This is a genomic window from Patiriisocius marinistellae (assembly GCF_009014635.1).
Taxonomy (GTDB): domain Bacteria; phylum Bacteroidota; class Bacteroidia; order Flavobacteriales; family Flavobacteriaceae; genus Patiriisocius; species Patiriisocius marinistellae.
Genome location: NZ_BKCF01000006.1, coordinates 1 through 57,671, shown reverse-complemented (window position 1 = coordinate 57,671; position 57,671 = coordinate 1). Strand labels below are relative to the sequence as shown.

Sequence of the window (57,671 nt, the reverse complement as noted above, 5' to 3'; positions counted from 1 at the left end):
TCATTGTTTTCAACAATATTTTTTGTCATAGTAATACTTATTAAAGAAAAGCTATGGACACTTTATCTAAAACAAGTATTTTTGAATCCAATTATTGGAAGCCTAACAATACTAATTATAATGGCTTATCTATTTAATTAAGGCTCTTTTAGAAAAATAGTTTTTCAATTATTACTTTAAAATAATTCAAACCTTTTAATTTTTTATCATGCGTGTATTAGAATCTGACAGATTAATATTAAAACCAGTAGAAGAAACAGATTTACAATATTTGCTTGACCTTAGGTGGGATGCTGAAATTGTAAATTATCTTATCCATGAGCCGTTATCATATTCAGACCAAATTAAATGGTTTAATGGACTCACTAAAAAGGACATGCCTTTATTGCTGTGGGTTAAACAACCTGATGGTTCCTTAGAACGTGGTGGTACTATAGGGTTATATAATATAAATCAAAGACATCAAAATGCGATATGGAAATTGCGTATTGATGACAAATTTCAAAATAAAGGATTTGCAGTTGAGAGTGCAGTTATGATGTTTACGTATGGATTTGAAATTTTGAACCTTAATAAAATTACAGGTACTTTATTTGCAAACAATCCAGGAACCGTAAAAATGCATAAAAAGCTTGGCTTTACTAATGAGGGGCTTTTAAGAGATCACTATTATCATCAGGGAGCTTTTAAAGATTGTGTGTATGTTGGTTTGTTAAAAAGAGATTTTAATAAAGAAAATGCTTTAAAATATGTAAAGTGATAATTCAATATTTATTCTTATAACTAAAAATGAAAAAGAAGTTTCTGATCATCTCCTATTCGTATCCTCCAGCTAATTCTCCAGCTGCACAGCGACCTTATGCATTAGCCAAGTATTTAGATAAATCTAAATTTGACGTATTTGTTTTAACTTGTGGTAACGCTGATAGCTCAATGGGTTTTGATGATGGTTTTGACGAAAATATAAAAAATGTAACCCTGATAAAGGTTGATGATTTTTTAGGAAAAAAAGCTTCAGGTATTCGAAACCATAGAACAGTAGCTAGTAATGCCGGTATAATAGCTAAAATAAAGTCTAAAGCTTTTGTTACTGCAAGAACGATGTTGTTTCCTGATAGAGCTATTTTTTGGTTGCCAAATGTCTATAAATATTTAAAAAATAACCCTATATTTTTAGACTCGATAGATGTATTATTTTCTACTTCGCCATTATTTTCAAATCATCTTGCTGCGCTGTATATAAAAAAGCGAAATAATAAATTAAAATGGATTGCAGATATACGGGATTTTCACTACATAGAACATATAGAACATAAATCAATTTTATTAGGATTATTACATAAAACTGTTGAGAAAAAGGTTTTGAAAAAAACAGACTATGTCACGGTAGTTTCTGAAATCATGAAACAGAAGTTTGAAAATCGCTATCCTAAATACGCTTCTAAATTCAACTTATTATATAACGGTTTTGATTTAGATGATTTTAGGCAATTAGATATCAAGCCACTTACCGGTGATACATTAGATATTTTTTATGCAGGAAGTTTTTATAGCGGTGTACGCACCCCAGTACCTTTGTTTAAGCTGTTAGATATTGTTTTTGAAGAAAAAATAATAAGCCCTGAAAATATAAAAGTTTATATAGCGGGTACTATGGATGAACACCTTAGTTTAGAAATAAATAAATATAAATCTGCCAAATGCATGGAGTATTTAGGGCGAATTCCTAGGAGCGAGGTTTTATATAGATTAACAAATACTCATTTACTTTGGCTAATAATAGGCCACACTAAATTACATAGTATTGGGATTCCAATAAAGTTATATGAGTATATAGCAGCGAAAAGGCCTATACTTTGTTTTGCTCCCCATACAGCAGAGCCAGCAAATGTAGTAAGAGAAAATAACTTGGGTTGGGTAATTGATGATAAGGCAGATGCTATTGAAATACAGGTGAATAACTTTAAAGATATTGTTGCTTCTTTCAAAAAAGGAACGCTACAACAACCTTTGTCCATTGATGCTTTGAAAAAATTTAATAGAGAACAACAAGCTGAAATTATTGCTAGATTAATTAATAAATGAAAAAGTTTTTTTTTATAATTTTTATTTTCTTATCATTTATTACTCAAACGATAACTGAACCTGGGACAAATCCCATACTTTCTAGATTAACACCTTCAGATATTTTTGGTGCTCTTGGATTATTATTTGGAGTTACCGCTTTGACAAAAGGTTTTACTTCTTCATCATCGCTTTCAAAAGTCTATCAGTCTTCCTTGTTTTTAATTGTATGTTTTTTTCTGCCAATCATGTTTTCCTATAATATAACAGGAACTTTGATAGAAAGTCTTATTCTTTTATTTTTAATATTAATTTCTGTAACTATTTTTCAGAACTTTAAGAATAACTTATTAGATTCTCTGTTTCCCATATTGATGTATACTATGATTTGTGCATCTATTTTAGGTTTTTATGATTTGATATCTAGCACAATTGGTTTGCCTAGAATATTTCCTAAAAGAACTGATGGAGAGGCGTTGTCTGGTTTTAGAAATGCAGGACAAGCAGGTGCTTATTATTTAGTGATGCTTAGTATTTTAATTCCGCTTCGATATTCTTCACTTTATGATTTGGTATCTCCTAGAAATAGAAAAATATTGCGGGTTTCAATTATTATCTCAATTATATTTATTTTCTTAACAGGTAAAATTGCTGCATATATAGGATTGGCGGCTGGAATTTTATTTTTTTTACTTTATAAAAGAAATTTCAAAGCTACTTTTGGGGTCATTTTTGGGGTAGCATTATTATCAATTCTTTGGGTTAATTTAGAAACGCTATTGCCCAATCTTCATAATAGGGTATCAAAAAAGTATGATAGTCGTGTTACTCAAAGGATTGAAGGAACAAACAAAGGCGGTTTTATGGAAAAAAACTTTGGTGCTGCGATACAATCATTTGAAGACAGACCTTTAATAGGCTCTGGGATAGGAGGATTTAGTAGTAAATATGGCACGCACGAGGTGCATAGTACCTATTTCAAAATGTTAGGTGAGACAGGTTTATTTGGCGTTATAGGGTATCTTATTTTTCTCATTTCTTTTATTTATATGTTTAAATATAGAAAATTCAGAAAAGTAAACCCATATTCAGATTATCTTGCAACTATGTTTCCTTTTATTTTAGGTTGTTTAATTAGTTGGGGGTATACCTACCATTTGCGTAAACGTGAATTCTGGATATTAGTGGCAGTTATAATGATAGTTAACTATTGTGCAATCAATTATAAGCAAGTAATTTTAGAGGAAGAGGTTTAATTAGATTTTTATAAAAATGAAAAAATACCTGAGTAAAATTTATAACTATCTTCCCCATTTTTGCCACAATTTATTTGTTACTGGTTATAATATAGTGAATTATAAAATAAGAATGTCTGGAAATTATTCTAAGTGGAGAAAACATTATAAAAACAATGAGGGTTTACCCATTGAAGAATTAAAAAAAATACAAGAATCAAAATTTATAGATTTATTAAGGTATACTTTTAATAACTCTCCATTTTATGCTCAATTTTATAAAGATGTAGACGTTTTGTCAATTTCAGAAATCTCAGAAATACAAAAACTTCCTATTATCCATAAAGAAATATTAAGAGCAAATATTGATCAAATAATTACACTTCCAAAAAATAGAGCAAAAGCATCAAAAACTGGAGGTACTACAGGAAAATCATTAACGGTTTACAAATTTGAAAATGATATTCAAGAAAGAATCGCTATTCTAGATAATTTTAGAGCGAAAGAGGGGTATGAATTAGGCAAAAGAACTGCTTGGTTTTCTGGAAAAAGTTTATTAACTAAAAGAGATATAAAAAAAAATCGCTTTTGGAAAACAGATTATTGGTACAATGTAAGGTATTATTCTACTTTTCATATGAAAGATACGTTTCTTAAATATTATATTGAAAATCTAACTACATATTCGCCTGAATTTTTGGTAGGTTTTCCATCAACAATTTATGAAATTGCAAAATATGGTTTAGCACATAATATTGATTTTCCTTCTAATACAGTGAAAGCAATATTTCCTACCGCCGAGACCGTTACTAAGGAAACTCGTGCAGCACTTGAACTTTTTTTTAAAACTAAAGTGTATGACCAGTATGCTTCATCTGAAGGAGCACCATTTATTTTTGAATGTAAACTAGGTAATCTCCACATGGATATACAAACCGGTGTGTTTGAAGTGCTTGATGAAAATGATACTCCTGCTAAAGAAGGGCGTTTAATACTTACATCATTTACATCTTACGGTACTCCTTTGATTAGATATGATATAGGGGATAGTTTATTATTATCAGATAAGATTTGCACTTGTGGGAACAATAATCCTTTAGTAGAAGAAATTTTAGGTAGAGTGAGTGATTATATTTATTCATCAGAGACGGGTAAAATTAATCTGGGTAATGTTTCTAATACACTAAAGGATACAAAGGGAATCATTAAGTTTCAGGTAATTCAAGACAGTCTTGAACGTATTGAAATAAAAATTGTTCTTGATAGCGCAAAATATTCTAATCATATTGAAAAGATTTTCTTGGATAATTGGAGAGATAGAGTGGGAACAAAAATGGATATAGATATAACACAAGTGGACGATATTGCTGTTGAAAAAAGCGGTAAGTATAGAATTGTCCAAAATAATATTAAACATCTGATAGAGAATAACTCATGAGCAAACATAAACTTATAAGAATAACAACAATCCCAAATTCTTTAAAAAGTTTACTTCGTGGGCAGTTGGGGTACATGAATCAGTTTTTTGAGGTAATTGGAATATCTTCACAAGGACAGCCCCTAGAGGATATTAAAAAAGAACAAGGAGTACGTGTTATTCCAGTAACTATGACGCGTGTTATATCTCCATGGCAAGATTTGAAATCTGTATGGCAACTATATAAGATTTTTAAAGTTGAAAGGCCTATCATTGTTCATACACATACTCCGAAAGCTGGTACTGTAGGAATGATTGCCGCCTGGTTAGCAAGAGTTCCAAATAGGCTCCATACAGTTGCTGGATTACCATTGTTGGAAATAAGCGGAAAGAAAAGAGTACTTTTAAATATTGTTGAAAAGCTCACATATCGATGTGCTACTAAAGTTTATTCAAATTCTTTTGGTTTAAAAGAAATTATACTATCTGAAAAATTGTGCGGACCTAATAAAATTAAAGTAATTGGTAAGGGAAGTTCTAATGGTATCGACACAGAGTTTTTTTCTCGTGATAAAGTTTCAGAAGAAACCATTAAGGTTTTAAAAGAAAAATATAAAATAAACCCATTAGATACTGTTTTTATTTTTGTGGGAAGGTTAGTTGGTGACAAAGGAATTAATGAACTTGTTGCCGCTTTTAAACAAATTAGTCTGAAAAACAAAAACTCTAAATTGTTATTAGTAGGTTCTTTAGAATCTGAGTTAGATCCTTTAAAAAGGGAGACACTTTTAGAAATGGAAGCTAACGATAGAATAATTCTTACGGGATATCAAACAGATGTGAGACCCTTTTTTTCTATTTCAAATGCGTTAGTTTTTCCAAGTTATAGGGAGGGTTTTCCAAATGTAGTAATGCAGGCTGGAGCCATGGGAATTCCTAGTATTGTTTCAAATATAAATGGTTGTAATGAAATTATTGATGACGGTATAAATGGGTGGATAATTGAACCTAAAAATGAGATAGAATTAATGTATAGTATGCTGAATTTGATTAGCTTTAATAATGAGGTAAAAGATATGGGTACTATAGCTCGCAATATAGTTGTGAAAAAATTTCATATTTTAACGGTTTGGGAATCAATTAAAAGTGAATACAATTCTCTGATTAAAATCAAATAGTTTTTTAATAAAAATTTAGCAAAAATTTTATAGGGTATCTTGTTTATTTCTATGAAGCTAAAAAATTGATGTTATTAACAAATACCTATATTTGCAAATTAAAGAATAATATGACCAAAAAAAATATTAAGATAGGTGATGAGGCTACTTTTCAAAAAACTGTCACAGAAACCGACGTGCATCTTTTTGCAGGAATATCTGGGGATTTTAATCCTATCCACATAAGTGATATTGCAGCTAGCAAAAGTATATTTGGTAAGCGTATTGTTCATGGAATAATATTAGTTGGTTTTATTTCAGCAGTTTTAGCTAATAAATTACCAGGTGAAGGATCAATTTATTTAGGGCAGGATGTTAAATTTAAAAAGCCTGTTTTTATTGGTGACACTATTACCACTATTGTTAAAGTAGTCGGAATTAGAGAGGAAAAAAATATTTTTACGTTAAGGACTATTTGTAGAAATCAGAATGATGAAATTGTGATTGATGGCGAAGCTGTCATTTTAAAAAATTAAATTAGTATGTATCTCACTGTAATAAAGCCTTTACTTGATAAAGTTTTCTTTATTTTATTAACGCCTATTTTTTTACCATTATACATTGTTGTCGCGGTTTTGACATATATTAAGATAGGTAGTCCAATAATATTTTCTCAAAAGAGAATTGGTAAGGATGAGAAAATTTTTAAGATGTACAAATTTAGAAGCATGACAAATGAAAAGAACGAGGACGGTACTTTAAAACCAGACCAAGAGCGTATCACTAAATTTGGAGCTTTTCTTAGACTTTCAAGTTTAGATGAATTGCCCGGATTATTTAATGTTTTGTTGGGAAATATGTCTTTTGTGGGACCTAGGCCGTTATTAGTCCATTATTTACCCTATTATACTGAAAGAGAAAAAAAGCGTCATCAAGTACGGCCTGGCATAACAGGTTTAGCTCAGGTAAATGGTAGAAATACAGTACAATGGGATGATAGATTAGAAATGGATGCGGTTTATGTTGAAAATATAAGTTTTATAAATGATGTTAAAATACTTTTTAAAACTGCATATAAAGTAATAAAAAAGGAAGATGTTGTTGTGATACCGGGAAAGCTTGGTGGGCAATTACATGTTTATAGGGCTAATAAAATAAACTCAGATGAATAGAAATATTTTAAGTACAGAAAGAATATATTTTGAACTTACGGAAGAAAGACACCTTGAAAATAGAGTGAATTATATTAATGATTCAGAAATACAGGGTACACTAAATTATGATTTTCCTACATCTTTATATAAAACAAAAAAATGGTTTGCGAATCATGCTTTAGACTCTTCCAGGGTTGATTTCGCCATTATGTGTAAGGAAACAGATAAAATGATAGGTTTTTGTGGTTTTATAAAAATTGAGAAACCTGTTATGAAAGCTGAATTACATATTGTTGTTGGAGATAAAAACTATTGGGGTGGAGGTTTTGGTGGAGAGGCTTATAAATTACTTTGTAATTACGGTTTCATTGAACTTGGTTTAAATAGAATTTATGGTTATCAACTAGGTCATAACGAAAAAGCTCATAATGCAATCAAAAAGATAGGTTGGGAATTTGAAGGTTATTTGAGAGAAGACCTTTTTTCACACGGAACTACAAAAGGAAGACATGTTGTTTCGATTATTCGGAAGGATTGGGAAAAACATTCATCTTATGATATCTAAAATTGAATATAACTCTAATGATGTAAGAGTTTTTAGAGATGATATATATCCATTTTTAGGTGGAGGTAATAAAGGTAGAAAGATAAAATATATTGAAAAAGATATTATAAAAAAAAAATCAAATGCTGTGGTTACAACGGGTGGAATTCAGTCTAATCATTGCAGAGCATTAGCCGTTTTAGCAGCTCAAAATGGTTGGAAATGTACGCTTGTACTCCATGGGAATCCTGATAGATTTAAAATTTTAAACGGGAATGCTAAGCTAATGCGTAATAGCGGTGCAGAAATTATTTTTGTTGCGGCAAATAACATCAGCATTGCTATGGATGTAGCGATGAATAACTACAATGAGCAAGGCTTAAAGCCATATTATGTATGGGGTGGCGGTCATACGATTGAAGGGGGATTAGCATATATTGAAGCTGTCAAAGAATTGAAGCAGTATTGTATTAAAGAATCTTGGGAGCCAAAATATATTTTTTTAGCTTCAGGAACAGGCTCAACGCAAGCTGGTATCATGGCAGGTTTAGACAATGAAAATATAGATGCTCAAGTAGTTGGGATTTCTGTAGCTAGAGATAGGAAAAGAGCGGAACAAGTTGTGAGCGAATTTTATAATGACCTTATTGATTTTTATAAAATAACTACTTCAAATAGAGATGTAACTGTACTTGATGATTATCTTTGTGGAGGTTATGAATTATTTGATACTTCTCTAAAAAAAGTATCAAATAATTCATTGAAAAATTTTGGGTTTATACTAGACACTACTTATTCGGGTAAAGGATTTTACGGGATGGATGACTATATTAAAAGAAATAACCTTTGTCAAGAAAAAATATTGTTTTGGCATACTGGAGGTGTATTAAATTATCTCAATTAAATGAACATACTTTTTACTTGTGCCGGAAGGCGAAATTACTTGATAAACTACTTTAAAATGGCATTACAAGGTAATGGGAAAGTTTTTGCTGCAGATATGCAAGCTAATGCACCAGCCTTAATTGATGCTGATGTTTCAATTATAGCACCTTCTATTTACGATGATACATATCTAGAATTTTTAAAGAGTGTAGTTACCGATCATAATATAAAAGCTATAATCTCATTAAACGATCTTGAACTACCGTTATTATCAAAACATAAATCTGTACTTGAAGACTTGAGAGTGAAAGTTATTGTTTCTGATCCAAAAGCAATAAATATTGCTTTTGATAAGTGGGAAACTGTTAATTTTTTAAAAAAGTATAATTTAAAAACTCCTACAACTTTCATTGATCTTTTAGAAGCAAAAAAAGCATTGAAAAAAGGTAATTTAAGTTTTCCAGTAGTTGTTAAGCCAAGATGGGGTAGTGCTTCGATTGCGGTTGACTTTGCTGAAGATGAAGAAGAGCTTAATATGGTTTATAAACTACAAATAAATAAACTAAAGAAAAGTATTCTTGCGACTGCGAGTAAAAATGATTTAGATAGAGCTATTCTCATTCAAGAAAAAATTGATGGGGTGGAATATGGTATGGATGTTCTCAATGATTTAGAAGGAAACTATTATGGTTCTTTCGCAAGAGAAAAGCTTTCTATGAGATCTGGTGAAACAGACAAAGCAATTTCTGTAATAGATGAAAAATTAAGTAAAATAGGTGATGTTATAGGTTCAAATTTAAAACATATAGGTAATTTAGACTGTGATGTGTTTTTTAATGGTACTGAATACTATGTATTAGAATTGAACCCAAGATTTGGTGGAGGTTACCCATTTTCTCATGAGGCTGGGATAAATACTCCGGCGATTTATTTAGATTGGTTGAGGGGTGAATACAAAGTAGATCACCATAATTTATACAAGGCAGGAATTGCATTTGCTAAATGTGATAGATTATTAAATATATCGCAAGTATTATAAATTATGATATTTCTTTAAGGGCTATCGATTTCTTTTAAAGTTTTATATTGTTACTTTAATTTAATCTACCATTTTATAATTTTCTTTGGTTATGTAGGCTTGACACTTTTTCTAGAAGTTTATTTTTAAGAAAGCAGATGTCAATACTTTCAGCAATTTTCTCTTTAATAAATTAGAACTAATCATAAAAAAACACATAGAATTAAAAAATGGAGAATTTTAAAGAAATATAAATTTGTTTAAATAATTTAAAGATTTAACGTTTTAATTTGTAATAAATTTATTGTTAGACTTAGACCATATATTGAATGTTTTTATAAAAAAATTTCAAGGAAAATACAAAAATTCACATTTTAAGCCCTAGTATTTTTGTGTTCCATTAAAAAGTATATTATTGAGAAAATTTATTAATAGAGATTGTTATAAAGAAAAGATCAGTACTTTAATTTAATTTTTTTTAATAATAATAATTTTTTATTACTATTATAACTAGTCAATCATTTTAAATTTAAATTTTTTAGAGCATCAAATTTTCGAAAAAAAAATAATAAATGAAAGATAAAATATGGCTTTCATCTCCACATATGGGAGGAAGTGAGCGTAAATTTGTAACAGAAGCATTTGATACAAACTGGGTAGCTCCTTTAGGACCTAATGTAAATGGGTTTGAAAAAGATTTAGAAAGTTACCTCAAAGATGATATTTATGTTGGCGCTTTGAGTAGTGGTACTGCTGCTATTCATCTTGCCTTAATTTTACTAGGCGTAACAGCGGGTGATGAAGTATTGTGTCAAAGTATGACGTTTTCTGCATCTGCTAATCCTATTATGTATCAAGGAGCCACACCTATTTTTATAGATAGTGAAACAGAGACTTGGAATTTGTGTCCAGTTCATTTAGAAACTGCCATTAAAGACCGTATTGCAAAAGGAAAAAAACCCAAGGCCATCATAGCAGTACATTTATATGGTATGCCTTATAAGGTTGATGATATAACTGCAATCTCAAAAGAGTATGACATTCCTGTTGTTGAGGATAGTGCAGAAGCGCTTGGAAGTCATTATGATAATAAAATGTGTGGAACCTTTGGCGATATTGGGATTCTGTCTTTTAATGGAAATAAAATTATTACAACTTCAGGTGGTGGAGCACTTGTGGCTCATACAAAGGAGTTGAGAGACAAGGCGATTTTCTTAGCCACTCAAGCTAGGGATAATGCTCCTCATTATCAGCATAGTCATGTGGGTTACAATTATAGAATGAGTAATATTTCAGCAGGAATAGGAAGAGGACAGATGGAAGTATTAGACAAGCACATAGCATTGCGTAGAGAAATGAACGTGTTTTATAAAGATTTGTTTAAGAATGTAAAAGGTGTTTCTGTTTTTTCTGAAATTTCAAACAACTATTTTTCTAACCACTGGTTGTCATGTATAAAAATTGATAGTAAACTAGCTGGTTTTACTTCTGAAACTTTACGACTCGCACTAGAAGATGAAAATATAGAATCTAGGCCTTTATGGAAACCTATGCATTTACAACCTATCTTTGAAAAATTCCCTTATTACGGAAATAATGTAAGTGAAAATTTATTTAAAAATGGACTTTGCTTACCCTCTGGATCTAACTTGACAGATACTGATAGAGATAGAATAACATCCGCAATTCAAAAATTATCGTAGTTATACTTATATTTACCAAATAATTAGAAAAACCATTGAAATCGATAGATAAAGTACTCTCTACCTTTTATACTGGCGATAATAAATTAAAACTACTAGATCAAAGGTATTTACCTAGATGGATTGTGGTAGTTCTTGATTTGTTTTTGTGTGCTATCTCTTTAGCCCTAGTATACCTTATCCTTTTAGGAACTCCTGTTTTTTTTAGTGATCATGTTTCATTGCCTACGCAAGCAATATTTTTACTGGGGGTAAATTTTCTGTTTTTTGTTGTATTTAAAACCTATTCAGGGATTATTAGGCACTCTACATTTACAGATATTTTAAAGCTCGCATTTTCTTCAATAAGCACCTTCGTAACATTGATAATATTCAATACTATTTACGGAGCCACTACGGGTAAATATGTATATACATTGACGTTGCTAATTATGTATATGTTTTTGTCTTTTTCTTTTTTATTATTATTTAGGGTAGCAGTAAAAGAAAGTTACCAAATTTTAAAAAAGGGTGCAAAAGGGATTTTAAAAAAGAGAGTAGCTATAATTGGAGCAGATGATCAAAATATATCTTTAGCAAAAGCATTGACAACGGAGTCAAATTTACCATTTAAATTAGTGGGTTTTTTAACTGAGAAATTTGATTCAAAAAGATATAAATTATTAGGAAAGCCAGTAATTCCTATAAAAGATAATTTTACCGAAACTGTACAAAATTATAATATACAAGGAGTAATAGTAATAAGCGATTCTCTGGGTGTAAAAGAAAAAAATAAAATTGTTAATAATTGTCTTGAAAACAATGTGGAGGTTTTTAATGTACCATCAGTTGAGCGTTGGAATACTAAAGCAGATATAAACAGTCAAATTAAACCCATACAAATTGAGGATTTACTAGAACGTGACCCCATATGTATTGAAAATGAAGCGATAGCAAATGATTTAGTGGGTAAAACTGTTTTAGTTACTGGCGGTGCTGGATCGATAGGGAGTGAAATAGTACGTCAAATTGCCTTATTTAGCCCTAAACAAGTGGTCATCCTTGATCAAGCAGAATCTGCACTCCATGAACTTGAACTATATTTAGCAGAAAAATTTCCAACACTAAATTTTATCACAGAGCTAGCTAACATTAGTAACATGTATCGGTTAGAGCAATTATTTACTAAGTATAATTTTGATATGGTATATCATGCTGCGGCATATAAGCATGTACCACTTATAGAGCGTAATCCACATGAGGCAGTTTATGTTAATATTTTGGGTACTGTAAATCTAGCAGTTTTATCTGTGAGTAATAAAATTGATAAATTTGTGATGATTTCGACAGACAAGGCAGTAAATCCTACAAATGTAATGGGAGCCTCAAAACGGGTTGCAGAAATGTATGTTCAATCGCTTCAAAGAAAAGAAGTAATTCATACACGTTTTATTACTACTCGCTTCGGAAATGTATTAGGTTCAAACGGTTCAGTTATACCACATTTCCGAAGACAAATTGCAGCAGGAGGTCCAGTAACTGTGACTCATAAAGATATTATTAGATATTTTATGACAATTCCCGAAGCATGCCAGTTAGTCCTTCAAGCTGGAACAATGGGGTCTGGAGGAGAAATTTTTGTTTTTGATATGGGGAAGCCTATCAAGATTCTTGATATGGCAGAGCGAATGATAAAGCTTTCAGGTTTAGAGCCTTATGAGGATATAAATATTGACATTACAGGGTTGAGACCTGGAGAAAAATTATATGAAGAGTTGCTAAATGATACTTCAACATCGTTACCTACACATCACCCAAAAATTATGATATCTGAGGTTCCAAGCGTTAGCTTTGATATTATAAATGTGAAAGTTAAAAAAATAATTAAAACTGCAACTAGGTTTAAAGATAACGAGGTGGTTTTATTATTAAAAGATTTAGTTCCTGAGTATATAAGTGAGAACTCTAGATTTGAGGCTTTAGATATCGAAAAAGATAGTTAAAGTTTAAATCCCCAATAATCGAAAACCTTCCCTAAAAATTAAAGAAAAGTTCATCTATAAGTATGAATCAACTTATATTTGCAAGAATTAAAAAATAGGAATGAAAAAATACCTCTTACTAGCCTTGATATCATTTAGTTTGTTCTCTTGTGCTACAAAAAAAGAAATTATCTATTTTCAAGATATTGATGCATTGAATAGTAAATCAATTGAACAACCATTTGAGCCTATAATTGAGACAAATGATATTTTATATATTTCTATATATTCTATAGATTCAAAAGCAATTGCGCCGTTTGTAAAAGGAAGAGAAGATGCGACCGCAACAAATACAAATGCAAATCCTAGTCTTGATGGATATTTGGTTAAAAAAGACGGTTCTATTATATTTCCAGTAATAGGAGATATTCAAGTTGCAGGAAGTACAAGAGCAGAAGTCGTAGATAAAATTAATAAAGCTTTGTCATTGTATATTAAGGATCCAGTAGTTGATGTTAGGATAATGAATTTTGAAATTACAATTCTAGGTGAGGTTAATCAACCTGGAGTATTCCCAATAAGAGATGAACGAGTTACATTGCCTGAGGCTATAGCTCTTGCAGGCGATTTAACTGTTGATGGAAAACGCGAAAATATTACTATTGTTAGAGAAGAGAATGGAAAAAGATTAATAGAAACAATTGATTTGACGAGTTCTGATTTTTTTAATAGTGATTTTTACTATTTAAAACAGAATGACGTAATTTACGTACAACCGTCTTTGAAAGGAGTTAAAAAGTCTGGTTTCATTCCTGATGTCCCCGCCCTATTGTCACTTTTCACAATAGTATTAAGTTCTATAATAATAATTACCCGTTAAGAAGTTTAAGATGAACAGTATTTCGCAACAAAAAGAGCTTAAAGAAACCTCCATTAAAGATTTAATATCTCAATACACTAGGTATTGGTATTTTTTTATTCTTGCAGTAATTATAGCGTTATCATGTGCTTTTTTGTACTTAAGGTATGCAGAACGCATATATCAAACAACGAGTACAATTATTATAAAAGATGAAAAAAAAGGAGGTGGTGCTGAACTAGCTGCTTTTTCTGAACTTTCTTATTTTCAAAATGCATTTTCTAGCAATATTAGTAGTGAATTAGTTTTATTAAAATCAAAATCCTTAATTGCCAAAGCGGTAAAAGAGCTTGACTTAAATGTAAGATATTTTTATTCAGGTAACATAAAGACATCTGAATTGTACGGTTATAAGCCTATTAAGGTGAATTATTTAACTGTTTCAGATACGTTACAATCGGCACTTCCTATTTTATTTATTACACCTCAGTCAAATACATCTTATTCAATTTCAATTGGAGAAAATAATGTTGCGAAAACTTATGATTATGGAGTAATAGCTTCTTTTAGTTTTGGCGATATTACAGTATTGCCTTCTTCATCAAACCCAGAAAAGTTTGAAGAGTATATAGGTCGAAAAATAGAGGTTCGATATGCGCCATTATCACTTGCAGCCGCAACTTTTCAAGGTGGATTAGAATTGGGTCATGATGGAAAAAGCGGTGAAGTTGTAACTCTGAACATGAAATCTACAATTCCGCAGAGATCTGAAGATTTTTTAAATGAATTGGTTTATCAATATAATCAAGACGCTATTAATGATCGTAGCCAAGTATCACAAAAAACTTCTAAATTTATTGATTCTAGATTAGAAATTATTACAAGAGAGCTGGATTCTGTAGAGAAAAACAAAGAAGATTTTAAAAGCTCTAATCGTTTAACAGATATTTCTGCAGAAGCACAATTGGTACTTGAAAATGCGAGTCAATTTGATAGACGTCAAGTAGATGTTGCTACACAATTAGAGCTGGTTAATTCAATGGTTGATTATATAGATCAAAGTGACCAGACTGAATTATTACCTTCAAATATGGGTATTGGAGGTGAAGGAGTTGTTACTTCTGTGGACACATACAATCAATTAGTTCTAGAACGTAATAAAATGCTTCAAAGTTCTACAGAACAAAATCCTGTAGTACAAAATCTTAATATTCAAATTGAACAATTAAAATCTTCTATTTCTCAATCACTTAAGAGTCAACAACAAAATTTTAAAACATCTTTAAGAGATTTAAATTTTCAAGAGAATAAATTAAATTCAAAACTTTCAAGAGTGCCAACTCAAGAAAAACTATTTAGAGGCATTGTACGTCAACAAAACATAAAAGAACAGCTATATTTATTTCTATTGCAACAAAGAGAGGAAACAAATATTTCTCTTGCGGTTACTTCCTCTAAAGCAAAAGTTGTTGATACAGCTTTTAGTGGGAGATCTCCAGTAGCTCCTAAAAAATCCATTATTTATTTAATGTCTTTTATAGTTGGACTTTTAATACCATTTTTATTAATATATGTTTATTATTTGTTGAATACAAAAATTACAAATCGTAGAGATGTAGAGCGAGTACATACTAATACTCCTTTAATTGGAGAAGTTCCAAAATTAGGGCGTAATGATGAAGAGTTAATTCAAGCAAGTGATCATAGTATTTTAGCTGAGTCTTTTAGAATTTTGCGTACAAATCTTCAATATCTTTTAATAAATAAGGAGAATTCTACTCAAAATAAAAAACGAATATTTGTTACTTCAACAATAAAGGGTGAAGGTAAAACTTTTGTAGCTTTTAATTTAGCATTGACACTTGCACTTACAGGCAAAAAAGTAGTCTTAATAGGAGCTGATATTAGAAACCCTCAATTACATAGATATTTACCACCAGAATATAAGAACAAGGCTGGTCTTACAGAATATATTGTAGATGAGAATCTTACTGTCCAAGATTTAATAGTAAAAAGTGAGCACGAGAAAAACTTAAGTCTAGTGATGTCTGGTGTTATACCTCCTAATCCTGCAGAGCTATTAATGCAACCACGAGTAGAAAATTTCTTTGAAAATATAAACGAACATTTTGATTATGTTATAGTTGACACTGCTCCTTCAATGTTAGTGACAGACACAATTTTATTAAATAGGCTGGCCGATTTGACGTTATATGTTATAAGAGCTAATTATACAGATAAAAAATTATTAGAATTTTCTCATGATGCAATTGCAGATGGAAGACTATCAAATGTTGCATTCATACTTAATAATGTTACGTTAGCTAATTTTGGCTACGGAAATAAATATGGATATACATATTCTGCTGAAAAGAAAACATTTTGGCAACGATTATTTAATAAGTAAGATGACCTTAAAATTTTATATAAAAATAAGTCTATTTTTCTTTTGTAGTATAATTGTAAATGCTCAAGATTCAAGTGATGAAGTTATTGATGAATTTTCGTATTCTGGTGAATTTTCATTATTAGGTATTGGTTCATCAGAAAATTATGTGCCCTTTTGGTTTCATACAAATACGAATGCAACAGCTGATCAATTAACTAATCTCTCTGCTACAGCTAGTTTAGCAGGTCGTTATACTTATAAAGAAGATGTTTTCTTAGAAGCAGGAATAGCTTATTATTATAGGGACGGTATAATTGTAGATGATTTCCAAAGACGCGATTTGTATGTACAGTTTCAAAATAAATGGTTAAAATCTACATTAGGGGCTAAAGCACAAGACGTGAAAGTAGACGGACTCTCAGCTACAAATAAAAACTTTTTATGGTCTGGAGATGCAAGACCACTTTCAGGTTTAATCATTGAAGCTAATAATCCAATAAAGATTAATAATTGGTTGGGTGTTGATTGGGGTATTGCTCATTATAGCCTGAATGATGAGAGGTCTGTAGATGGAGCAAGAGTTCATTATAAAAGATTAGGAGCACATATTCGCCTAAATGAAAAAAACAGATTTTATGCTCGTATTCAGCATTTTGCACAATGGGGAGGAACTTCAGAGATATTTGGAAAGCAAGAAGATGGGTTTGGCGGGTTTGTTGACCTATTTGTAGCAAAACAAACAGGAAGTAGATCAAATGCTTTAGGTAACCATTTAGGTTCTTATCTTCTTGATTATTATTTAACTACAGCAAAAGGAACCTTTAATTTTTACCATGAGCATCCCTTTGAAGATGGATCAGGAACACGCTTAGCAAATTTTCCAGATGGGGTTTGGGGAATAGTTTTTAGTCCCAAAAATAATAAGTTTGTATCAAAAATTCTTTATGAATATATTGACACTACAGATCAAAGTGGAGAAGATGGTTCAGGAAAAGATAGTTATTTCAATAATAAAGTATATAAGAGCGGTTGGTATTATGAAGGTCAAAATATAGGACTACCATTTCTAATTGTTCGTATTAATTCAAGAGTTGTAGCACATCAACTAGGTATTAGTGGAAAAATTAAGAATGTTGATTTAACTCTTAAAGCTACTCACGTAAATAGTCTTGGAACTTTTTTTGAAGGACTAGATTATGATGAAAATGTATTTTACACATATGCAAAAGCGTCTTATGCGCTAAAAAGATATGGAAAAATTTCTTTTTTAGCAGGTTATGATATAAGTACGCTATATGATAATGTATTAGGAGCTGGTGTTGAGTATAGCATCAAATTTTAGGAAACTTATTAATTCCTAAATAAAACTATTGATATGAGTTTACTCGTCCAAATTCAAATTCTACCAAGACAGCAAGAGGATGAAAATTTTATTCTTGAAACAGCTTTAACAAAAGCTAAACTAAGAAGAGGAAATATTAGTGATTGGCGCATACGCAAACGATCTTTAGACGCTCGTCAAACAAAAATAAAACTCAATCTACAAGTAGAATTTTGGCTCAAGGATGAAAAACGAGAAGATATTCCTCCATTTATTCCTCAAGAGGTTTCAAATTCAAAACAAATAGCAATCATTGGAGCAGGACCTGCAGGTTTGTATGCAGCATTAAGAGCAATTGAAGCAGGTTTTAAGCCCATAATATTTGAGCGCGGAAAAGATGTTAGGTCGAGACGCAGAGACCTTGCAGCAATCAACAAAGATCATATTGTAAATCCAGAATCTAACTATTGCTTTGGCGAAGGAGGCGCTGGGACTTATAGTGATGGAAAATTATATACGCGTTCAAAAAAACGAGGTAATGTGTTAAAAGCGATTGAGTGGTTTGTACACTTTGGAGCTGATCCAGATATCCTAGTAGACGCACACCCCCATATAGGAACTAACAAATTACCCGCTATCATTACAGCCATGCGCGAAGCAATTATAAATGCTGGCGGTGAAGTTCATTTTGATAGCAAATTGACTGATATAAAAATTTCTGAAGGAAGTATTTCTGAAATTTCAATTAATGATACCAGCGTTTTCAAATTCAACGATGTAATACTCGCTACGGGCCATAGCGCACGAGATATATTTTATTTATTACACAACCGAAATATTAAAATAGAAGCAAAACCTTTTGCTATTGGTGTGCGTGTAGAACATCAACAAGAATTAATCGATACTATACAATACCATGGAGATAGTGATAATCCATATTTACCACCTGCGTCTTATGCTTTAGTTGAACAAGTCGATGGATTAGGTGTTTATTCATTTTGCATGTGCCCTGGAGGAATTATTGCTCCTTGTGCTACAGAACAAGAAGAAGTAGTCACAAATGGATGGAGTCCAAGTAAAAGAAATAATCCATACGCAAATAGCGGTATTGTTGTAAGTGTAGAACCTAAGGACTTGTCTAATTACGAACCTAACGACCCTTTTGTTTGCTTAAACTTTCAGAAACAAGTAGAAAGAGCATGTTGGGAAGCGGCTGGAAAAACACAAAAAGTACCAGCGCAACGAATGGTTGATTTTGTAAATGGTGAAATCTCTAATACATTTCCGAAGACATCATACCAACCAGGAATCGTATCTGTAGATTTAAATGTAGTACTACCAAAACTTATCTCAAAAAGACTTAAAAAAGCATTGATAGCATTTGGGCGTAAAATGAAAGGGTATTATACAAATGATGCGGTATTACATGCCCCAGAAAGTAGAACGTCTTCTCCTATTTTAATTCCAAGAAATACAGAAACCCTTCAACATGTAGATATTACAGGTCTATATCCCTGTGGAGAAGGAGCTGGTTATGCTGGCGGAATAATATCTGCAGCAATTGACGGTATTAATTGTGTAGATGCTATAGCGCTTAAATATAAAAATAGTTCCATAAATTAATCTTAAAGAATTCTCTGTTATCTAGATTGCTTGTACCTTTGCACTTCTTAAAAATTACATTTGATTAAAGACTCAATTATAGCAGCATTATGGAGCATATCTCCTTTTGGTGAGGCAAAAGTGGGCATTCCGTATGGTATTTTTCATGATTTAAATATCTACTGGGTGTTGCTTATTTGCTTCTTATCTAATGTTTTAGTGTTCCCAATTATGATGTATTTTTTAGATAACATAAATCGTTATTTGTTACGATGGAAACGTTATAAAAAATCTGCTATTTGGGTTGCTAGACGCGCAAAAACAGGTTCAGGTGATAAAATTAGTAAATATGGCTTTTGGGGTCTTATTTTTTTTGTGATGATACCATTACCAGGAACAGGTGTATATGCTGGTAGTATAGCAACTTATATACTCAAAATTGACCGTAAGAGTGCGTTTTTAGCGAATGTAATAGGTATTTTCTTTTCATCTGTAATAGTATGGGTTACAGCTATTTTAGCTTATAAAGGTATTTCTTAAACTTAACAAAAACACTTTACCCTTGTTTTTTACTTTTTAACGAAAAGAATATTACTATAATTTCTATAAAAATTTCCTTAATGTCAATTTAATAATGTAAGCGAAATGGGTTATTTATCTTTTATTAATTTAATGATTTTATTAATAAAATCTCAATAAATCTAATTGATTTTTGAAAAATCATTATAGCTCCTTATGCCTTTAATTACAGGGGTTTAAATGATATTTAATCTTTGATAACAAGTATTTTTGCATTTTCAAAACACTTGTATATCATGAAATATTTTCTTACTTTTTTTTTAATATTCATAACTTTAAATACTATTGGGCAAGTAGGTATTAATACTACAAACCCAAGCCCGGGAGCAATGCTTGATATTAGCTCTAATAACAAAGGTTTTTTACCTCCTAGGATTTCGCTTACAGGAATTAATGATACATCAACAATTAGTGCCAATACTGAGGGTATGCTAGTTTATAATATTAATAATTCTCCTAGCGGTATTAATGAGGTAAGAAAGGGATATTATTATTGGGACGGGGGTATATGGAGAAGATTACGTACAGATGGATATTCAAAAAAGTTTGTTCAAAGTGAGAGTATTAGAGCTAGTAATAATGCATCTAATTATGTGACATTGCCTAATCTTGATCAAAATATTACACCTGCTGTGTCTGGAACATATCAAATAATTGTGAATGCCTATTATGCCGTTGAGAAACCTACTGGTACCACTAACGTTAGAGCAAAAGATAGAAATGGAAGAAATTTAAACGTTTATACCACTCAGAGAAATAATTCTGCTGGTCAAGGTTCTGTAAGATTATTACAAAATAACACAACTCCATTAGGAGAAAAGTATGTAGCATCTTATGGTATGACTTTTCCAGATGGGACTCAATTTTGGGCACATGGACAGTCCTTAGTGCTTGTAGAAAATGTATTTCTTACAGCTGGAACAACTTATAATTTTAAAGTACAAGGTAGAGAATGGTCTCGTTATAACAGTATTGATGCTGGTATATTTGGTTGGGAAACTAATGGACATTTAGGTAATGTGGGAGGTACTGCAAAAGCACAACATGGAGATATGACAATTACATTAATAGGAGAAAATTAAAAGTTCTCAAAATTGTTGTTAATTGGATGCTTCGGAAATAGTAGCGTCATTAACCCTTGCGTTAATTGCTTTTAATTTCGCTTTGCGTAATTCAGCTTCTTTTTTTAATTTATTTTTTTTCTGCGCCATTAATTTTGAGTGCTTCGCCTTATTATTCCCGTTCTTTATTTTACCTTTTTTTGCCATAACCGAAGTCAATCTTTATTCGAGTTGCAAATATTGTTATTTGAGTTCTTATAATTATGATTTTGTTAGGATTATTGATAGCTAGCTATGTTTAATTTTAAACAAAATTGGATGCATGGAAATGTCAATACTTTTAGTCTTTATAATCATAGGTATTACTGTTGTACTTTTTGTAACAGAGTTTTTCCCGATTGATAAAATTTCATTTTTTATAATAGTTGCTTTATTGCTTTTAGGCATTGTTACTCCAGAAGAAGCTATAAGTGGTTTTTCAAATCCTGCCACAATTACAATTTTGGCACTGATGATTCTTGCTATCGGTATGGAGGATAACGGGGTTATCCAGCTCTTAACTAACGGAATTAAAAAATTGAAATTACTCCCGTTAATTTTAATAACACCAGTATTTATGGTGGTGTCGGCATCTATATCGGCATTTATAAGTACTACTGCTGTAGTTATAATTTTTTTAAAAATTGTGGCACAGCTATCAGAAAAATATAATTTTTCTAGTTCTAAACTTTTAATGCCTATTTCATTTGCTGGAATTTTAGGTGGTAGTTGTACCTTAATGGGAACATCTACTAATATTCTAGTAAACGCTGTTGCAAAAGAGAGAGGAGTAGAAGGATTTGGGTTTTTCGAATTTTCAATATATGGACTCATATTTCTTGCCATTGGTATAGTAGTTATGACAATAGGCAGTAGGTTTTTACCTAAGGATAAATCATCAAATGTTAGAGATGATTATGCAATTGACAACTATATTTTCACGGTTAAAGTTTCAGAAGCATCAAAAGTAATTGGCGAGACTCTGGGAAGTTTAGAAATGTTTAATGACGGCACTGCCACGGTGTTAAAATTAATAAGAGGAAAAAATATTCTAAATGCTCCTGGCAAATATGTGGAAATTAAAAAGGGTGACAATTTTGTAGTTATGAGTGATTTAGAAAATTTACAAAAAATTGTAAATGATAATGGACTTATAATTAATGAAAAGAGAAGAAGAACTCAAGAAGAAGATTTTGGTGATGGAGAAGTAGAAGATGAAAGTGATATGACTTATGTTGAGTTACTTATACTTCCGGGGTCTAATTTAATAGGAAAAAATTTAAAGCAATTACGTAACGGTTCTATACTTGGAGCTTTTCCAATTGCTATACAAAAACGAAGAAACATTAGAAATACTCAAGAACGTTTATTAAGGAAAAGTTTACATCAAATAAATTTGAAACCTGGAGATAGACTTCTATTAGAAATGCAAGAGCAAAGAGTGGGAAAGTTGTATGATTTAAAAAATGTTGTAATTTTAAATCAGCATGAGTACACGTCATCAATTCCTAAAAAAAATACAGTAATTGCAATTTGTACATTATTATTAGTTATTGGTCTTGCATCTAGTGGAGTAATCTCAATTTTAGCAGCGTCATTAACAGGAGTAGGGGCTATGCTACTTTTTGATATAATTAAATTAAATAATATATATCACAGAGTTAACTGGCAAATTGTTTTTTTGCTTGCGGGAATGATACCACTTGGAGTTGCAATGACAAACAGTGGGGCAGATGTATGGCTTTCAAACGCATTATTAGATGTAATGAATGGAAAAGCCCCCATGATTGTATTAGGCTTACTCTTTGGACTTACTATGCTATTGTCGGGGTTTATTTCAAATAATGCAACAGCAATAATAATGACACCTATTGCAATTGCAGTGGCAGCGGGACTATCTTTAGAAATTAAGCCATTTATATTAGCAGTAATGTTTGGTGCAAATTTCAGTTTTTTCACCCCAGTGGGTTATCAAACAAATGCACTAGTTTACGGTACTGGTATATATAAGTTTAAACATTTTTTAATTTTGGGTGGAATTTTATCCGTCATTTTATGGATTACAGGTACACTGCTTCTGTCCATTCTATTATAGAAACGTATGTATTATTTATTACAAGAAAATACAAATATTTTAGTCAAGCTAACCGCAAAAGTTAATGCTTGGTGGGATGCATTTGTACTCAAATTACCCAATCTTGCTGTAGCAATTTTGGTAATAGTTTTTGCTTATTTCTTAGGTAAATTTTTGAGTAAATTATTATTGAAGATTCTTAGAAAGAAAATGAAAAACAGGTCTGTTAGGCGTGTACTTTCAAAAATACTCTACGGAATAATTCTTGTTATTGGATTTTTTCTCGCATTAGGGATTTTAGACTTGGATAAAGCATTGACTTCCGTTTTAGCAGGAGCTGGAGTTGTTGCATTAGCAATAGGCTTAGCACTGCAAGGAACTTTATCAAACACATTTTCTGGAATTATGCTTTCTTTTTTGCCTAGAATAAAAATAGGCGATTTTATAGAAACAGATGAACATAGTGGTTTTGTACACGATATAAGTTTACGTAACCTAGTTCTTAGGCGACCGGATAATCATTATGTGATAATGCCTAATTCTAAATTTATTGAGGAACCTTTTGTAAATTACTCGCTAGTAAAAAGAGGACGTGTAACTGTACATTCACGTGTTGCATATGGTTCAGACCTTCGTACTATTAAAACAATGGTACTAAAAGAATTTGAAGATAAATTTCCGAAGCAAATAGACGAAAAAATTGAATTTTACTACATTAAATTTAATGATAGCTCCATAGATTTCATGGTTCGTTTTTGGATAGATTACGTTAAAAAGAGCCAAATGTACACCGCTCAAGATGAAGCCATATTATTAATAAATGATTTGTTCCACGAGAATAATATTACCATACCTTTTCCCACACATCATATAAATGTAAAAGAAGATATTGAAAACCAACCTAAAAATTTAAACCATGGAGACGACTAAAACATTAACTCATCTTAATGAATTAATTACAAAACATAATGATGTATTTAAATTTACAGCAAAGGGGAGTACTTTGATTACAAATATTTCAATTTCGAGAACACTATTATCGTTCTCAGAAACTAGTCATTATTGCATTGTTGACTTGGTTTCTTTATTAAAAGAAATTGACCCAACCGCAACATTTGATAATAATGTAAGCGTAGCCGAAGCTTTTTTTATAGGATGGACAGACATAAAAACGAGTATAGGCGTTGAAGATGGTAAAGATTTACTAATTAAATCAAAGCAGTATTTGGAAGAATTAGTCATTATTTACAACAAGGCAATTGAGCTTATTTCAGATGAAAGTCAGGCTTTAAAAATTTTTAAAACGCACCAAGAGCATATTAATAAACAACTTATAAATATTGAAAATCACCTTGAATAGTCTTTCTACGGAAATGAATTTGAATTACCACAATTGCTTTAAAAAATAATTTTAAAACTCATCATAGTTTTCTGAAATTTAAAGTTTAAATTGATTTACTTAACCTTTGTAACACTAACACTCCCTTTAACGCCAACCATATAATGTTAGATTTTTTACTCTCAACCGAAGCACTTTTAGCGCTAACAACATTGACTTTCCTTGAAATAATTTTAGGGATTGATAACATTGTTTTTATATCCATTGCAGCAAATAAACTCCCCGAAAACCAAAGAGCAAAAGCCACTAATATAGGGTTATTATTAGCACTTGTTCAAAGAGTGATTTTATTGTTTTTCGTATCTTTTTTAGTCGGGTTAAGTGAGCCATTTTATACTTTCGAAACATCGTGGTTTAGAGCTGCAATTAGTTGGCAGGGAATTATATTGTTGTTAGGAGGATTGTTTTTAATCTACAAAAGTACGTCAGAGATTAGAGAGAAAATGGAAATTCCCGCTCATGATGAAGATAATGTTAAGAGTAAGAAAATAAAATCATTATCAAATGCAATAATTCAAATTTTAATCATAGATTTTATTTTTTCTATTGATTCAATACTTACAGCAGTAGGTATGACAAACGGACTCTCAGAAAACACAAACCATAATTTGGTTTTGATGATAATTGCAGTAGTGATTTCAATAGCCATTATGATACTTTTTGCTAATAAAATAAGAACATTTATAGATGAAAATCCAAGTGTTCAAATATTAGGATTATCATTTTTAATATTGATTGGTTTTATGCTCATAACCGAAGCCGCACATTTAAGTGAAGTGTCTGTCATAGGCCAAACAGTGGGTGCTATTCCTAAAGGATATTTATACTTTGCCATTGCATTTTCTCTAATGATTGAGTTTATCAACATTAAAATTAGTAAGAATAAGATTAAAGCAAAGTAAATTATTTCCCGATACAGAAATTAGCAAAAATATTTCCAAGTAAGTCATCGTTTGTAATTTCACCGGTAATTTCGCCAAAATAATATAATGCTTGTCTTATATCAATTGCCATAAGATCACCACTGAGACCTATGTTTATTCCTTCTTGAACCCTGTTAATTTCTTCAAGAGCTTTTAAAAGTGCGTCATAGTGTCTTGTATTAGTTACGATGGTCTCATTATTTCGTAAAGCACCAGTATTAACAAAATTGAGTAGAGTGTTTTTTAGTTGATCGATACCTTCTCCGCTTTTTGCTGAAATGAGCTGGAGATTAGTAATTTTTGAAGTTAATTCTACACTTCTTTCTTTTGAAATGGTATCCAATTTATTGGCAATCACAATAAGTTGTTTTTGCGGATACTTATTCTGGATTTTAGCGATTTCAGTATTAAATTTTTCTACAGCATTATTCTCTATACCTTGTGTATTGAACAAATAAATTACTACTTGAGCTTGTTCAATTTTTTCAAATGTTTTTTTAATTCCAAGGCCTTCAATGGTATCTGTAGTTTCTCTAATTCCCGCAGTATCAATAAAGCGAAAACCTATACCGCCTATATTTATTTCATCTTCAATAGTATCTCTCGTTGTTCCTGCAATGTCACTTACAATGGCTCGTTCTTCATTAAGCAACGCATTAAGTAATGTTGATTTTCCCACATTGGGTTCTCCAACAATTGCTACTGGAATACCATTTTTTAAAACGTTACCTGTAGCAAAAGAATCAATGAGTCGTTTTAAAACTAATGTGATTTTTGATATTAATTTTTGAAAATCGTCACGGTTTGCAAACGCAACATCTTCTTCGGCAAAATCTAATTCTAATTCTATCAATGATGCAAAATTGAGTAACTCTTCTCTTAGTCGTTTAATTTCAGAAGAAAAGCCACCGCGCATTTGCTGGATAGCAAGTTGGTGTGAAGCTTCAGAATCACTAGCTATTAAATCTGCTACGGCTTCAGCTTGGCTTAAATCCATTTTTCCATTCAAGAAAGCACGTAATGTAAATTCTCCCGCAGTTGCCATTCTGGCATTTTTGCGAAGACATAATTGAATAATTTCTTGTTGAATAAAGGCGCTTCCATGACAGGAAAACTCTACAACATCTTCGCCTGTATAACTATTTGGGTTTTTAAAAATAGTAGCTAAAACTTCATCAATAATACGACTACCATCTTTAATATGGCCAAGGTGAACAGTGTGCGTTTTTTGTTTATCAAGTTTTTTTTTTGATACCGAGTGGAAAATTTGAGAGGCAATATTCATTGCGTCATCTCCAGAAAGTCTAATAATAGCAATAGCTCCCGCGCCAGAAGGCGTTGCAAGTGCTACAATGGTTTCTTGGTGCGTCATGGTGGCAAAAATAAGTATTTTAATGTGACTAATATTTCCGAAGCACAAAAAAAGAGACTCCATAATGAAGTCTCTTTTTAATAATGCATTTTTGAAATAGACTATTCAATAATTAACTTCTTTGATCCTATACTTGTTTTGTTTTCTAACACGTTGATAAGATAGATTCCAGAAGACATTCCTGTTAAATCCATACGATTTGCAGATGTAAATGTATCAACCTCTTTAGTTTTAACGAGTCTCCCTAAATTGTCATAAACTTCAATTGATGTAGCATTATTAATGTCATTTAAATCAACAAAAAATACTCCCGTAGAAGGGTTTGGGTAAATTGAAAAACTTGAGGCATAAAGAACGTCATCTGCACCTAGTGTAATTCCAGTAGGAGAGTTGCCAAATGTGATGAAATATGACGAAACAATAAGGTGAGGATTAAAACCATCATCACAATTGTTACAAGTGGTTCCTGTTACACAATCTGGATTATTAGGATGGCAAAAATCAACGTAATCTTGGTCAAAACGATATTTTAAAACTAAAGAAGGCTCATCTATTAATGCTCCCATATCATAATCAAAAAATTGTGCAATAGATCCAGGGCACCATCCAGCCCTGTCAAATTGCCAAGTACCATTTTGAGGGCTACAACCATCTGGATTAGGGTTACAATCATTCCAATTATTCTGTTCAAAAGTAGCTTCATTATTAACCATAATATGGTGGGTGTCATTATGAAACTCAGCAGCATTAGCAGTATTATTATCACCCCATCCATGTCCTGAGGAAACCAATTTTATTTTTGCAGCTTCTGTGTTTTCTGATACATCAATGTTAAAAAACTCGGTAGGTTGTAAATTTGCCATATCGCCAAATTGGTATGTTTGATACCATAGTTTTGAAACAGTGCTATATGCATAATCTGGTGTTCCTGCTTGATAATCTAACAATAGAGTGTATAAAAAACCATTTCCTTGTGTTCCAAGATTTACTCTAAACTTTGTTTTACCCACTAGGAGAGAAGCAAAATCTGTTAAATCTATTTCACTTTCACAAGCAACTCCATAAGGAGTTAAATATCTAATAATTTCAAACCACTCGCCATCTTTTCCTTGTGCTTCGACAGATGAAACTCTATCCCATGGATCGCAACCACCTGTAGGACAATCGATAATTAATGAACCTGTAATTTGGTCAAAAGCACCAATAGAGCTTGGTAGTTCTGCTTCAACAGTTACAGAAGGAATGTCTCCTTTCACCCAAACTTCATCTGTGGCAACAGCCGAAATATTACTTACGTTTGAAACTACGTTTACGCTAGTTACCACCGTATTTTCTACATTGTAATTGTTTGTTCCCTTGACTTCAATGTCAAAATTACCATACGAACTTGGAGTCCACCATCCAGTATAAAATCCGTTTTCATGGTCTGTAAGTATTACATCAGTCCCATCAATTGTTACAGTAACAGCATCAATAGAAAACAATTCTGGGTAGTCAATTGATGCTCCAACGGCTACCTGTAGTGGTATTAATGTAGGAGCATAAACGTCACCTGCTAATGGGTGTTTTAAATCTGCCATAACAACAATCTCATCTGGGTCAAGGACTTCAAAACTTACAGAAATATCCTGTGCAGGATCAAAATCCACATTTCCTGCTTGTGATGCTTTAACAACAACAGAACCAGATGTACCGTTTAATGTAACCATATCACCAGTTACTGTTGCTGGTCCAGAAACTATCTCATAGCTAACAGGTAATCCTGAAGTTGCAGATGCATTTAATTGAAAAGGAGCATCTGTAACTAACTTATTAGGTATCTGTGGAAAATTTATTGCTTGAGCACCAGAGTTTAAAGTTCCATCAAAGTTTGATGTATTTCCCATTAGTGCAAAGTTTAGTAAATCTGAATGTTTATTAGTATCGTTACTAATATCAAAAAGCTGTGTAATGTTTGTATTATTTCCTCCTGGAGTTCCTTGATTAAATTTATAATAAATTTGAAGTCCAGACTCATCACCTACAAGTTCATCAGCCATCATATTTTGAATTTCTGTAGCAGTTAATGCTATATTCCATAGAGAAACTTCATCTGCTCTTCCTTTAAAAATAAAATTAAAACCCGCTTGCAAACATTTCCCTACAGTAAAGGGGCGGTCAGTAGATTGAAACGTTCCTGACGCAGCACTACTGCCAATAGAGACTCCATCTACAAATAGTTCAACAGTGGTTTCATTAAAAACCCAAGCTATATGTTGCCAAACTCCTGCCTGTATTGTTCCTGCAGGTCCAACAACTTGATGCAATCCACTCGATGTAATTACTCTACATTCTACTGTTCCATCATTTAATTGAATTAAATACATCTCACCTGCTCCAGTTCCCCCACCTCTAATACTCATCATTCCTGAGCCATAAATTAGCTCATCTGTATAAAACCATCCTGCCATAGTAATGGTATTTGACCCATTTACATATGAGGCTCCATTAATAAGTTCTGTATAATCATCTACACCGTCAAAGTGTAAATATTGATTTGATTGTGCTGTAATTTGTTGAGCATTTATTAAAGTGCATATTAGCACAAATGCAAAATAGATTTTTTTCATAGTAGTTTGTTAGTTTAAATGAATCTTAAAATTAATAAAAACTATTTTCTTGATTTCTAAATAATGAGATTAATATGATTATATTCTAATGTAAGTAGCTATTATGAAATGGTTTTAATAATAAATATTAGATTATTGTAACATCTTACCATATCTAACTACTAATTTAATAGTAAACAGTCATTTATTTTCTCAAAATGAATAAGGTCAAAAATTAAAAAACAAGCACTATGGAAGTATTCAACCAAACTCATAAAGTAGAAGACAGAAATCTTTTAGTCGTAACACATTTATGCCAACTCTTAACATATGTTACTGGTTTTGGAGGATTGATTGCCCCGTTAGTTATTTGGGCTTCAAAAAAAGAGAGTATAGTTGATATGGATTTACACGGTAAACAAATAATAAACTTTCAACTTAGTTTAATTATCTATGCACTTATTAGTATCCCTATGATTCTCGCACTTGGTTTAGGAATATTAATGCTAATTGGAGTATGTATTTTAGGTTTCATTATGCCTATTGTGAATGCTATTAACGCTTCAAATGGTGAGTTACCAAATACCTTTGGGACAATCCCTTTTTTAAAATAGAAATATCATAACAATTACAAACCCCTCTTAAAATTTTATTTGAATTTTGAGAGGGGTTTGTAGATAATTTTACTAAAAGCATAAGCAATTTTAGCCATTTAGCATCACTGGCATAACAAGCATTGTAACTTGTTCACCTTCATCAAGACCGTCAGTGGGTGTTAGAATACCAGCCCTATTTGGTAAACTCATTTCTAAGCTTACTTCATCGCTAGTAAGGTTGTTCAGCATTTCGGTAAGAAAGCGTGAGTTAAACCCTATCTGCATATCGTCACCTTGATAAGCACATGTTAAACGCTCTTCTGCTTTGTTGCTGTAATCGATATCTTCGGCAGATATATTAAGCTCTGCCCCAGCAATTTTTAATCTAATTTGGTGTGTTGTTTTATTACTAAAAATAGATACTCGACGTACACTGTTTAAAAACTGATTGCGGTCAATTGTTAATTTATTCGGGTTCTCTTTTGGGATTACCGCTTCGTAGTTAGGGTATTTGCCATCAATTAATCGGCAAACTAATACTGTATTGTCAAAGCTAAATTTTGCATTACTCTCGTTATATTCAATAGAAACCTCATCTTCACTACCAGCAAGAATGCTTTTTAAAAGATTTAAAGGTTTTTTAGGCATAATAAACTCTGCAGTTTCTGTAGCTACAACATCTGTACGATTGTATTTTACTAATTTGTGAGCATCGGTTGCAACAAATATTAAACCTTCGGTTGAGAATTGAAAAAATACACCACTCATTACGGGACGTAAATCATCATTTCCACTAGCGAAGATTGTTTTACTAATTGCAGTAGCAAGAATATCTCCTTGAACAATTGTAGTAGAAGGGTCTTTTAATTCAACAGCAGATGGAAAATCTTCTCCTGCTGCATAAGCTAATGCGTATTTACCATGATTACTGCTAATTTCAACAGTATTATTATCCTCAATGGTAAATGTCAACGGTTGCTCTGGGAACGTTTTTAATGTATCTAACAACAAACGCGCAGGAATACAAACCATTCCTTTTTCGCTACTTTCTACATCAAGGTGCGAAGAAATAGTCGTTTCTAAATCTGAAGCTGAAACTCGCAGCGAATTTCCGTCAAGGTCAAAAAGAAAATTATCTAAAATAGGAAGGGTGTTATTATTATTGATAATCCCACCAAGCACCTGTAGTTGCTTTAGTAAATATGAACTCGAAACAATGAATTTCATGTATTAAAATTTCTGAGGTTTATTAAAATTATGCTTGTTTTGATAAACATTGCAACACAGCGCCGCTCAGCATACTCGAAGCACAAATATATCTCAAAACAAGACCATTTAAAAACGAACTTATTAACACTTAACGTGCATATTTCTTTCTTCGGAAATATGTAAATAATAAACCAAAGAGTGCTAATAAAACCAATGGAACGCCAATAGTAACGGCTTGCCAAAAGCCACGCTCTTGGGTAGTTTTTTGTATGTCAAGAAAAGGAATAGCAATTTTTTTTGTACGTATGTTTATAAGTCCGGTATCGTCTAAGAGAAAGTTGACGGTATTAAGAAGAAAATCTTTATTTCCATACATCGTTTGTGTCATTTTATCAAACCCTAACGGTAAAGGCCTATTTTTATCAAACCCATTTTTTATAATATCACCATCACTTACAACCACCATTTTTGCTGAAATTCCGTCATCTTTGCTAATATTTTTTTCTGAAATTTTAAAGGGTTTTACCCTATTTTTCAATGCCGAAGTAAAACGTCCTTCGAGTAAAACAGCTAATGGTCTTATTCCTGCTGAAAACTCCTGTGGATTGGGACCATCATTAACAATATCTAAAAATTTAGGGATAGCTTCATCAAAGTTAACTTCGTGCGGTACAATTGAAAGACTTGTGATAGGAGAGGAGGTAAGTAATACTGTTTTTTGAATATCATTATCCAGCAACTCAATAGGTGCTGTATATTCAAATTTTACGCCTTCAATATTTGTGACAATTGGATGCTCGTTTGAACTGGAAGACAACGGAAAATAAAGCCAAGGGTATTTATTGTATTGCGAATTCTCCTCAGTTCCTTGCGCTAAAACTATAGGTGTGCTATATACATCTTTAATTAATGATTGATTGATACGAATACCGTATTTAAAAAACAATTGGTTTAAATTTAAATTATCACCTACAATGTAATTTTTCCCTGTATTTGGGTCTTGCTTCTGAAATAAATAATCGGTAAGCCATAGAGACGCCCCACCATTCATAATATATTGGTCAAGCACATAACGCTCACTATCGTTAAAGTTTATCGTAGGTTTTGCAATAACAATTAAGTCATATTTCAGAAGAGAGGCTAATGTTTTTTGAGGAACAACAGCAACTGAGTCTAATGTAAAAGGAGCAATACGATAGGTCTCTTTTATTGTTGTTAAAAAGTCTGCTATTTCTCTATCTTCAAGTTCGCCATTTCCTTTAATAATTGCGATGCTTTTTTTCTTTGGATTTGCAACTTTATTAAACCCATCTGCAAAAGCATATTCAAGATTTTGAATGGAGCCATTTACACGTTCTTCTGGAGTAGCACCAAGCACGTTTTTTAATAACGGAATTTTAACTGTCTTTCCATTATAATAAGCCAAGGCCCAAGGATATATTCGCTCTGTTGATATTTTTCCCCCATCACGTACTTGCACTTCTGCAGGAGTAAGACCAAGATCAAAAAGTTGACGCTCAACTTCGGCAGTATTTTCCTCACCTTCGAGTGGATTTGTAAATTTGTATTGAACGTTTCGATTGACTGAAGTAAACTCTTCAAGAAGTTGGCGTGTTTCGCTCTGCAAACGTCTAAATTCAGAAGGAAAATTTCCTTCTAAAAACACCTCAATAACTAATGGCGAATCTACTGGGATAATGGTTTGTTTTGCAGCTTTGGACAAGGTATAACGTCCATCTTGTGTTAGATCAAAACGTTTATATATATAATTGCTGGCGAAGTTTATTAATAAAACTCCAATAACTAACATCGTAATATATTTGAGGTTTTTCTTAGCCATCATTTTGTGCCTTTTAATTTGGTAACAGTAAAACCTAGAAATAGGAAAGTAACACTCAAAAAGTAAATTATATCTCTAGTATCTAAAACTCCTCGAGCCACACTATCAAAATGATTTTTCATTCCAAACTGCTCTATTAAAGAAGAAGAAGGAATTAGTTGTGCAATAGCATCAAAACCATAATAAAAAATGAAGCAAAGTAAAACTGCTACAATAAAAGCAACAATTTGATTTGAGGATAATGTAGAGGCAAAAATTCCAATAGAAGTATATGCTAATATTAAAAATAGAAGTCCAATGTATGAGCCTATTGTACTTCCTAAATCAAAATTACCAGCAGGATTTCCTAAATTTGATATCGCATAAACATATAATAACGTTGGTATAAGTGCGATAATAATTAAAAGTACTGCGCCAAAATATTTACCGAGCACAATGTTTTTTAATGATATAGGTTTTGTTACTAATAGCTCAAGTGTTCCTAATTTTATTTCATCACTAAAAGCACGCATTGTTACTGCTGGAATTAAAAATAACAATACCCAAGGGGCTAATTCAAAAAAAGGAGCAAGGTCTGCAAAGGTGCTGTCAAGAATGTTATAGTTGCCTTGAAATACCCATAAAAATAATCCATTAATCAACAAAAAAACTCCAATCACTAAATACCCTATGGGTCCCGAGAAGAAGTTGGTTATTTCTTTTTTAACTAAAGCAAGCATATTTTTTATTTCAATTTTTTATTGTTTAATTTACTATATGCCGGAAAAAAGCGTGTCAACGCTCCAAGCCGCTGCTTTAGAACGAAACATAGGTTTTGTTGTTGCCCAAACACCTTTAAAAAGTTCGCTATTTCTATAATTCTCTAAGGCATTTTCTTCTTCCCATTTACTATAGGTAAAGAAAATAGTTGGATCTCTTTTGTCTCTATATAATTCTAGAAAAAGGCATCCTTTAAAATTTCTTATTTTATGTTTTACCGTTTCAAAATTTTCTAGAAATTGAGGAATTTTCTCCTCTTGAAACTCCATTTTAACAATACGTGTGAACATGTTTTATCCTTAATCAAATTTTACAACAATGGTATCTCTATATTCAAGTCCAAATAAAGAGGCTGCACTACCTACCGTAGCGGGATTGCTTTTATAAATAGAAAGTTCTAAATAGTTTGAACTATTCCATAATGCAATTTTTTTTCCATCTTCATCTCTTTTCTCTGCTGGCACATCAAAATTTATCGCATCACTATAGTGGCTGTGTATTTTTGTAAAACTTGCTCTACGAGCAGTAACTTTAAAATCCCTCCCTTTTCCTACATCTTCAAATGTGGCACGAGTGATATTGCTTATTACATTTCCGTAGTTATCAATATAAATAACAGTACCTATAATCTGCCCATTTTCAATATTTATAGCAGGTTTAACACCTGTAATTTGTTTAATAGTTTCAATCTTTTTACCAATAATTTCTAAAGTTCCACCTCGCGCTATGTGACATGCAACTTTTACAAAAACATCAAGTACTGGAAAATTAGTTACTATTTTATTGTGAATATTAATTTCAACTATTTTTTCTGGATTTATCTCATTAGCGAGCATAGAGATAATGCCGTTATTCGCACAGATAAAGTAATGTCCATCAAGTAAAACAGCAATGTGTTTGTTTTCTGGGTTGAGTTCACTATCAATACCTATTATATGTATGGTTCCAGGAGGAAAGCTATTATAAGCATTTTGTATTATATAAGCAGCTTCTGTGATATGAAATGGAGAAACAGAATGTGAGATATCAACAATTTTTACATCTGCTAATTCTGTATAAATAGCCCCTTTTACTGCACCCGCATAGTGGTCTTTCTCGCCAAAATCTGTAGTAAGCGTAATGATGGGCATAAAAATTGTTGATATTTTGTTTAAACTAGCAGTACAAAAATAAACTACTTTTAGAGGTATAAAAACTATATTTACACTATCTATATAATCTTATAAACACCTAGCGCTTTTGAACGAACTTATCATAGAATTAACTGAAATTAGCCCAAGAGAGTTTTTTGGTTTACAAAACTCTAATATTGACCTACTAAAAAAATACTTTCCTAAATTAAAAATAGTTGCACGAGGGAGTAAAATCAAAGCTTACGGCGATGAGGAAGTTTTAGAGCAGTTTGATAAAAAAATAACAATGCTATTAGAACATTATGTTAAGTATAATAAAATTGATGAAAATAGTATAGAGCGAGTATTAACAAGTAATAGTAAGGATGATTATGAAAGTGCGCCTGGTAGTAATCAGATTTTGGTGCACGGAGTGAGTGGAAAATTAATAAAACCACAAACGGCAAATCAAAGAAAACTTGTTGAGTTAATGCGAAAAAATGATCTTGTTTTTGCAGTAGGTCCAGCTGGTACAGGTAAAACCTACACAGGCGTTGCATTAGCTGTACAAGCTCTAAAGGCGAAGCAAGTTAAACGAATTATTCTTACAAGACCAGCCGTAGAAGCAGGGGAGAACCTTGGTTTTTTACCAGGCGATTTAAAGGAAAAGCTAGACCCTTACATGCAGCCATTGTATGACGGTTTACGTGATATGATTCCTGCAGAAAAATTAGAACAATACATTGAAAACGGAACCATACAAATTGCACCACTCGCATTTATGAGAGGGAGAACTTTAGACAATGCATTTGTAATTCTTGATGAAGCTCAAAACACTACCCATGCTCAAATGAAAATGTTTTTGACTAGAATGGGAAAAAGTGCCAAGTTTATGATTACGGGAGACCCAGGACAAATAGATTTACCTCGACGCGTAATTTCTGGTTTAAAAGAAGCCTTGCTTGTTTTAAAAGATACTGAAGGGGTTGGTATTGTATATTTAGATGACAAGGACATCATTCGTCATAAACTTGTAAAATCAATAATTGCGGCTTACAAGAGTATTGAAAATTTAGATTCTTAATAATTCTTCTTCGGAAATATATTAAATTCAAAAAATTGAGATGATTATAAATTGTAAAATTGAATCCATTAATTTGCAAAGAATAAAAAGTCAAAATTTACATTATATAAAAGAATATAAAATTAAATAGTTTTTAATTATGAAAAATACACTCGCATTTGTCGTCTTAGCATTTATTAGTTTAAATATATTAGGACAAGTTTCAAAATCAGAATCAACTACCTTTTTTGTAAACGTTTATTTGAATGAACAAAAGCATATTAGATTGGAAAATAATTTGGTAGATTTTGAAAAAGTAAATAATGATACAGCAAATTTAGTAAATGATCATCTCTTGAATTCAAATGCAGAGAATGTAAATGTAGTATACCGTATTTATGCAGATAAGACATTATCAAAAGATTTTATAAAAATGGTTGATCAAAAAATGCTCGATGGTTATAATAAAAATGCAAGCAGTATGCACTTTCTTTTAGAAAATCAAAAAATAAATTTAAATGTCCCCAATTGGTTTCAAAAATTAGAAGCTGTCAACCTTGAAAAAATTAAAGGATAAAAAATAAATCTTCAAAAAAGGTTATGACTTTATAAAAGTCAAATACTAAACGTCAAACGCTTAAAGATATTCAATGAACACCATTATTAAAACCAACTTTAATTTTCCAGGTCAAAAAAAAGTCTATCACGGTAAAGTACGCTCTGTATATACCTTAGATAATAATCAATTATTAATGGTAGCGACAGACCGGTTGAGTGCGTTTGATGTTGTAATGCCAAAAGGAATACCATATAAAGGACAAATTCTAAATCAGATTGCTACAAAAATGATGAAGGAGACTGAAGATTTGGTCCCAAATTGGTTAACCGCAACACCAGACCCTAATGTTGCAATTGGTGAAGCATGCGAACCTTTTAAGGTGGAAATGGTAATTCGTGGTTATATGAGTGGGCACGCAGCAAGAGAATATAAGGCAGGTAAAAGAATATTGTGCGGTGTTGCAATGCCAGAAGGGATGAAAGAGAATGATAAATTTCCTACTCCAATTATTACACCCGCTACTAAAGCCGAAATGGGTGACCACGATGAGGATATCTCTAGAGAAGATATTTTGAAAAAGGGTATTGTTAGTGAAGAAGATTATATTGTTTTAGAAGATTACACTCAAAAGTTATTTGAAAGAGGAACTGAAATAGCTGCTTCTCGTGGGTTAATATTAGTTGACACTAAATACGAGTTTGGAAAAACAAAATCTGGTAAGATTGTGTTAATCGATGAAATTCATACTCCAGATTCTTCACGCTATTTTTATGAAGATGGGTATCAAGAACGTCAACTCAAAGGAGAAGGACAAAAACAATTATCAAAAGAGTTTGTGCGTCAATGGCTTATTGCAAATAATTTTCAAGGATTAGAAGGACAACCAGTACCTGAAATGAGTGATGACTATATAACAACAGTTTCAGAACGTTATATTGAACTTTATGAAAATATAACTGGTGAGCATTTTATTAAGGCTGATGTTTCAAATATTGAAAGTCGCATTGAGAAAAATGTTGCGAGTTATTTAACAAAATAGGCAATACACTAATTAAAATTTCTTCATTTTAATTACAAGTTTAAAGCACTTCTCATTTCCGAAGAAAACCACTTTTTTTAAATTAGGAAACTATTAAGAGTATTAAGCTTAGTTGTTAATATATTAACAATAAACATTAGATTCGTCTAATAGATAATATTGTAAGTTAATAATTTTTTTAAATTATTTTATACTTTTTTTAGGAAGATAAAATTTCTTTTAAAGCCTTACCCTAGTTACTTACTTCCATTATTTTTTCTTAAAAATCATTTCTTAATTATTTGTTAAATATCTCAATTATAGATGTTTTAACATAATTTAAGAAACCAAACTATTGATTTCAACGTAACTTTTCCATAGAACATTAATCAAAAAACTACACTATGAGAAACACCACTACTCGAAATCTTTTCTTATCGATTTCTTTTTTACTAACGACATTCTTGTCATTTGGTCAAGTTACCAATGGCAATGACGCTGGTCCTGGTTCATTGCGTGAAGCAATAACCAATGCCAATGCGAACCCAGGACCAGATACTGTCTCAATAGGATTATTTATAAATCCTACTTTGACTTCTGGTGCTATTGATATTACAGATGATTTGACTATAACTGCTTTTGGTAGTACTATTAGCGGGTCGAATAATAGCAGAATTTTTACTATAACTAATGCTGGTAATGTTGCTATTACTAACGTTACATTTATTAATGGTGTTGCAGACAATGGTGGAGCTATTTATAGTGAAAATACTTCACTTGATATTAATGGATCTTCATTTAATGATAATACGGCAAATGGTGCACCAGGAAGTGGAGGAGCAATTTTTAATACTGGTACAGGTATTTTGGATATTAACGGTGGTTCTTTTAGAAGAAATACTGCAACTAGAGCAGGTGGCGCTATTGAGATTCAATCTAGTGATAATTTAATTGTTGCTGGAAATACTGTGTTTTTAACTAATACAGTTACAGGGCCTCCTGGTAATGGAGGAGCAATTCACATTACTGGTGCGGCATCTTCAACGTTATCTGCTAGATTTTTAAGAAATACAGCTGCTAATGAAGGTGGAGCTATATGGAATGGAACAGGAACTATGACGCTTTCAGGATGTGATATTGATGGAAATGTTGCTAGTGGAGCTTCAGCTGCTAACGGTGGTGGAGGTATATTTAATAATGGAGGAGATTTAATTGTAAATAATTTATTAGTTGGATTTGTACCTAGACTTACTCGTGTAATTAACAATGTAGCAAATGGAGCCTCTGGTTCTGGAGGTGGTCTTCACAGTAATGGTGGGTCAGTTACTATAACTAGTAACGGAGCATTACCTGCAAATAATATTATTTTTAGAGATAATCAAGCAATAAGAGCTGGTGGAGGTATTGAAATTTCAGGAGGTACTTTTGAAATGAACGATGTTATACTTGATGGAAATGATGCTGGTGTTACTTTAGGAGCAAATCCTGGTAATGGTGGTGGTCTTCACGTATCTGGAGCATCAAATGTTACTATGAATGGAGGTTTGGTATTGAATAACTCAGCTGTTGAAGGTGGAGGTCTTTGGAATGGTAATGGAATAATGACTATAAATTCGGTAAGTTTTGATGATAATGTTGCTATTGGTGGAACAACTGGTGGTGGTGGACTTTTCTCTATTGGAGGCGACCTTAATATAATAGACACAAATTTTAATAGAAACTTAGCAATTACAGGAGCAGCTTCTGGAGGAGCAATTTTTGCTGCTGCAAATACAAATGTTATTATAGATGGTGCACCTACTGGTGGTTTCTTTCAAGAAAACCAAGCCAATAGAGCTGGGGGAGCAATTGAAATGTCTGCTGGAGGAAATTTAAGTATTATAAATTGTGATTTGGGTAATAATATCGCAAATGGTGGAATGGCACCAGGTAACGGAGGAGCAATCCATTTAACTGGAGATGCAAATGCGACTATAACAGATTCTAACGTTGCAGCAAATACAGCTGTTGAAGGTGGAGGTCTATGGAATGGTGTAGGAACAATGACTGTAGCTAATTCTACAATTAATTCAAATACTGCTACAGGAACAGATGCTAACCAAGGTGGTGGTGGAATCTATAATGCAGGTGGTACACTTTTAATTAATTCAGGCTCAACTGTAAATAACAATCTTGCAATTCAAGGAAGTGCATCTGGTGGAGGAATTTTAAGTGAAGCAGGTGATGTAACAATTTCAGACATTGGAACTCAAGTAGTAAATAACGTAGCTAACAGAGCTGGTGGTGGAATAGAGATAATTGTAGGTTCTTTAACTACAAATGATATTGACCTTAGTAATAACAATGCAGGTAATGCACCTGCAACAGCTGCACCAGGTAATGGTGGAGGTTTACACGTATCAGGGATTGCTACAATTGCAATTAATGGTGGTAATGTAGAAAATAATACTGCTGCCCAAGAAGGTGGAGGATTATGGAATCAAGCAGGTTCTTCAATGGTTCTTAACAATCCAAATATAAATAATAATACAGCAAGCGGCGCAGCTGCTACTCATGGTGGTGGTGGTGTCTTTAATAACGGAGGTACGCTTGATGTAATCAATTCAACTTTAGATGGAAACGTTGCTGACGGAACTGCTGGTTCTGGTGGTGGTTTATTAAGTAATGGAGGAATTGTAACAATGGATGGTACAGTTGTTACAAATAATGTATCCAATCGAGCAGGTGGAGGTATAGAAATTTCTGGCGGAAATTTAACAACAACAAATATTACGTTAAATACAAATACAACAAATACTGCACCAGGAAATGGTGGAGGACTTCACGTAGGTGGGGGAGCAGACTCAACAATTACTGGAGGTACAGTCGATGGAAACATTGCAGGTAGTGAAGGTGGAGGATTATGGAATAGTGGCGGAACAATGAATGTTGATGGTGCTGCTATTATAAATAACGTTGCAAACGGTGCTGCCGCTGAGAATGGTGGTGGAGGTATTTACAATGATGGAGGAACATTAATTGTTTCGCCAGCTACAACAATCTCAGGAAATTCTGCTGCAGGGGCCGCTGGTTCTGGTGGAGGTATTCTCAACGAAGTACCGGGAGTACTTATGATTGATGGTGTAACACTTTTAAACAATACGGCAAATAGAGCAGGTGGTGGATTAGAAATACGTTCAGTTGCAGGAGACTCTTTTGTGTTTGATAATTTAACGTTTGATGCTAATACAGCTAATGGAGGTACTGCCCCTGGAAACGGTGGTGGATACCATATTTCGGGACCTGGAGATACAACATTCACAAATGCTACAGTAACAAATAATACTGCTGTTGAAGGTGGAGGATTATGGAATGGAGGAGGAGTAATGACTGTTACAAATTCACAAATTAATAATAATGAAGCTAACGGAGCATTACCAGAGCAAGGAGGTGGTGGTATTTATAATGAAATGGGAACATTAATTGTTGACGGAACTACTTCAATAGATGGTAATAATGCAACTGGAGCAGCTGGTTCTGGTGGAGGTATTCTTACTAACGAAGGAGTACTTACTGTTGATGGAATTACAATTTCAAACAACACAGCTAATAGAGCTGGTGGTGGTATTGAAGTTCGTTCTCAAGCAGGACAAGCTTATGCTTTTGATAACTTAACGTTAAATGCTAATATAGCAAACGGTGGTACTGCCCCAGGAAATGGTGGTGGTTATCATATTTCAGGAGCTGGAGATACAACATTTACAAATGCTACAGTAACAAATAACACTGCTGTTGAAGGTGGTGGATTATGGAATGGTACAGGAACTATGAATCTAACAGGTTCAAATACAATAAGTAATAATACTGCAACAGGTGATGCCCCAGAACAAGGTGGTGGAGGTATCTACAATGATGGAGGAACTTTAAATACACAAGGAGATTTATTTACTGGATTTGCTGATATCTTCGGCAATATGGCAACTGGAACATCTGGTTCTGGTGGAGGTATTTTAAGTACAGCAGGAACAGTAGAAGTAGCTGGAGCTTTTATTACTAGTAATGGAGCAAATCGCGCAGGTGGTGGTATTGAGATTATTGATGGTGTTGCAAACATTATTAATGTTAACCTTAGTAACAATGACGTAAACGGAATCGTAACAGGTGGTACAGCTAATCCAGGAAATGGTGGAGGTATTCACGTAACTGGAAATGGAGCTACGGTATCATTTAGTGGTATTGCTCTTGCAAATTCTGCAGCCAGTGAAGGTGGAGGATTATGGAACAATGGAGGTACGATGAATATTTTAACACCTGCAGCAGGAGGCTTATTTGCTGATACATTTATTGATCAAAATATAGCTTCAGGAGATGATGCTACCAACGGTGGTGGTGGAATTTTTAATAACGGTGGTACACTTGATGTTGCTAGTGGAACAAACATTGTAAATAATGTTGCTGATGGAACTGCTGGTTCTGGTGGTGGTATTCATAGTACAGGTGGAGATATTACATTATCAGAAGTAATAATAACAAATAATACATCGAATAGAGCAGGTGGAGGTATTGAGATTGCTGGAGGTACATTAACTACTACAGATATAACTCTTAATGCAAATATTACAAACACGGCACCTGGTAATGGTGGTGGACTTCACGTAGGTGGAGGTGCTAATTCAGATATTACTGGTGGAACTGTAGTTGGAAATACTGCAGGTTCAGAAGGTGGTGGACTTTGGAATAGCACAGGAACTATGAATGTAACTGGAGTTACAATTACAGGAAATACAGCAAGTGGAGCAATGGCCGAAAACGGTGGTGGAGGAATCTACAACGATGGCGGAACATTAAACGTAGATGCTACAACCTTAATAGACTCAAATGTTGCTGACGGAGCTGCCGGTTCTGGTGGTGGTATTTTAGGTAATGGAGGAGATGTAACCTTAACAGGAACTACAATAACAAATAATACATCAAATAGAGCAGGTGGAGGTATTGAGATTGCTGGAGGAACATTAACTACTACAGATATTATTCTTAATACAAATATTACAAATTCAGCGCCTGGTAATGGTGGTGGACTTCACGTAGGTGGAGGTGCTAATTCAGATATTACTGGTGGAACTGTAGTTGGAAATACTGCAGGTTCAGAAGGTGGTGGACTTTGGAACAGTACAGGAACGATGAATGTAACTGGAGTAACAATTACAGGAAACACAGCAAGTGGAGCAATGGCCGAAAACGGTGGTGGAGGAATCTACAACGATGGCGGAACATTGAATATAAATACAGGTACATCTATAGCTAATAATTTAGCAACTGGAACTTCTGGTTCTGGTGGTGGTATTTTATCTACCGCAGGAGATGTTACGATTGCAGATATTACAATTTTTCAAAACAGTGCCAATAGAGCAGGTGGAGGAATTGAAATTATTGATGGTAATTTAACATTAAATGGAACTTCAGTTTCAATTAATGATGTAAATGGTACAGCAGGTACTCCAAATCCAGGTAATGGTGGAGGAATACACATATCTGGTGTAGCAACAACAATTATTAATGATGGTACCGTTTCAGCAAACCAAGCTTTTAATCAAGGTGGTGGATTATGGAACCAAGCTGGAAGTGTGATGAATGTTTTTAATACTATGGTTAATATTAACACTGCAGTAAGTGGTGAAGGTGGAGGTGGTATTTATAACAACGGAGGTAACCTTGGCGTTATTGATGGTACTATTCAATCTAACACGGCAACTGGAGTATCTGGTTCTGGTGGAGGTATTTTGAGTACAGATGGATTGGTATCTGTTATTAATGGAATGATTGATAATAATGCTGCTAACCGTGCTGGTGGAGGTATCGAAATTGTAATAGGTACTTTGAATATGACAGGAACTTCATTAATCACAAATAGTGTAGATGGATTTGCAGGAACACCTAACCCAGGTAATGGTGGTGGTATTCACGTATCTGGTGCTGCGATAGTAAATGTAACAGATGCAGAAATTACTGGAAACGATGCTGCGAGTGAAGGTGGCGGATTATGGAACCAAGTAGGAGCTACAATGATAGTTGATGGTTCAACGATGATGACTAATGCTGCTGGCGGAGACGACGCAACTAATGGTGGTGGAGCAATCTTCAATAATGGTGGTACGTTGATGGTACAAAACAGTTCAACAATTGACAACAATACTGCAACTGGAACATCTGGTTCTGGTGGAGGAATTCAAAATGTGGACGGAGGATCTGTAACTGTCAATAATTCAACAATTACAAATAACTCAGCTAATAGAGCAGGTGGTGGTATAGAAGATAATTCTTTAACGAGCCCTGGAACAATTACTTTGTTTAATGTAACATTAGATAGTAATACAGTAGGTAACGCCCCTGGAAATGGAGGTGGACTTCATATTACTGGACCAGGTAATGCGTCAATTACAAATGGTACTGTAAACTCGAATACAGCAACTGCAGAAGGTGGTGGACTTTGGAACGGAAGTGGAAATATGACCGTAACAGGAACAACAATTGATGCTAACACAGCAAGTGGAGCAGATGCAGACCAAGGTGGTGCTGGTATATTTAATGAAGGGGGTACACTGGTTGTTGATAATGCAACAATAACGAATAACATTGCTGACGGAGCTGCTGGTTCTGGTGGAGGTATCTTAAATAATTTGGGTACACTTACGGTAACAAATTCTGAAATCAACAATAACACATCTATGCGTGCTGGTGGAGCAATTGAAGAAGTTGCAGTAGCAGGAAGTTTATTAACTGTAACTGATACAGACTTTGATGGTAATGCAACAGCGTCAAGTCCAGGTAATGGTGGAGCAATCCATATTTCTGGCCCTGGAGATGCAAACATAACTGGAGGTGTAGCAAGTAATAATACTGCTTCTCGCGAAGGTGGTGCTTTTTGGAACAATGTTGGAATAATGAATGTTGATGGAACCGTATTTACTGCAAACGTAGGAAGCGGACCAGACGCAAATAATGGTGGTGGTGCAATGCATAACCAAGGTGGTACTTTGATAGTAATAAATGCTACAGTTAATAATAACGTTGCAGATGGAGCCGCTGGTTCTGGTGGTGGTATTCTAAATAATTTGGGAACTTTAACAGTAACCTCATCATCTTTTAACGGAAATACATCAATGCGTGCTGGTGGTGCGATTGAAGATAACTCTGTTGCAGGAAACACTTTAACATTAACTGATGTTGATTTTGACGGAAATGCGACAGCATCTAGTCCAGGTAATGGTGGAGCACTTCACATTACTGGACCTGGAGATTCGACAATTACAGGTGGTACAGCAAATAATAATACTGCTTCTTCAGAAGGTGGAGCATTTTGGAATAATGCTGGAATTATGACTGTTGACGGAACATCATTTGATGCAAACGTTGCAAGTGGTACAGATGCAGACCAAGGTGGTGGAGCTTTATTTAATGAAGCAGGAACTATTACTGTTACTAATGCTATATTTAATAATAATGTTGCTGACGGAGCTTCTGGTTCTGGTGGTGCAGTGTTAAATAATTTAGGTGTTTTGACAGTTTCTGGCTCACAATTCAATGGTAATACATCAATGAGAGCTGGTGGAGCAATTGAAGAAGTTGCTATAGCAGGAAGTTTATTAACTGTAACTGATACAGATTTTGATGGTAATGCAACAGCTACTAGCCCAGGTAATGGTGGAGCAATTCATATTTCTGGTGCTGGTGATGCTACGATAAACGGCGGTACTGCCAGTAATAACACAGCTTCTGCTGAGGGTGGTGCTTTCTGGAATAACGTAGGAACAATGAATGTTGATGGAACTACTTTTACAGCAAATGTTTCAAGTGGAGCAGATGCTGACCAAGGTGGTGGAGCAATGTATAACCAAGGAGGTACTATGACAGTAACAAATGCAACTTTTAACGATAATGTTGCTGATGGAGCTTCTGGTTCTGGTGGAGGTATCTTAAATAATCAAGGTACATTAACTGTAACTGAAACTACATTAACTGGTAACAGGTCAAATAGAGCAGGTGGAGCTATTGAAGATAACTCTGTTGCTGGAAATATGTTAACATTAACAAATGTTACAATGACTGCAAATGAAGCTGGTTCAGCTCCTGGAAATGGTGGTGGATTACATATTACAGGCCCTGGTGACTCAACAATCACTGGAGGTTCTGCAACATTAAATGTTGCTGCAAGCGAAGGTGGTGGATTATGGAATGGTTCAGGTTCTATGGTAGTTTCAAATATGACTATCGATGGAAATGAAGCACAAGGTGCAGCTGCAGATAATGGTGGTGGTGGAGTCTTTAATAATGGAGGAACACTTTCATTAGATGAGACAACCACGATAACAAATAACTTAGCAACTGGAGCCGCTGGTTCTGGAGGTGGTTTATTTACTACGGCTGGAGATGTTACAATCTCAGGGACATCATTTACTAGCAACTCAGCAAATAGAGCTGGTGGTGCAATTGAAATGATTGAGGGTAACCTAGATATTTCAGATAGTAACATTTCAGAAAACGATGTAGATGGTGGAGCAGGAACGCCTGCGCCAGGTAATGGTGGAGCAATACATGTAACTGGTACAAATGGAACAGTTACAATTGATAATGCTTTATTTTCAGATAATGCTGCTGCTGCTGAAGGAGGTGCATTATGGAATCAAAACGGAAACGTAATGACCGTAACAACTACTACAGTTGATGGTAATAGTGTTTCTGGTACTGCTGCTGCAAATGGTGGTGGAGGTGTTTACAATAATGGAGGTACATTAAATATTTCTACTTCAACAATTTCAAATAATACGTCTGCTTCACGTGGAGGTGGTATTGTAGTTGATGGTGGTGATGGACTTTTATTAACAAGTACTGTTTCTGGAAACACAGCTGTCGATGGTGGAGGTATTTTTACAGATTCTGGGTATGAAGTTAATGCTTCAACAATTGCTACAAACTCTGCATCTAATAATGGTGGAGGTGTATTTGGTAATGGTGATGTGTTCTTTAAAAATACAATCATTGCTTTAAATACAGCAAACACAGGAACTGATGTTGCAGGACCTAATGTATTTTCTAATGATTATAACTTGATTGGTACTGATGATGCAAATGCATTTCCAGAAGCTGCTAATGATATTGAAGAGACTGACCCTATGTTAGGACCACTTCAAGACAATGGTGGTGTTACTGAAACGCATGAACTATTAGAAGGAAGTCTTGCTTACAATGCAGGTGACCCAGCAGATAATTTTAATGATCAAATTGATCAAGCTGTATTTGAAGGAAGACGTGATATAGGAGCTTTTGAAGCACAAACTATTTTATTGGCTATCGATGATATTCAAACAAATGGTAGCGGTATAGTGATTTATCCTAACCCATCTTCAGGAAATGCAACAATCAAGATTCCTCAGGAATTTGGAACTCAGATTAATGTAACTGTTATTGAACTTGGATCAGGTAAAATTGTACAGCAATTACAAATGACTGCAGGTTCACAATCATTAGATTTTAATTCACTATCAGATGGTGTGTATGTAATCAATGTAGTTTCAGGAAATTCTGTATCTACTCACAGATTGATACTTGCTAGATAATAGTATAATTTAAATTGTTAATTAGATAAAGTCCCTTTCGGTAAAACGGAAGGGACTTTTTTATTTTAATTCAGAAATGTAAAGGATATTATATTGATTACTGTTGTTGTTAAAATTGTAAATACAAATTATGAGGATATTTAATTTTTAGAAAAAGAAATAAATAGTAAAATCTATTAGACTAAAATTTATCTTTAGAGTAAAGCAAAGGCATTTAATGTAATGGTATGTATAATTAGTTTGAAAGCAAAACTTTGTAGCATTCGGACAATTGTAATACTTGAGGCAAATAGAAGTTTATAACACAGGTTAAAAATAGGAATTTTGCCTAATTTCCGAAGTTATATACATACCCAAAACTTACTTCACTAAAATCTGCTTGCCCAAGATTACTGTTAAGGTGAGCGCCAATAAAAATATTATGTTGAGGTTGTTTGGTAGTTCCTATAAAGTAATATTTTGCCCCTATGCGGCTTGAAATTCTATGTTTTAATTTAAACTTTGTATTGAACTCTCCTAGCATCCAACTTTCTGGGATTTCTCTTGGGGTATTATCCCAACCTTCATTAATTCGGTAGTCAATTTTGTAACCGGGTTTATGAAAATTATAGCCTATCTGCACTGCAATCCCCACATGATTTAAAAGCACTTCGCCGTTTATGGCTACTGAAATATTTGAAGCATTCCATACAGGGTGTTCTTTAAAGTCCTCAAATTCTCGACCATGCTGGACTAAAGATTCATTACCATTTATATAATCGTAATAATGCTCGTAAAAACGATAATTTAATCCTAACCCCACTTTCCAAGTATTATTATAGACTTTACCATATTCAGCACTAAAAGAATACACTTCTCTATTATCATTGAAAGCCAGTGCGAGAACATTCCAACCTAGTCCGCCACGAAGAGTGAAGTAAGAATAACTTGAATGCTCAACTATTTTTTTAGGAATAGGAATATTTTCTTCTGAAATTTTAAACGGATTATTAATCGCTGCCGAAAGGCTTAATAGAAAAGAATTATATCCTTGATTGTCTAGTTTTGTATGCCCGTTTGAATGATGTGAATACCCTATGCCTATATTCCAATCAAGTGATTGTGTTTTTAAAAAATTATAATTTAAAAATAACCTGAATGCCCAAGTATAATCTGTTGTTACAGCTCTATTATTAGGATTTGTAATAGGGTCGTAGTTTTTGGTAAAATAAGAGGCACCCATTCCAGTAGTTACAGAAAATCGTTCACTACCAAAAGCATTAAATTGAATTTGAGGAATTACTGTTATAGCAACACCTAAACTATCTAAATTACCAAAATCTGAAATACCAAAACCAATTCCTGTTCTTAATCCTTTAATGCGTTGTGCCCATTCTTGCGGATTATTTTTATGGTTACGCCCTAATGTAATGAGTAGTTGTTTATGTAAATCTGTTTCTGGAAAACCATCATTTGCAGGAGCTGTAATACCAGTTAAAACTTCGGGAGTAATTGTAAAAGCAGACTTTTTCCATAGTCTTGTTTCTTGTCCTATTAGTGATAGTGGAATGGATATGATTAATATAAGTAGTAGTTTTTTCTTCATGAGTTACAAATAAAAGGAAAAAGTGTAGAATGAAAAATAGAAAAATAGAATAGAAATAATGAAAATTTAAAAGTTCTTGTTTTTTAAACTTTGGATGGTTTAGCTTTGCTGGATTAAAGTGGTTGGGTTAATTGAAAACATAATGATTCAGTTTTTACAATTCATTTGAATACTGTTTAAATTATAAGCCTCTCTAATTATCTAACAATACCTATATTTTAAAATCAAATTTAAATTTCCGAAGATGTTTAAAAGTATTGATACATTTATTGCAGACATAGCCTCATTTGCTTGGGGTTTACCTTTATTGTTATTGCTAATAGGGGGCGGAATTTATTTATTAGTCCGTATTAAATTTATGCCATTTTTGTTTCTTGGGCATGCATTTGCTGTGTTAAGAGGGCGCTATGATAATGAGACTGATGATGGGGAGATTAGTCATTTTCAAGCTCTGACTACTGCTTTGTCTTCAACAATAGGGATGGGAAATGTAGCAGGTGTTGCCGTAGCTATTGCTATAGGTGGGCCAGGGGCAGTATTCTGGATGTGGGTAAGTGCGGTCATTGGAATGTCAACAAAATTTTTCACGGCAACATTAGCTGTTTTATATCGTGGAAAAGATGACGCTGGTAATATACAAGGAGGTCCTATGTATGTTATCACGGAGGGTCTTGGCAAGCGATGGAAATTCCTTGCTGTGTTTTTTAGCTTGTGTGGTCTTGTGGGAGCGCTACCAGTTTTTAATGTAAATCAACTAACGCAAGCTTTAAATGATATAATTATAAAACCTGCTGGATTATTTTCGGGGTTTGAGAGTAACTTAGTTATAGGTATTGTTCTAGCTGTAATTACAGGAATTGTAGTTTTGGGTGGACTTTCAAGGATTAGTAAAACTGCAAGTAGGCTAGTGCCAGCAATGGTTGTACTTTATTTAATTATGGTTATGATTATTTTAGGGAGTCACATTTCTGAAGTGCCAAAATACATTTCGCTCATCTTTACAGATGCTTTTTCGGCTTCATTTTATAAAGGAGATACTTTTTTAGGAGGTGTTGTTGGAGGTTTAATTTTACTAGGTATTCGTCGTGGTGCATTCTCAAATGAAGCAGGCATAGGTATGGCGCCTATGGCTCACGGTGCAGCAAAAACAAACGAACCCGTTAGAGAAGGACTTGTTGCTATGCTTGGCCCTGCGATTGACACGCTTTTAATTTGTACGTTGACAGCACTAGCTATCTTAGTAACTGGTGTTTGGCAGACTAGTGAGGCAAATGGAGTTAGTTTAACGGTTACTGCGTTTGAAAATGGGATTGCGAGTTATGGTAAATACGCGTTAATGTTATGTATTGCAGTTTTTAGTATTTCCTCTCTATTTTCTTATTCTTACTATGGGACAAAGTGTATGTCTTTTTTGTTTGGAACTAAATATCAAGGGTACTATAATTATATTTATTTAGCAAGTATTATTCTTGGAGCGACTACCTCTTTGAGTATGATGATAAATTTAATTGATACATTTTTTGCAATGATGGCCATACCTACTATGTTAAGTACCATTATTTTAGCACCAAAGGTTATTGAAGCCACTAAGAAATATGTAGCAAAGCTGAAATTTTAATCATCCAAAACCTCTTGTTTTAAAAAGATGTTAAACATTTTTGTTAATTTTTCGGCACCTTTTGGGTTTAGATGATTTTCATTTTTAAAATCAGTTACTTTAAAATTAATCGTATCATCTTCAAGATTAAAAATAGACACATTTTTATAGGTCTGTTTTACTTTATTTAAAACAGAATCTCTTCTCCTTAATATATTAGGATTTCTTGCATTATTATATGTCGTATATGTGGGTATTGTAGCAATGATAACTTTTAACCCAGAAGAAGTGGCCTCTTCTATCATATTTTCAAAAAAGAATGTATTATACTTAAATGTTTCTGGAAGCTCCTTAGTTCTAATACTAAAATTATTTTTTTTGATTTTGCTAGTATCATAATTCAATACTTTAAAACTACCAGTATCATTTAACTCATTAAATCCATATTCATTAAGGGTAAACTGATTTTTAACGGGTTTTGAGATATAAAAATTATAGAGTTGTCTTGAAAATAAATCTGGGTTAGATATATAAATTAGTTTATCCTTAAAATAGGTATTCCTTTCATAAGCATTTACACCATAGTATTTAAGGTATACTGCATTTTTCCAAAATGTTTTATCATTATGTGGAATTTCTAAGTGTGCGTAACTTAGTTCAAAAACAACATATTTTAATTCTGGATATCTATCTTTTGTTTGTTTGAAAATAGCAAAATCTTCTCGGTGGTGTTGAGAGCCAGAAGCAAAATTTATAGCTGGAATGTCTATATATTTTATGTTAATCCCCCCTTGAATTTGTGAAGATCCGAGAAACATGATTTCAATTTTGTCTTTTTTGTTTTCACTTAATGCTCCAATTTTTGCATAAGTTGTAGGTAAATTTCTAGTAGTGTATTCAAATCCAACTAATACCACCACAACAGGGAGAAAAAACAAAAGACAATATGTGATGAATTTTTTCTGCATGGATTAGAATTGGAAATAAATAAATTGTTCTTTAGGACCCGGAAATCTAATGATGAGCAAAATAATACAATAATAAATTGTCCAGCGTACTGGTTTACTACATATTTTTTCTAGTTGGAATAGTGGATATGCCTTAAATCTAGTGAATACTTCGGCCAAGATTAGTAAAATTACAAATCCTATTTTCCACCCTATAATTAAAGAAAAATTTTCAGAAGGAATAAAAGAACCTATCCTTTTGATAATGCTAAATGCACCCTGAATATCATGTGCTCTAAAAAAAATGCAAGACGTCATTATCAAAGCAAAGCTGTAAATAACAGTTAAGGCAAGCGGTATTTTAGTCAAGAACATAATAAGATTAAAATTCTTTCCTTTTATTTTAAAAGGAATTCTTTCTATCGAAATTGTTATCGCTTGAAAAATCCCAAAAGCTATAAATGTCCATTTTGCGCCATGCCACAAACCAATTAAAGTCATCGAAATAAACAAAGCAATTGTTTTCCAAAAATAATTTCGGTTTGTATTTTTTATTATAGGACCATAAACATAGTCTGTAAACCATTTAGTGAGTGTTATGTGCCAGCGTTGCCAGAATTCAGATACACTGCGAGACAAATATGGAATATTAAAGTTTTTACTCAGTTTGAATCCAAAAAGTTTGGCAGTACCAATAGCTACATCACTATATCCTGAGAAGTCACAATAAATTTGGAAAAAAAATAGGGCAGAGGCATAGAGTAACGAAAGACTACCATAGTCTTCTGGAGATGCATAAATGGCGTTAACAACGACGGCAACATTATCTGCAACTACAATTTTTTTAAATAAACCCCATAATATTTGTCGTAAGCCTTCTTTAGAATTTTGAAAATCAAAAGTTCGGTCTTTTTTAAACTGAGGTAATAGCGCTCTAGCACGCTCAATAGGGCCGGCAACTAATTGCGGAAAAAAACTTACAAAGCAGAGAAACTCTAAAAGACTTTTTGAGGCTTTAATATTTTTTCGATAAACATCGATACTGTAACTCATTGTTTGAAATGTGTAAAAACTCAAACCAACAGGAATAATAACATTCCAAAAGTAATAATGATTAGCTGTTGGATTGTCTGTAAACAAGCCAACAAAATTATCTACAAAGAAACCGTAGTATTTAAAAACAAAGAGTACACCTAAATTCCAGAGCAGGCTCAACCATAAATATGACTTTCTTGCAACTTTAGAGGATGATGATTCAATTTTAATTGCAGCAAAGTAATCTATTAGCGAGCTTGCCAAAAGTAATCCAAGAAAGCGCCAGTCCCATATTCCATAAAAGAAATAACTTGCTGTTAATAATAAAAAATTTTGTGGAGTACGTCGTTTGCTACCTAAGCCCCAATAAAGCAGGTAAACAATAACAAGAAAAAGCCCAAAATCAAATGAGTTGAATAACACAGATGGATATTATTTTAACGCTAAGATAAAAAAAGCTCCCAATTTGGGAGCTTTTTTAATTTATAATAAATTTAATAAAACTAAATTCCTTTAACTTCAAAGTTATCAAAACCTGCGTAGTCATTACCACCGTTTTGTTTAACTCTAATAAGGAAACTTACTGTAGTAGTACCATCAGGAATAGAGATTGACTCTGTATTTTCTGCAGTAATACCACCACCATCAACACCATCTATTAATAATACAGTAGGTTGATCAACTCCATCAATAGTAACAATATATTCAACATCATCACCTCCATCAAAACCAACAACATCATAATCAAATGTAATCGTTACACTAGTTCTACCTGTAACATCAACATCAGCAAAGTCTAAAGTTGCAAATTGTGTAGTTCCACTAGGACTATTCAAATCCTGAACATAAAAAAAGTTTCCAACTACATTATAATCAATATTAGCAGCTGAACCTCCGGTTGTACCATCAGACGGTCCCCAAAAGTCATCACCACTAGCATTTGTGAAAAATGGCACATCGGTTGTAGTCATCCATACAGGTGCTGTTCCATCAAAATCTTCAACAGCCAAAATTGCTGGTGTTTGAGTACAAGCATTTACATCGCTTGAAAAAGTACCACTAATAGTACCATAACTAGTAGTTACCCATGTCCAAGCTCCATCAAAATCTGAACAGTCATTTCCTGCAGCAGTATCTTCATTGTTAAATAAGTGAGTACCATCCCAAGAGATAGAAGTTCCGCCTACAACATCAAACGAACCAAAAGTATCACATGAAGTTAAAACACCATTTTCAACACAATCTCCTTGAAGACCGTCACCTAAAAATTCTGTAGTACCTAACATTACTTGAGTTGCAATATCAAATACTTCATCTGGAGCTTCTGTAATTACCACATTAAAAGATTGCTCTAGTCCAGCCTCTAAGTTAGGGTGGTCTTGACATTCAATACATTGATATGTTCCTGTAATTGGAGAAATAGGTGCTCTATTAGTATGTTTTTTTACTAACGCATAAGAAGTAACGTTGTTTAAAGTTATGTTAGAAAACTCAACGTTTTCTCCATTGTCATTCATATTTAATACAAAAGAAAGTCCATTGCCATTAAATTGAACATCAACAACACCTTCATTTTCTGCTATTGCTCTATTTGCTACAGCGTTTATTACAGTACCATTATCTAACATTAATTTAGCTGTTGGATATTGTCCATAATAAGAAACAAATCCTGATGTTCCTGGCATAGTCATTTCAATTATACCTCTAGTTTGTGAATCTTCTGTAGTAAATACGCCTTTATAAATTCCAAGAATTGAATTTTGAGATGCTGTATCAAAAGCAAGCGCAATATCATTACTTGTTTGTAAATCGTTTTCAAGGGTTGTAGAATCCTTTTCGCAGGCATTTAAAAATAATGCAGCAACTGCGATAAATAATAATTTTTTCATATGAGGGTTTTAAATTTTGTGCAAATATAATTACTTAAGTGACTTTTAGTGTTAACCCTGTATTAAATGTTTAAATAAGTGAGTCAAAAACATCTAGTTATGGTAATTTTAAGATTTTAAGGGAAATTTAATGTTGAAAAAATACCAATCATTATTATATCAACTTGATAAAATTATATCTCAATAGTATATTTTTGATATATATTTAAAAGAGCTTGTTCGGCAGATGAAAAAAATAATGAATCACTTAAATTGTCTATTTCTTTAAATGCTTTTTTTATAATTCCATTTTCATAACAAGATACTATTGCCGGATGGACATAATATTTTTTACAAACATTAGGTGTATTTCCAAGTGCTTCAGATGTGATTTTAAAGGCTTTTTTTAAATTACTCTTAATTTCATCCTTATTATTAGTAAGTCCCAATTCTTTTAAAGTCATAAAAAATATTTTACTACCACTCCAAGTTCTAAAATCTTTAGCAGAGAAAAGTACTCCGCTAATTTCAGATATATAATCATTAACCATTCCGCTGTCAATGCTATGGTGATAATTATCTTGATCATAATATTGAAAGAGTTCCCACCCAGGGATCTCTTTACATTCTAATACTAATTTTTGAAGTTTTTGATCTTGAATTGAAATACTATGTTCTTTTCCTTTTTTACCAATAAAATGAAATCTTAAATCTTTGTTTTGAAGTTCTAAATGTTTAGTGCGCATGGTAGAAAGTCCGTAGGTTTTATTTCTTTTAGCATAGTACTCATTACCTATCCTTATGTGAGTTTCTTCCATCAATTTAATTATCAAAGCAAGGCACTTAAGTTTTGTCATAACTTCAGGCTCTAAGTCTTTTTCAACTTGTGCTCTAATTTTGGGAAGAACATTTCCAAAAGCTACCATTTTAAAAAACTTAGTTTCATTTCTAAATTTTGACCAACTAGGGTGGTAGCGATACTGCTTTCTATTTTTTTCATCTCTTCCCACAACTTGCAAGTGGCCATTAACAAGTGGTGTAATCCTTACATCTTTCCAAGCAGGAGGTATTACTAATCCTTTAAACCTTTTGATAGATTTTTTATCTTTTATTTTTATTTCATTTAGTGTGTAAAAAAATCCCCTACCATATTTATGCCTTTGTATTGTCAATTTATTATCAGTTATATAAATTAAATTAGCATATTTTGCAGCTTTAGCAGGATTTTTTAAAACAGATTTAATTTGAGTAATTGTCATATCCATGTATCAAAATTAGCTCAAATTGTTCCTAAAATTTCTTAACAAAAAGACAAAACCTTCTGAAATTTTAAAATTTCAGAAGGTTTTAAAAAAAACATTAACTTAATAAGTGTTTACTTAGTCAAAATAACTAAAAGTCTCACCATCTTTAATGTTTAATAATGTTTCATAGATAAGTTTAATAACGTTTTCTACATCATCTCTATGTACCATTTCTACAGTAGTGTGCATATAACGTAAAGGAAGTGATATTAAAGCAGACGCCACACCGCTACCGCTATATGCAAAAGCATCAGTATCTGTTCCTGTTGCTCTAGATAGTGCAGCTCGCTGGAACGGTATTTTTTTCTTTTCTGCTGTTTGTGTAATTAAGTCTCTTAATTTCTGTTGTACCGCTGGAGCATATGCAATAACAGGGCCTTGTCCTATTTCGGCTCTGCCTTGTTTTTTCATCTCAATCATTGGGGTAGAGGTGTCGTGCGTAACATCTGTAACAATAGCGACGTCTGGTTTTATACGTTCAGCAATCATCTGCGCCCCTCGTAATCCTATTTCTTCTTGAACCGAATTTGTAATATATAACCCAAATGGCAACTTCTTTTTATTCTCCTTTAAAAGCCTAGCAACTTCAGCAATCATAAAACCACCCATACGATTATCAAGAGCACGACATACAAATTTATCTTCATTTAAAATATGAAACTCATCTGGGTACGTAATAACACAACCTACGTAAACACCCATTTTTTCAACTTCTTCCTTATCAACCGCACCTATATCAATAAAAATGTTGTCTGGTTTAGGAGCTTCTTCTTTAGATTTATTTCGAGTATGTATTGCTGGCCACCCAAAAACTCCTTTAACAATTCCGTTATCAGTATGGATATTCACAATTTTTGAAGGAGCAATTTGGTGATCACTTCCTCCATTTCTTATAACATATAAAAGACCATTATCACTAATATAGTTAACATACCAAGAAATTTCATCAGCATGTCCTTCGATAACTACCTTAAATTTTGCCTTTGGATTTATAACCGCTACTGCAGTACCGTATGTATCAGTAATAAACTCATCCACATAGGGCTTTAAATAGTCCATCCACAGTTTTTGTCCCTCCCATTCATAACCAGTAGGGGCAGCATTATTTAAATAACTTTCTAAAAAATTAAGTGATTCTTTATTCAATATAGATTTCGCCATTGCGTTGTATTTATGTTCCTTTCAAAATTAAATAATTAAAGTGACGCGTCCATCGTAAAAGCTTTATTTTTGGAACGGTTTTAGCTTTCTTCGGAACGTATTAGTACCCTATTTATGAAAATAAACACCCCATACATACTTGTCTGTCTTCTATTAATAGGATTTTCATCCTTTGCTCAAAAGGAAAAAGATGGAGTATCCATTAAAAATGATTCTACCGAAATGTTTTATTACATGGTTAAAGGAGACTCTATTCCAAGAGAGTTTATAGATCTAGAAGAAATTGTATTACTCAATAAATTAAAGTTCAATAATAAAAAAGACCGAAGACGCTACCTTATATTAAGGAGAAAGACTCGCAAAGTATACCCATATGCTAAGTTAGCCTCAGAAAGGCTTACGACAATGACTGAGCGCCTAAAAACTATTGAAAAGAAGAGCGACCGAAGAAGATACACAAAACGAATTCAGAAGTATATAGAAGGAGAGTTTTCTGAAAAACTCAAAAAATTAACCCGCACGGAAGGCCAAATACTTGTAAAATTAATTCATCGTCAAACTGGCCACACCGCCTTTGAGTTAGTTAAAGAACTACGAACAGGGTGGAGGGCATTCTGGTATAATAATACTGCAAAACTTTTTGATATATCTATAAAAGAAGAATATCGTCCATTTGATGTTAAGGAAGATTATTTAATAGAAGATATATTAGAACGTTCCTTTCAAGCCGAAATATTAGAAAGGCAATCTCCAGCGTTTTCAATAGACTATCTTGAGTTATCTTCATACTGGAATAGTAAGTCTAAATTAGATTAAAGTTTTATTTGTGTACTTGACTTAAAAGCAGTACTTTAGAGTCCCCTAAAAATTTAGATGTCATCAAATAAATTATAGAGCTCCTTTGTCGTAACAAATAGTTTGAATGATACGTTTTTAAGCCATTTCAATGTTTAAGTCTCTGTGTTTATTTTGTTGGGTACTTTTTTATAATAATTTGGTATATATATATTAAGGTATAGATGTGATTTAACATTTGTTTTTGGTTAAGATCTGAGTTTCCAAACAGTTAAGAAAGGAATGA

44 protein-coding genes (1 of these 44 running past the window's edge) are annotated in these 57,671 nt (G+C 32.9%); 30 read left to right on the top strand and 14 right to left on the bottom strand.

Features of this window, described 5'->3' with window-relative positions; genetic code table 11:
- The 19 genes from GB234_RS13555 to GB234_RS13465 form a co-directional block, all read left to right on the top strand.
- On the top strand, positions 1–141 hold the final stretch of the coding sequence (locus GB234_RS13555; protein ID WP_151895123.1) for a lipopolysaccharide biosynthesis protein. Its footprint begins 1,206 nt before the window's first position; only the last 141 of its 1,347 coding nucleotides appear in the window; its start codon lies beyond the left edge, outside the window; its stop codon occupies positions 139–141.
- A gap of 67 nt (positions 142–208) precedes the next feature.
- On the top strand, positions 209–760 hold the full coding sequence (locus tag GB234_RS13550; RefSeq protein WP_151895122.1) for a GNAT family N-acetyltransferase: 552 nt from the start codon (positions 209–211) through the stop codon (positions 758–760).
- Positions 761–789: 29 nt separating this feature from the next.
- Positions 790–2,085 carry a glycosyltransferase family protein gene (locus GB234_RS13545; protein WP_151895121.1) on the top strand — a complete coding sequence of 432 codons (1,296 nt, stop codon included), beginning with the start codon at positions 790–792 and terminating at the stop codon, positions 2,083–2,085.
- A complete protein-coding gene (locus GB234_RS13540; protein ID WP_151895120.1) occupies positions 2,082–3,320 on the top strand; it encodes an O-antigen ligase family protein in 1,239 nt (412 codons plus the stop codon). The genes GB234_RS13545 and GB234_RS13540 overlap by 4 nt, the downstream gene beginning before the upstream one ends.
- A 112-nt stretch (positions 3,321–3,432) precedes the next feature.
- A complete protein-coding gene (locus GB234_RS13535) occupies positions 3,433–4,737 on the top strand; it encodes a phenylacetate--CoA ligase family protein (RefSeq protein ID WP_235906142.1) in 1,305 nt (434 codons plus the stop codon).
- Complete coding sequence (locus tag GB234_RS13530; protein ID WP_151895118.1) at positions 4,734–5,894, top strand: glycosyltransferase family 4 protein; 1,161 nt, start codon at positions 4,734–4,736, stop codon at positions 5,892–5,894. Before GB234_RS13535 ends, GB234_RS13530 begins: the two co-directional genes overlap by 4 nt.
- A gap of 110 nt (positions 5,895–6,004) precedes the next feature.
- On the top strand, positions 6,005–6,409 hold the full coding sequence (locus tag GB234_RS13525; RefSeq protein WP_151895117.1) for a MaoC family dehydratase: 405 nt from the start codon (positions 6,005–6,007) through the stop codon (positions 6,407–6,409).
- Between the two features lie 6 nt (positions 6,410–6,415).
- Complete coding sequence (locus GB234_RS13520; protein ID WP_151895116.1) at positions 6,416–7,045, top strand: sugar transferase; 630 nt, start codon at positions 6,416–6,418, stop codon at positions 7,043–7,045.
- Positions 7,038–7,592: a GNAT family N-acetyltransferase gene (locus GB234_RS13515; RefSeq protein ID WP_151895115.1), complete on the top strand. Its 555-nt coding sequence runs from the start codon at positions 7,038–7,040 to the stop codon at positions 7,590–7,592. Before GB234_RS13520 ends, GB234_RS13515 begins: the two co-directional genes overlap by 8 nt.
- Positions 7,582–8,475: a 1-aminocyclopropane-1-carboxylate deaminase/D-cysteine desulfhydrase gene (locus GB234_RS13510; RefSeq protein ID WP_172966896.1), complete on the top strand. Its 894-nt coding sequence runs from the start codon at positions 7,582–7,584 to the stop codon at positions 8,473–8,475. The genes GB234_RS13515 and GB234_RS13510 overlap by 11 nt, the downstream gene beginning before the upstream one ends.
- Positions 8,476–9,495 carry an ATP-grasp domain-containing protein gene (locus GB234_RS13505; RefSeq protein WP_151895113.1) on the top strand — a complete coding sequence of 340 codons (1,020 nt, stop codon included), beginning with the start codon at positions 8,476–8,478 and terminating at the stop codon, positions 9,493–9,495.
- A gap of 551 nt (positions 9,496–10,046) precedes the next feature.
- On the top strand, positions 10,047–11,177 hold the full coding sequence (locus tag GB234_RS13500) for a DegT/DnrJ/EryC1/StrS family aminotransferase (RefSeq protein ID WP_151895112.1): 1,131 nt from the start codon (positions 10,047–10,049) through the stop codon (positions 11,175–11,177).
- Positions 11,178–11,212: 35 nt separating this feature from the next.
- On the top strand, positions 11,213–13,159 hold the full coding sequence (locus GB234_RS13495) for a polysaccharide biosynthesis protein (RefSeq protein ID WP_172966895.1): 1,947 nt from the start codon (positions 11,213–11,215) through the stop codon (positions 13,157–13,159).
- Between the two features lie 100 nt (positions 13,160–13,259).
- On the top strand, positions 13,260–14,018 hold the full coding sequence (locus GB234_RS13490; RefSeq protein WP_151895111.1) for a polysaccharide biosynthesis/export family protein: 759 nt from the start codon (positions 13,260–13,262) through the stop codon (positions 14,016–14,018).
- A gap of 10 nt (positions 14,019–14,028) precedes the next feature.
- A complete protein-coding gene (locus GB234_RS13485) occupies positions 14,029–16,404 on the top strand; it encodes a GumC family protein (RefSeq protein ID WP_151895110.1) in 2,376 nt (791 codons plus the stop codon).
- Entirely contained in the window at positions 16,346–17,728 is a 1,383-nt protein-coding gene (locus tag GB234_RS13480) for a capsule assembly Wzi family protein (RefSeq protein WP_151895109.1), read from the top strand. The genes GB234_RS13485 and GB234_RS13480 overlap by 59 nt, the downstream gene beginning before the upstream one ends.
- A 33-nt stretch (positions 17,729–17,761) precedes the next feature.
- A complete protein-coding gene (locus GB234_RS13475) occupies positions 17,762–19,330 on the top strand; it encodes an NAD(P)/FAD-dependent oxidoreductase (protein WP_151895108.1) in 1,569 nt (522 codons plus the stop codon).
- A gap of 60 nt (positions 19,331–19,390) precedes the next feature.
- Positions 19,391–19,849, top strand: a complete 459-nt coding sequence (locus GB234_RS13470) for a COG2426 family protein (RefSeq protein ID WP_151895107.1) — start codon at positions 19,391–19,393, stop codon at positions 19,847–19,849.
- Positions 19,850–20,124: 275 nt separating this feature from the next.
- The gene (locus tag GB234_RS13465; protein ID WP_151895106.1) at positions 20,125–20,970 is read left to right on the top strand and encodes a phage tail-like protein; all 846 of its coding nucleotides are present in this window, start codon (positions 20,125–20,127) and stop codon (positions 20,968–20,970) included.
- 18 nt (positions 20,971–20,988) lie between these two features.
- On the opposite strand, the gene GB234_RS15100 is transcribed toward GB234_RS13465, so the two are convergent.
- Positions 20,989–21,156 (bottom strand): hypothetical protein, encoded by a 168-nt coding sequence (locus tag GB234_RS15100; RefSeq protein WP_172966894.1) that lies wholly within the window; start codon positions 21,154–21,156, stop codon positions 20,989–20,991.
- A 115-nt stretch (positions 21,157–21,271) separates the two neighbouring features.
- Between GB234_RS15100 and GB234_RS13460 the strand changes: the two genes are divergently transcribed.
- The 4 genes from GB234_RS13460 to GB234_RS13445 all read left to right on the top strand — a co-directional run bounded on the left by GB234_RS13460 (position 21,272) and on the right by GB234_RS13445 (position 25,363).
- Positions 21,272–23,083 carry a sodium:proton antiporter gene (locus tag GB234_RS13460; protein ID WP_151895105.1) on the top strand — a complete coding sequence of 604 codons (1,812 nt, stop codon included), beginning with the start codon at positions 21,272–21,274 and terminating at the stop codon, positions 23,081–23,083.
- 6 nt (positions 23,084–23,089) lie between these two features.
- On the top strand, positions 23,090–23,992 hold the full coding sequence (locus tag GB234_RS13455; RefSeq protein ID WP_151895104.1) for a mechanosensitive ion channel family protein: 903 nt from the start codon (positions 23,090–23,092) through the stop codon (positions 23,990–23,992).
- Positions 23,979–24,422 (top strand): hypothetical protein, encoded by a 444-nt coding sequence (locus GB234_RS13450; RefSeq protein WP_151895103.1) that lies wholly within the window; start codon positions 23,979–23,981, stop codon positions 24,420–24,422. Before GB234_RS13455 ends, GB234_RS13450 begins: the two co-directional genes overlap by 14 nt.
- A gap of 143 nt (positions 24,423–24,565) precedes the next feature.
- Positions 24,566–25,363: a TerC family protein gene (locus GB234_RS13445; RefSeq protein ID WP_151895102.1), complete on the top strand. Its 798-nt coding sequence runs from the start codon at positions 24,566–24,568 to the stop codon at positions 25,361–25,363.
- Between the two features lies 1 nt (position 25,364).
- Here GB234_RS13445 and mnmE read toward each other — a convergent pair whose 3' ends face one another.
- Entirely contained in the window at positions 25,365–26,756 is a 1,392-nt protein-coding gene (gene mnmE / locus GB234_RS13440; protein WP_151895172.1) for a tRNA uridine-5-carboxymethylaminomethyl(34) synthesis GTPase MnmE, read from the bottom strand.
- 101 nt (positions 26,757–26,857) lie between these two features.
- Entirely contained in the window at positions 26,858–29,365 is a 2,508-nt protein-coding gene (locus tag GB234_RS13435; RefSeq protein WP_151895101.1) for a T9SS type A sorting domain-containing protein, read from the bottom strand.
- Between the two features lie 230 nt (positions 29,366–29,595).
- On the opposite strand from GB234_RS13435, the gene GB234_RS13430 reads away from it, so the two are divergent.
- Positions 29,596–29,958 carry a DUF4870 domain-containing protein gene (locus GB234_RS13430; RefSeq protein ID WP_151895100.1) on the top strand — a complete coding sequence of 121 codons (363 nt, stop codon included), beginning with the start codon at positions 29,596–29,598 and terminating at the stop codon, positions 29,956–29,958.
- A gap of 90 nt (positions 29,959–30,048) precedes the next feature.
- On the opposite strand, the gene dnaN is transcribed toward GB234_RS13430, so the two are convergent.
- From dnaN to GB234_RS13405, 5 genes are all read right to left on the bottom strand, one after another.
- Positions 30,049–31,167: a DNA polymerase III subunit beta gene (gene dnaN / locus GB234_RS13425; protein WP_151895099.1), complete on the bottom strand. Its 1,119-nt coding sequence runs from the start codon at positions 31,165–31,167 to the stop codon at positions 30,049–30,051.
- Between the two features lie 130 nt (positions 31,168–31,297).
- Positions 31,298–32,992, bottom strand: coding sequence for a gliding motility-associated ABC transporter substrate-binding protein GldG (gldG, locus tag GB234_RS13420; protein WP_151895098.1), 1,695 nt, complete (start codon positions 32,990–32,992; stop codon positions 31,298–31,300).
- Complete coding sequence (gene gldF / locus GB234_RS13415) at positions 32,989–33,708, bottom strand: gliding motility-associated ABC transporter permease subunit GldF (protein ID WP_151895097.1); 720 nt, start codon at positions 33,706–33,708, stop codon at positions 32,989–32,991. Before gldF ends, gldG begins: the two co-directional genes overlap by 4 nt.
- Before the next feature lie 33 nt (positions 33,709–33,741).
- A complete protein-coding gene (locus GB234_RS13410; RefSeq protein ID WP_151895096.1) occupies positions 33,742–34,038 on the bottom strand; it encodes a putative quinol monooxygenase in 297 nt (98 codons plus the stop codon).
- Positions 34,039–34,047: 9 nt separating this feature from the next.
- Positions 34,048–34,878 carry an SAM hydrolase/SAM-dependent halogenase family protein gene (locus GB234_RS13405; protein ID WP_151895095.1) on the bottom strand — a complete coding sequence of 277 codons (831 nt, stop codon included), beginning with the start codon at positions 34,876–34,878 and terminating at the stop codon, positions 34,048–34,050.
- Between the two features lie 109 nt (positions 34,879–34,987).
- Here GB234_RS13405 and GB234_RS13400 point away from each other — a divergent pair, with 109 nt between their 5' ends.
- The 4 genes from GB234_RS13400 to GB234_RS13385 all read left to right on the top strand — a co-directional run bounded on the left by GB234_RS13400 (position 34,988) and on the right by GB234_RS13385 (position 47,093).
- Positions 34,988–35,944, top strand: coding sequence for a PhoH family protein (locus GB234_RS13400; RefSeq protein WP_151895094.1), 957 nt, complete (start codon positions 34,988–34,990; stop codon positions 35,942–35,944).
- A 139-nt stretch (positions 35,945–36,083) separates the two neighbouring features.
- Entirely contained in the window at positions 36,084–36,500 is a 417-nt protein-coding gene (locus GB234_RS13395) for a hypothetical protein (RefSeq protein WP_151895093.1), read from the top strand.
- Between the two features lie 73 nt (positions 36,501–36,573).
- On the top strand, positions 36,574–37,521 hold the full coding sequence (locus GB234_RS13390) for a phosphoribosylaminoimidazolesuccinocarboxamide synthase (RefSeq protein WP_151895092.1): 948 nt from the start codon (positions 36,574–36,576) through the stop codon (positions 37,519–37,521).
- Positions 37,522–37,904: 383 nt separating this feature from the next.
- Positions 37,905–47,093: a choice-of-anchor Q domain-containing protein gene (locus GB234_RS13385; protein ID WP_151895091.1), complete on the top strand. Its 9,189-nt coding sequence runs from the start codon at positions 37,905–37,907 to the stop codon at positions 47,091–47,093.
- A gap of 328 nt (positions 47,094–47,421) precedes the next feature.
- On the opposite strand, the gene GB234_RS13380 is transcribed toward GB234_RS13385, so the two are convergent.
- Complete coding sequence (locus GB234_RS13380; protein ID WP_151895090.1) at positions 47,422–48,678, bottom strand: acyloxyacyl hydrolase; 1,257 nt, start codon at positions 48,676–48,678, stop codon at positions 47,422–47,424.
- Between the two features lie 244 nt (positions 48,679–48,922).
- Here GB234_RS13380 and GB234_RS13375 point away from each other — a divergent pair, with 244 nt between their 5' ends.
- Positions 48,923–50,296 carry an alanine/glycine:cation symporter family protein gene (locus tag GB234_RS13375; protein ID WP_151895089.1) on the top strand — a complete coding sequence of 458 codons (1,374 nt, stop codon included), beginning with the start codon at positions 48,923–48,925 and terminating at the stop codon, positions 50,294–50,296.
- Here the strand turns inward: GB234_RS13375 and GB234_RS13370 are convergent.
- The 5 genes from GB234_RS13370 to GB234_RS13350 all read right to left on the bottom strand — a co-directional run bounded on the left by GB234_RS13370 (position 50,293) and on the right by GB234_RS13350 (position 56,590).
- Positions 50,293–51,243 carry a hypothetical protein gene (locus GB234_RS13370; protein WP_151895088.1) on the bottom strand — a complete coding sequence of 317 codons (951 nt, stop codon included), beginning with the start codon at positions 51,241–51,243 and terminating at the stop codon, positions 50,293–50,295. The genes GB234_RS13375 and GB234_RS13370 overlap by 4 nt on opposite strands.
- A 3-nt stretch (positions 51,244–51,246) precedes the next feature.
- On the bottom strand, positions 51,247–52,680 hold the full coding sequence (locus GB234_RS13365; RefSeq protein ID WP_151895087.1) for an MBOAT family O-acyltransferase: 1,434 nt from the start codon (positions 52,678–52,680) through the stop codon (positions 51,247–51,249).
- An 80-nt stretch (positions 52,681–52,760) separates the two neighbouring features.
- A complete protein-coding gene (locus GB234_RS13360) occupies positions 52,761–54,146 on the bottom strand; it encodes a hypothetical protein (RefSeq protein WP_151895086.1) in 1,386 nt (461 codons plus the stop codon).
- Between the two features lie 173 nt (positions 54,147–54,319).
- Positions 54,320–55,390 (bottom strand): DNA topoisomerase IB, encoded by a 1,071-nt coding sequence (locus GB234_RS13355; protein ID WP_151895085.1) that lies wholly within the window; start codon positions 55,388–55,390, stop codon positions 54,320–54,322.
- A gap of 114 nt (positions 55,391–55,504) precedes the next feature.
- The gene (locus GB234_RS13350) at positions 55,505–56,590 is read right to left on the bottom strand and encodes a M42 family metallopeptidase (RefSeq protein ID WP_151895084.1); all 1,086 of its coding nucleotides are present in this window, start codon (positions 56,588–56,590) and stop codon (positions 55,505–55,507) included.
- A gap of 114 nt (positions 56,591–56,704) precedes the next feature.
- Between GB234_RS13350 and GB234_RS13345 the strand changes: the two genes are divergently transcribed.
- Positions 56,705–57,406, top strand: a complete 702-nt coding sequence (locus GB234_RS13345) for a DUF4294 domain-containing protein (protein WP_151895083.1) — start codon at positions 56,705–56,707, stop codon at positions 57,404–57,406.
- The last annotated feature ends 265 nt before the right edge of the window (positions 57,407–57,671 follow it).

Bases quoted from the DNA above. Each gene is read 5' to 3' on its own strand.
- mnmE (WP_151895172.1), bottom strand. From the start codon at position 26,756: ATGACGCACCAAGAAACCATTGTAGCACTTGCAACGCCTTCTGGCGCG.
- GB234_RS13350 (WP_151895084.1), bottom strand. From the start codon at position 56,590: ATGGCGAAATCTATATTGAATAAAGAATCACTTAATTTTTTAGAAAGT.
- gldF (WP_151895097.1), bottom strand. From the start codon at position 33,708: ATGCTTGCTTTAGTTAAAAAAGAAATAACCAACTTCTTCTCGGGACCC.
- GB234_RS13445 (WP_151895102.1), top strand. From the start codon at position 24,566: ATGTTAGATTTTTTACTCTCAACCGAAGCACTTTTAGCGCTAACAACA.
- GB234_RS13535 (WP_235906142.1), top strand. From the start codon at position 3,433: ATGTCTGGAAATTATTCTAAGTGGAGAAAACATTATAAAAACAATGAG.
- GB234_RS13490 (WP_151895111.1), top strand. From the start codon at position 13,260: ATGAAAAAATACCTCTTACTAGCCTTGATATCATTTAGTTTGTTCTCT.
- GB234_RS13520 (WP_151895116.1), top strand. From the start codon at position 6,416: ATGTATCTCACTGTAATAAAGCCTTTACTTGATAAAGTTTTCTTTATT.
- GB234_RS13545 (WP_151895121.1), top strand. From the start codon at position 790: ATGAAAAAGAAGTTTCTGATCATCTCCTATTCGTATCCTCCAGCTAAT.
- GB234_RS13405 (WP_151895095.1), bottom strand. From the start codon at position 34,878: ATGCCCATCATTACGCTTACTACAGATTTTGGCGAGAAAGACCACTAT.
- GB234_RS13530 (WP_151895118.1), top strand. From the start codon at position 4,734: ATGAGCAAACATAAACTTATAAGAATAACAACAATCCCAAATTCTTTA.
- GB234_RS13540 (WP_151895120.1), top strand. From the start codon at position 2,082: ATGAAAAAGTTTTTTTTTATAATTTTTATTTTCTTATCATTTATTACT.
- GB234_RS13465 (WP_151895106.1), top strand. From the start codon at position 20,125: ATGAAATATTTTCTTACTTTTTTTTTAATATTCATAACTTTAAATACT.
- GB234_RS13455 (WP_151895104.1), top strand. From the start codon at position 23,090: ATGTATTATTTATTACAAGAAAATACAAATATTTTAGTCAAGCTAACC.
- GB234_RS13525 (WP_151895117.1), top strand. From the start codon at position 6,005: ATGACCAAAAAAAATATTAAGATAGGTGATGAGGCTACTTTTCAAAAA.
- GB234_RS13500 (WP_151895112.1), top strand. From the start codon at position 10,047: ATGAAAGATAAAATATGGCTTTCATCTCCACATATGGGAGGAAGTGAG.
- GB234_RS13410 (WP_151895096.1), bottom strand. From the start codon at position 34,038: ATGTTCACACGTATTGTTAAAATGGAGTTTCAAGAGGAGAAAATTCCT.
- GB234_RS13370 (WP_151895088.1), bottom strand. From the start codon at position 51,243: ATGCAGAAAAAATTCATCACATATTGTCTTTTGTTTTTTCTCCCTGTT.
- GB234_RS13395 (WP_151895093.1), top strand. From the start codon at position 36,084: ATGAAAAATACACTCGCATTTGTCGTCTTAGCATTTATTAGTTTAAAT.
- GB234_RS13375 (WP_151895089.1), top strand. From the start codon at position 48,923: ATGTTTAAAAGTATTGATACATTTATTGCAGACATAGCCTCATTTGCT.
- GB234_RS13355 (WP_151895085.1), bottom strand. From the start codon at position 55,390: ATGGATATGACAATTACTCAAATTAAATCTGTTTTAAAAAATCCTGCT.
- GB234_RS13515 (WP_151895115.1), top strand. From the start codon at position 7,038: ATGAATAGAAATATTTTAAGTACAGAAAGAATATATTTTGAACTTACG.
- GB234_RS13505 (WP_151895113.1), top strand. From the start codon at position 8,476: ATGAACATACTTTTTACTTGTGCCGGAAGGCGAAATTACTTGATAAAC.
- GB234_RS13435 (WP_151895101.1), bottom strand. From the start codon at position 29,365: ATGAAAAAAATCTATTTTGCATTTGTGCTAATATGCACTTTAATAAAT.
- dnaN (WP_151895099.1), bottom strand. From the start codon at position 31,167: ATGAAATTCATTGTTTCGAGTTCATATTTACTAAAGCAACTACAGGTG.
- GB234_RS13385 (WP_151895091.1), top strand. From the start codon at position 37,905: ATGAGAAACACCACTACTCGAAATCTTTTCTTATCGATTTCTTTTTTA.
- GB234_RS13475 (WP_151895108.1), top strand. From the start codon at position 17,762: ATGAGTTTACTCGTCCAAATTCAAATTCTACCAAGACAGCAAGAGGAT.
- GB234_RS13390 (WP_151895092.1), top strand. From the start codon at position 36,574: ATGAACACCATTATTAAAACCAACTTTAATTTTCCAGGTCAAAAAAAA.
- GB234_RS15100 (WP_172966894.1), bottom strand. From the start codon at position 21,156: ATGGCAAAAAAAGGTAAAATAAAGAACGGGAATAATAAGGCGAAGCAC.
- GB234_RS13550 (WP_151895122.1), top strand. From the start codon at position 209: ATGCGTGTATTAGAATCTGACAGATTAATATTAAAACCAGTAGAAGAA.
- GB234_RS13450 (WP_151895103.1), top strand. From the start codon at position 23,979: ATGGAGACGACTAAAACATTAACTCATCTTAATGAATTAATTACAAAA.
- GB234_RS13380 (WP_151895090.1), bottom strand. From the start codon at position 48,678: ATGAAGAAAAAACTACTACTTATATTAATCATATCCATTCCACTATCA.
- gldG (WP_151895098.1), bottom strand. From the start codon at position 32,992: ATGATGGCTAAGAAAAACCTCAAATATATTACGATGTTAGTTATTGGA.
- GB234_RS13360 (WP_151895086.1), bottom strand. From the start codon at position 54,146: ATGAAAAAATTATTATTTATCGCAGTTGCTGCATTATTTTTAAATGCC.
- GB234_RS13485 (WP_151895110.1), top strand. From the start codon at position 14,029: ATGAACAGTATTTCGCAACAAAAAGAGCTTAAAGAAACCTCCATTAAA.
- GB234_RS13510 (WP_172966896.1), top strand. From the start codon at position 7,582: ATGATATCTAAAATTGAATATAACTCTAATGATGTAAGAGTTTTTAGA.
- GB234_RS13480 (WP_151895109.1), top strand. From the start codon at position 16,346: ATGGATATACATATTCTGCTGAAAAGAAAACATTTTGGCAACGATTAT.
- GB234_RS13460 (WP_151895105.1), top strand. From the start codon at position 21,272: ATGGAAATGTCAATACTTTTAGTCTTTATAATCATAGGTATTACTGTT.
- GB234_RS13430 (WP_151895100.1), top strand. From the start codon at position 29,596: ATGGAAGTATTCAACCAAACTCATAAAGTAGAAGACAGAAATCTTTTA.
- GB234_RS13345 (WP_151895083.1), top strand. From the start codon at position 56,705: ATGAAAATAAACACCCCATACATACTTGTCTGTCTTCTATTAATAGGA.